Below are 57671 nucleotides of genomic sequence, written 5' to 3' on the forward strand. Positions count from 1 at the left end.
ACTCTGTGGGCGGACCGTTTTAAGTCGGTCTTGGTCGAGGGGCATGGCAATCCGCTGCAAACGATGGCGGCTTATATTGATCTGAATCCGGTGCGCGCGGGCTTGGTGGAGGACCCTAAGGATTATCGCTTTTGTGGCTACGCGGAAGCGGTGGCAGGTGTGGCAGAGGCGGAGCGGGGCATGGTCCATATTTGGAGCGACCACGGTGCTCGGGATCCGCAGTCGGCCTTGCAGGCGCATCGTTTGCTGATATTCGGTAAGCATGCCGCACAGGCTGGTTTGTCGGATATGACGCGTGAGCGCGCTTTAAAGGTGCTGGATGCGCAGGAGGGTGAGTTATCGAAGGCGGTGATGCTGCGCTGCCGGGTGCGCTATTTTACTGATGGTGCGATTTTGGGCTCAGCTGAGTTTGTTCGTGGTTTTACGGGAGCGTGGCAAGTGGAGCGCGGGCGAAAGCACCCACCGAAGGTGAATGCGATGCGCGGCTCGGCCTGGGGCGATTTGGCGGTGATACAGGGGCTGCGGCGTAAGGTGTTTGGCTGACGGGCTTGATTGCTTGTAGGCTTGGGACTTCGGATGCGCTTGCTCGCTGTTATTACATCTTTCTTGTGTATCCGGTTCATTGCTATGAACGTGCTGCTTTTTAATCGCGAGTTAATCTCTGACTGGCGCAGTAAATTTGAGACAGGTGAATATTTTCAGCAAACAAACATTAATGTCGGAGGCGCGGGCGACGCAGACTCTCGGCGCTTCAAATCCTGAATTAGCGGCTGCTGAAGAGGGGCCTTCTCCTCATTCGAGCTATTCGACTTATTGGGGCTTGTTGGCTGCGGTGCTGTCCGCGCTGATGTGGGTGATCTCGATTCCTCCCTTCGAGTTTGCAGAGGCGGCTTACATTGCCTTTGTGCCGCTGTTGCTGTGGTTATATACGAAGCCGTCTCGACGTATTTTCTGGCTGGTGGCGATTGTTACGGGCTGGGTGAGCTGGTTTTCGATTTTGGTCTGGTTGCGCCATGTGACTTGGTTTGGCACGATTGCTTTGAGTGGGGTGCTGGCGGTGCTTTTTGCTCTATGGCTTGCGATGGCTCGTGCTTTGTTGCCGCGTTTGTTGGGGGCGAATATTGTCAGGCGGGTGTTGGGCTTTGCGGGGCTTGCGGGCGCTTGGGTTGTGCTGGAGTGGGCGCGTACTTGGTTGCTTTGGGGGTTTCCTTGGGCTCCGCTGTCTTTGAGTCAATGGGAGCGTCCTGTGGTGTTGCAAATTGCGGCCTGGTCGGGGGCGTATGGGGTTTCTTTTCTGTTGGTATTTTTTAACCTATGTGTCACGCAAACTTTGCGGCACCGGTTGGTGCGTCGTGAGCGTAAGATGTGGACGGGCTGGTTCAGTCCGGATCTGTATCTGGGCATGAGTGGACTGGGCTTGTGCATTTTTGTGTTTTTTTCGGCACTACCTCAGCCGGATTCGGCTAAGCCGATACTGACGGCAGCGGTGGTACAGCCTTATATTCTGCCGGAGTTGAAGTGGGACACGGATCGTGAGCTTGAGAATCTTGACATCTTGGAGCGGCAGACGCGTTTCGTTGCGAGTCTGGAGAGTGACGTAGTGCTTTGGCCGGAGGCGGCGACGCCTTGGCCAGTGATGGGGAACCTTGAAATGCAGGTGCGTGTGGAGCGCCTGGTCAATGAGCTGGGGAAGCCGATTTTGATGGGGAATCTTTCGCAGGACCGTGCATTGGATGAATGGCGTAATGGGGCCTTTTTGGTGGAGCCGGCCACTGGTTTGTCCTCGCAGTTTTATACTAAGCGGGAGTTGGTTCCATTTGGTGAATATGTGCCTGCGCCCTTTGGGTTTATTGAGAAGGTGGTGCCGGTTGGGGGATCTTTTGTCGCGGGCGATTCGGCTGGCTTGATTGATTTGACTGTGAATGGCAGCAATTATGAGGTCGGCTCTTTGGTCTGTTATGAGGATGCTTTTCCTCATTTGGCGCGAGCGAGTGCACGGGCTGGAGCGGATCTCTTTTTTGTGGCGACGAACAACGCGTGGTATGGTGAAGAGGGCGGCGCGGTGCAGCATGCGGCGCATTCCGTGCTGCGTGCGGTTGAAAATCGTCGTCCTGTAATGCGCGCTGGAAACGGTGGCTGGAGTGGCTGGATCGATAGTTACGGTACGGTGCGGGAAGTGTTGGTCGATGAAGCGGGCAGTATTTTCTTCCGTGGCGGGGGCGGGTATAGCGTCTTTCAATTTGATGAGTGGAGTCGTCAACAAAGTTACTACACCCGGCATGGGGATTGGTTTGTTTTTGTGTCGGGCGGATTGGCTGTGATGGCTGTGATGGCTTTGATCTTTGTTTTTATGTCGCCGCTTCGATCGCAAAATTAGTGGGTTTGTGTATTCTGAGCTGTGATGGCTCTAGAATCTACCAGTCCTCCTACGATAGCTCCTGCACTTTCCATTTTAGTCTCTGGCGCGAGTGGATTGGTGGGGCAGGCTTTATGTGAAAAACTGCAAAGTCGTGGACATCGCGTGCGCAGGCTCTCGCGCAGTGAGCGCGGCGATGTGCAATGGGATGTGGCTGCGGGGCAGTTGGATACTGCGGCGCTTGTGGGGGTGGATGTGGTTGTGCATCTTGCGGGTGAAAGTGTCGTGCAGCGCTGGAGTTCTGCTGCGAAAGAACGGATACTGCGAAGTCGGGTTGCCAGCGCTCATTTGCTAGTGGACGCGATTCTAGAGCAGGCGCAGCGGCCCGCGTTCATTTCCGCATCGGGCATTAGTTACTACGGAGCCGATTTGGACGACTGGGTGGATGAGTCGAGTCCGATGGGGGATGGCTTTTTAGCGGAGGTGGTGCGCGAATGGGAGGCTGCTGCGAGTGCGCTCACGGATGCGGGCGTGCGGACTGCATTTTTGCGTACGGGCATTGTGCTCAGCAGGCAGGGGGGGGCTTTAGCCAAAATGCTGCCTGCATTTAAGTGCGGGGTCGGTGGTCGCATTGGCGATGGACAGCAAAGGATGAGCTGGATCAGTTTGCCTGATCTGGTGGATGCTTATGTTTTTGCGGTGGAAAGTAGATCGGTCCGCGGTGTGATCAATGCGGTGGCGCCAGAGCCGGTCACCAATTCGGAATTTACTGAAAAGCTTGGTAAGGTTTTGGGGCGTCCAACGATTTTACCGGTTCCTGCTGTTGTCGTAAAAATGCTTTTCGGTCAAATGGGCGAGGAGACTGTGCTTAGTAATTTGAGAGTGCGGCCTCAACGGCTGACCGAACTCGGCTTTGAGTGGCAACAGCCCAAGCTAGAACACGCACTCCGCGCTGCGTTCGATGCAGCACAGTCCTAAATTATATTTCTCCTTTTCCATGCAAACTACCGACGTTCTCATTATCGGAGCCGGCATTTCCGGTCTTCTCTGCGGCAGCGAATTACAGCGTGCGGGCAAAACTGTGCGTGTGCTGGACAAGGGCCGCGGTTTGGGTGGGCGTATGGCCACGCGACGCATGGCCGGAGGGCGGCTCGATCATGGCGCACAGTTTTTTACTGTGCGTGATGGGCGCCTGAAAGCTTACGCGGATGAATGGCTTGCTGCGGGGGTGATCAAGGAGTGGTATCGCCACACGCCCGGCGATAGGGATCCAGCGGGCCACGCGCGCTATTGTGGTATCAATGGCATGACCGATGCCCCTAAGTATTTGGCACAAAGTTTAGATGTGCGCACTTCCGAGCCCGTGGTGGAGTTGGTGCGTGGGCTGGACGGCTGGATTGTACTGAGCCAGCACGGAAATCGCTACGGGGCGAAACATCTAGTGATCACCGTGCCTTTGCCACAGGCGCTGGGATTGTTGCATACCAGTGGGCTGGATTATGCGGGGGATCAGACAGAAGCTTTGCGAGCCGTTCGATATGAACGTGGCTTGGCCACCTTGGCGATTCTAGATGGCCCTAGTGGCCTCGCTGCACCAGGTGCATTGAAGCTTTCGGAGGCGCCTCTGACATGGATTGCTGACAATCAGAAAAAGGGCATATCACCTGATGTATCCGCGATCACAATACATGCGGATGCGGATTTTGCGGAAGCGCACTGGGATTCGCCCGATGGGGTGCGTGGTGCGCAAATGCTGGAAGCGGCGGCGCCTTATCTAGGGGCGAAAGTGTTGGAGTTTAGCTGTCATCGTTGGGGCTTCACTTTGCCGATCAATCCATGGTCCGAGCCTTATTTTCAAAATGCTGGTCTGCAATTGACACTCGCGGGCGACGCTTTTGGAGGTGCCCGCGTCGAGGGGGCCGCCTTGTCGGGGATTGAGGCTGCGGCGGCGGTTTTGGATGTGACTGTGTGAGGGATCAGGCGTTTGTTCGCTTGCGTCCAAGTGAATCCTTGCGAATGTAGCAGGCTTCATTTTTTAGCTTATGAAAAAGACACTTTTAATTGTTAGTTATTTCGTTCTCCTAGTGCTCGGTGTGCTCGTGTTGTTGCCTGCTTTTGCGGATCAGGCGCAGCTTTTAGCCTATGCTGTGATTGCTGTGGCCGCGGTCGGCTGTGTGCTGGCTTTGACGCTTAATACCGCGGCGGCTGTCAGTGAGCCTACTGCGACGCCCGCGTCCGAACCAGTTGCCCCCGTCGCACCGGAAACGAAGCAACCGGACCTGCAAAAGATCCCGCAGCAGAACTCTGAGGTGCAAGTGGCACAGTTACTTACCTTGTTGCAAGAAAAAGGGCGTTTTTTGGATTTCGTGATGGATGACATTAAGAGTTATCCAGACGCGCAGATCGCCGCTGCGGCGCGTTTTGTGCATCAGGGGTGTCAACAAGTGATGCAGCATAACTTCACGATCGAGCCTGTGGCGTCGGTGGCTGAGAACCAGCCGATCACATTAGAAGCGGCCTTTGACCGTAATGAGTATCGTCTCAGTGGTAAAGTGGATGGCGAGCCGCCTTATTCTGGTGTATTGAAGCATAAAGGCTGGAAGACTCGCGCGGTCTCACTACCGAAAGTATTGGGTGCACGTGCGGAGGCGCAAGGCACGCACCTGTTGGTGGCTGCTGAAGTCGAAGTCCGCTAAGCAGGCCTGACTCTTTGAAGATGTCGCTGGGAGAAGGCTCAGCGACTGGCGAAATTTAAATAAAAATTTATTATGTCTAAGCAATACAGTCTGGGAATTGATCTAGGCACGAGTAACTCGGCCATGACGGTGGCGCGACTGGACGATCAAAGTCTGGAAGATCTCTCTATTCTCCAGGTCGTGGCTCCGAATACACTGGAAGCACGGCCTGGTTTGGCGTCGAATATCTACATTGCGGCAGCGGATGAATTTCCTGCGGGCGCCTTTAATTTGCCTGGGCAGGAATCCTCTAACAACCGGGTCGTCGGAGCCTTTGCGCGTCAGCATGGGGCGCAAGTGCCCGATCGTTTGGTGAGTTCTGCGAAGTCATGGTTATGCAGTACGCAGGTGGACCACCGCGCGCCGATTTTGCCTTGGCAGTCGAGCAGTGTGGAGGCGAAGCTCTCGCCGATTGAGGCCTCGCGGCTTTATTTAGAATCTTTGGTCTACGGTTTTCGAGCGGCGGCAGAGGAGTCGCAGAGCGATTGGTCGCTGGAGTCCACCAATGTGGTGCTCACGGTGCCTGCTTCATTCGATGAAGTGGCGCGTTCGCTCACTCATGAAGCGGCCGAGGCTGCGAGCCTCGGGGCGGTTACTTTGATGGAAGAGCCGCAGGCCGCGTTTTATGCTTGGCTATCTCAAGCAGGTTCGGAGTGGCGCCAGCAAGTTCGCACCGGAGATATTATTTTGGTCTGTGATGTGGGGGGCGGCACTTCAGACTTTAGTTTGATCTGTGTTTCAGAGGTCGAGGGCAATCTCGAGCTGGAGCGCATCAGTGTCGGGGAGCACTTGCTACTCGGGGGCGACAATCTGGATCTAGCTCTGGCGCATGTGCTGCGCTATCAAATGGAAGGCGAAGGCAGCAACATCGATGATTGGCAATTTTTAGCACTGGTGCACGCCAGTCGTCAGGCAAAGGAAACGCTTTTTGAGAACCTCGATTTGACTGAGGTTGCACTATCGGTGCCCTCGCGTGGTTCCTCTTTATTTGCGGGCAGTGTGGGGACTCGTTTGAGCCGCGACACCCTGAACCAGGTCGCGCTGGACGGCTTTCTGCCTATGATTGAGCCTACGGAGATGCCAGCTGCGCGTGCTTCGGTGGGCTTGCAGGAATTTGGCTTAGCCTATGAGAGCGATCCAGTGTTGAGCAAGCATCTCGCACGTTTCCTCACACGTAGTTTACAGAACGTAAAGGCCAACCCGAGTCTGACTGGGAAGGTGAGCCCTCAAGCACTTGGAGGCAGTTTTCTGAAGCCGACCGCAGTGTTGTTTAATGGTGGATTTTTCAATGCTTCACCGGCTCGTGAGCGAGTTTTGGCTTTGCTGAATCAATGGACTGGAGCCGAAGCTCCCGTGCGTGAACTCGCGGGCGCGCGTTACGACAAAGCGGTGGCGCATGGGGCGGCGTATTACGGTCTGAATCAACTCAGCGGCAGTGGCGTACGCGTGAAAGCGGGCGCTTCCCGAAGCTATTACATCGGCTTAGAAACCGCTGGCTTAGCGATTCCAGGCTTTAAGCCGCCTTTGAAAGCATTGTGTGTGGTACCACAGGGCATGGAAGAGGGCAGCGAAGAGATCTTGGATTCCAAAGAGTTTGGCCTGGTGACCGGAGAGTCTGTCACCTTCCGCTTCTTTAGTTCTGCGATCCGCTCGGGGGATGTGGTGGGCACTATTTTACCAGACGCCGAGAAAGAACTGGAAGAAACATTGGAGCTTAAGACAGAGCTCACTCCCTTGGAAGGGCAAGCCGCGGGCGAAGTGGTGCCGGTAAAGTTGCACGCGCGCGTGACTGAGATGGGTACGCTGGATTTGTGGATGCAGCACACCCGCTCCGACCATCGTTGGAAGTTAGAGTTTGCAGTGCGCACCGATTAATTAGGACACACACTCTTATGGCAGCTCGTTATTTCATCGGCATCGACCTCGGTACTAGCAATTGTGCTCTGTCTTATATCGACTCCAAAGATCCTAGCGCGGGCACCCAAGTCTTTAGTATTCCGCAATATGCCTCCTTAGACAGCGTGTGTGAGGCGAATTCACTGCCATCGTTTGCCTACTATTTAAGTGAGAGCGAGCAGTCCGCCTTAGGTGGTGATGCGGTGGGAGAGTGGAATTCCGGGCGCGTGGTGGGGCTCTTGGCGCGTGAGTTGTCGGGGGCGGATGCCGCGCGTAGTATTAGTTCGGCCAAGTCGTGGTTGTGCCACGGGGGCATTGATCGCGAGCTCAAGTTGCTGCCTTGGAAGAGCGAGCAGATTGAGGACGCAGATAAATGCTCGCCGGTGGAGGCTTCGGCTGCCTATCTCGACTATTTACGTTTTGCCTGGGATCAAACGATCGGCAGTGAGGATAAGCAGTCGCTCTTTGAGCGTCAGGAGATCGTGATCACAGTGCCCGCCTCCTTTGATACAGTGGCACAGCGCCTGACCCTCGATGCGGCTGAGCAAGCACATTACCCCAAGCATACACGCTTACTCGAAGAACCACAGGCGGCCTTCTATGCTTGGCTGGAAACGCATGGCGATGCCAGCGACTGGAGCCAAGTCTTTGGCGATCTGGGCGAGCGTCCGCAGGTCGTCTGTGTCTGTGATATTGGAGGAGGCACTTCAGACTTTAGTCTGTTTGAATTATCGCGTGTTGAGGGCGAGTCACTCCCGCAAGTGCGGCGTATTGCGGTCAGTAATCATATTTTGCTGGGTGGGGACAATATCGACTTAGCGCTCGCGCATATGGCCGAGGCCAAGCTGAGTGGCAGCAGCGCGCTTTCGGGCAGCGGCTGGAGCCAGCTAGTGGCTCAGTGCCGAGGTTTAAAAGAGCGCGTTCTCTCAACCGAAGGGCCCGATTCGGAGCCCTTCACGATCGCACTGGCTGGCAGTGGAGGCAGTCTATTTGACTCCGTGCAGACCGTGACTTTAACCCGCAGCGAAATGACGCAGACGGTTCTGGAAGGTTTCTTCCCTGCTTGCGCCGCCGATGCCCAGCCTGCCAACACCGTGGCAGGCTTGCGGGAAATCGGGCTGCCGTATGCACAGGACTCGGCGATCACCCATCATTTGGCCGATTTCATTCGCGGACGCAAAGTCGACGCCCTTTTGTTCAATGGCGGCACACTGGCTGCGGGGAAGCTGCGTGAGCGCTTAGCCGATCAGATGGCCGATTGGCAAGCAGGGCAACGGCCTGCGATTTTGGCCAATGCCTCGTTGGAGTTGGCAGTTGCCCGCGGGGCGGCATGGTATCGCGCGAGTTTGTCGCGGGAGCATGTGACCACGATTGAAGGTGGCTCGGGGCATAGCTTCTATATTGAAGTCAGTTATAGTCCCAAGCGGGGCAAAAAAAAGCGCCGATCCTCAAGCGAGACGCGACTCGTCTGTGTGCTGGCGCAGGGCAGCCCGATGGAAAAGCCGACGCGCGTCACTGGCTTGAATCTCGCACTTAAAGTCAATATGCCTGTGCAGTTTCAGGCGTATACCTCCACCTGTCGCGAAGGCGACCAAGGCGGCGACTTGGTCGTCAAAAACGAGCACGATTTCCACAAACTCCCCGTGATGCAGACCATGGCACAATTGCCAGTCGGGGCGGAGCTCCCCGAGGGAGGCGACGTGGCGATCGAATTAGAGGCGCGGCTTAACAGTCTCGGTCTCTTGCGCGTCAACTGTGTCAGCGTGCGACGGATCTTGGAAGAGAACCGTGTCTGGCGGCTCGAGTTCAATTTGCGGCAAGCGGGCGGTCCAGGTGCGGCGGATGAAACGGCCGCGCCAGCTCTGGATACAGGCGTGAGTTCCGAGGACTTGGAAGCTTCCAAAGCTTGGATCGCCGATACCTTTGGTCCCGATCCGACGGAGCCGGCGTCCAAGTTACTCAAGGCCCTCGAGCGTATCAGTCATTTAAATCGGCGTGAGTGGAACGTGCCCTTCATTCGGGAGCTGTGGCAAACCCATGCCAGCTACTTGACCCGGCGTGATCTGTCGCCCGAGCACGAGCTCGCATGGCTCAACGCCGCCGGATTTTTCCTGCGTCCGGGCTACGGGCACGCGCTTGATCCCTATTTTATTCGCAGCTTATGGGCTGTGTATGAGCTTGATTTAGCGCACGCCAATAACAAGGCCAACCGCGAGCAATACTTCCTGTTGTGGCGCCGGGTGGCGGGCGGTCTTGATGCGGCGCAACAAGGCGCGCTCTATGAGGCATGGATTGATAAAACGCTGCAAGACAGTAAGCAATCTTACGAGCCCGCGCGCATGTTAGGCGCCTTCGAACACATCACGGCGGAGCAGCGCACGCAGCTCGCGCATCATTTCACGGCCAGTATTGTACGCCGCGAGACGAGTTTCTGCGACCATGCGATCTGGGCGTTGGGGCGGGTGTTGAATCGTGTGCCGCTCTATGGCGGTGAGCAGGCGATCTTGCCGGCTAATGAGGTGCAAGCGGCTTTCGACCAGTTGGAAGCCTTAGACTGGAGCCGCGACAACTTGCGCAATCTGCGGCAGGTCTTCGTGCAGGCGGCCCGCATCGTGAACAATCGTGATCACGACGTACCGGAGGATTTGCGCGGGCGCATCCTTGCCAAGGTCCGCAGCTCTGGCGCCAGTGAGCAGCAAGTCGAGCCCTTGCGACAGTTCACGCCGATCGACGCCAAGGACATTCAGCAACTCTTTGGTGAATCCCTACCCGTGGGCTTGCGGGTGAGCTGTTGAAGATCGAGCTGCGTGGGGGTGAAAAAATCTCCTTTCCATCGCAGGGATAATCAGCGACTCTGTTTCGTTTATGATTACCACAACTGAAGCTCTTGCCGATGTCGTGCGCCGTGCGCGTGAAGCCGGTGCAGTTGGCGTCGATACCGAATTTATTTGGGACCGCACCTATTACCCGACCTTAGGATTGATCCAGATTGGTTTTCCTGATGGTCATTGTGAGCTCATTGATGCCCCCGCGATTGAGGATTGGTCGCCCTTGGCAGAGCTGATGTCGGATCCCGACACGGTAAAGATTCTACACGACGCGCAACAAGATCTCAACATTCTGCACCGCACCTGCGGTGGTTTGCCGAAGAACGTATTTGATACCCAACGCAGCTCAGGCTTTGTCGGCCTATCGTCGACTATTTCCTTGAGTGAGCTCTTAAAAACTCTGCTTAAGGTGCGTTTGGCTAAGACAGAGACACGCTCGGATTGGGTGGCTCGCCCGTTAACGGATGCGCAGATTAAATATGCGGAAGACGATGTGCGCTATTCGGTGGATCTGATGCTTAATATCATGGGGAAGGCGGAGACGCTGGGGCGCAAGGAATGGATCTTGGATGAGATGAAGATCTACGAAGACGAGTCTAATTACAGCGAGCGCGACCCCGATTATGAAATGCCGCGCGTGCGTGGTAGCGGTTCGCTCACGCAGCAGCAGCGCAATGTGCTGCGCGCACTGGGCGCTTGGCGCGAGCTGAAAGCCCGTCGTCGCAATCTACCGCGTGGCTTCGTGCTCTCGGATGATGCACTGGTTTCGCTGGTCAAGCGTCCGCCCAATAGTGCCGAAGAGATCCGCCAGATGAAAGGCTTGAGCGAGCGCTCCGCAGAGCGGAACCGTCAATATATCTGGGAAGCGATCGAGCGCGGACGCAGTGGTGAGCTGCCAGATCTGCCTAATAACAAGCATATCGGCCCGTCTCCTGACGATGGCTATGAGGCGCGCGTGGATCTCTCCTTGGCATCGATCAAAGGCATGTGCTTAGCCGATCAAATAGATCCCGCTTTGATCGGCAATCGCGCTGAAGTGACCGCCTTTGTTTTGGAAATTGATAATTTGGATGCGAGTCGCCACCGCATGCTTCGCGGCTGGCGTGGTGAGTTCTGTGGCAAAGCCTTGCAACGCTTATTACAGGGCGAGGGCAGCATATCGATTGATTCTAAGACTAAGTTGCCACAGCTGAGTTAGGCTGAGCGCTTATAGTTCGAAGCCTTCCTTGGCGATGCAGATGACGAATTCGCCTTTTTGACTGCCTTTAGCTACGCGGTCGCGTACTTCGGCCGCGGGGCCGGTGTGCACGGTTTCGTGCAGCTTGGTCAGTTCGCGCCCGACGCTGATGCAGCGTTGCTCCCCGAGGGTGTCGACCAGTTCATTGAGAAATTTCGCGATTCGGTGGCAGGACTCATATACGATGATGGTGTATTCGAAGTCACGTTTGCTGTCGAAAAAGCGTTTGCGGGCGGCACTTTTCGGGGGGAGGAAGCCGACGTAGAGGAAGCCATCGCTGGGCAGCCCCGAGAGTGCTAGTGCGGTGGTGGCAGCAGTGAGGCCCGGTGCGGCGGTGACTGCTAAACCACGTTTGCGGCACTCACGCACGAGTCGAAAGCCAGGGTCGCTGATCGCGGGCATGCCCGCGTCGGAGATGAGCGCGATCTGTTCGCCAGCTTCAATCCGGTCGGCGAGTTCGCCCGCCATGTGCTTCTCGTTTTCTTCGCGATAGGAAATCAGTGGGCCGTTTTTTTGGATCTCCAGCTTACTGAGTAGTTTGCCCGTGACACGGGTATCTTCACAGGCAATGGCATCGACACTTTTGAGGGTTTCGATTGCGCGCATAGTCATGTCGCTCAGGTTGCCGATGGGAGCGGCGACGAGTGTGAGAAGACCGTTGGGAGAGGAGCTGGTTTTTGAATGTGTCAAAATATGTGATCGGCTGGAGGTGTTCTATATGCAGCGAATCATATGCTATGGCTGTATCAATACTTTGTGTTATGATATTTACCAGTAATTAACGGAATCTGCCGAGTGTATGCTTTATTAATGCCGCTGGTTGCCCTTATTATCGTATGCAATAGTAACTTACTGAGCAAAATAATTTGTCTTGGTCGGTGCGCTGTTAGTATGCAAGAAGACTTTGACCAGGTATATAAAGATTTACAGCATGAGTGTTTGATCGAGGGCGCTCAGATCGTATCGATGGGTGCTTGGGTCTATAACATCGATGAAGAGGTGGTCTATTGGTCTGAAGGGGTGTATGATGTGCATGGCTTGGAGCGTGGACAGCAGCCGCCCGCTTTTGAGGAATGTTTGTCCTATTATGTGGAGGCGGATCGGGAGAAAATGCGTCAAGCGCTCATTCGTTTACAAGAGGAGGGCGGCAGTTATGATTTTGAGTGTGAGTTGGTTACGAAGATTGGCGTGCATAAATTTGTGCGAGTTATTGGTAAGAGCGGTCGCTCATTAGCCAACTGCAAGAACTGTTTGTATGGCGTGATTCAAGATATCTCGGAGGCGCGACAAATTCGGAATGCATTGATTGAGGCCAGGGACGAGGCCAATGCGGCGAATGCTGCCAAGTCTAACTTCTTAGCCACCGTCAGCCATGAGCTGCGCACACCATTGAACCCGATTTTGGGCTTTTCGGATCTGCTGCTAGAGGAAGTTGAAGATGAGGAGCAGTTAGAGATGGTGCGCGCGATCAACGATGCGGGCCAGAGTTTGATCGAGACGATCAATCGTATCATCGAGTATGCGGAGTTAAACCCTGAGAAAAAGAAGTTGAAGCAGGATCGCTTTACTTTGGAGGAGCTGCTGGATGAGGTGGTGCTGGAACTGAGAGGCAAGCGGCCCGCTTTTAAGGTCGAACTTGAGCAAGAGCCGTCTGTTGAATTGCCTGCTGATGCGGCGGTGATTGGGGATTTTAATAAGGTAAAGAGCGTAGTCTTACATTTATTGGAGAATGCAGCAAAATTTTCAGGTGTGAATTTAGTGAAGCTGCATAGTGTGGTGAGCTCCTTGGATGCGGAGCATATCATCTGGCATGTCGATGTTGAAGACGAGGGCGTGGGAATTGATGCCCAGTTGTTGCAACACGTGTTTGATCCTTTTCGGCTTGGAAATGCCACTTTTACTCGTGCGCAGGGTGGCGCAGGCATGGGCTTGGCCCTGTGTCGAGGCTATGTCGAATTGATGGACGGGCAGATCTCGGTTAAGAGCTGCGTAGGTGAGGGCGCAAAATTTAGCTTTTATATATGTCTTTTGCGGGCTGAGCCGTTGGTCGCAAATGCACCCGTTGAAAATCAGGAACTTGCGGCAGATCCTCGGGCATCCGAGACACAGCAGGAGCTGGATTCTCGCGTGGAGGGTGAGTCTCAACTTACAGACTCGCCAGGCAGTTTACGTCGCCAGCCTGTCTCGATATTAATGGTAGAAGATAATGCAGCAAACCTGCATTATCAAACACGTATTTTGGAGGGCATGGGCTACGATTTAACGACGGCACGAGACGGGCAAGAAGCACTCGATCAATACCAGCCCGGTCAGTACGATGTCATTCTGCTGGATTTGCATATGCCGGGCATCGATGGGATCGATGTCTTAAAGTCGATTCGTTATAATGAGGCCAGTTGCGGACTGGAGCGAGTGCCTGTGATTGTATTGACGGCGGATTTGCTCAAGTCGACGCAGGCGGTGTGTCGAGAGCATGGTGCGGACGCCTTTGTCTCTAAGCCGGTCAATGCAGATGACCTGCGTGCGAAAATTACCGATGTGCTCGCGATGCGCTTATCTGAAGTTGAATTTTAGAAATTGCTGGGCACTGTGCGTGGCATGGACATCGAAACATTTCCCAATCCAAACCCAGAGCGCAACTACACCATCCAGCACATTCAGGAGGAGTTTACCTCGACTTGCCCGATGACCGGGCATCCCGACTACGCCACGGTGGTGTTTAGCTACGCGCCCGACGAGGTCTGCATCGAACTCAAGGCGATGAAGCTCTACCTGCACAGTTTCCGCAATAAGGGCATCTTTTTCGAAGCGGCCACCAACCAGATATTCGAAGATTTGTTTGATGTCTGCAAACCACGTTGGGCACGCTTAGAAACGATTTGGCGCGGACGCGGCGGCATTCGCTCTAATGTGATCGTTGAAGATGCGCAAGAGGGCTACGACGGCCCGACGACCTTCCCGTTCTCGGCGTAGTTCTTTTAAGCAATTTCGAAGATCGCTTGAATTTCGACAGTGCTGTCTTTGGGCAAGCCGGTGACTGCGACGGCGGCGCGGGTATGGCTGCCGCGTTCGGCGAGAATTTCGACCAGTAGGTCGGATGCGCCGTTGATCACTGCGGGGCTATCGGCGAAGCCAGGCACTGCGTTGACGAAACCATTCAGCTGCACGATGCGGCTGATTTGATCGAGCTCGCCGAGATGAGCCTTGGCGACGGCCAGTAAATTGAGCGCGCACACGCGAGCGGCTGCTTGGCCGTAGGCGATGTCGCGGCTCTCTCCAATCTTGCCGCTGTGTGTCATCTCGCCATTGACTAGGCAGATTGCGCCGGAAAGGTAGAGCAGATTGCCGACTTGCATGGCGGGCACGTAGCTGCCCGCGGGGGCGGGGGCGGTAGGAAGTTCGATGCCGAGTTCGGCGAGGCGGTCATTTGTTTGGCTCATGATTTGGGTGCTTGGGTTAAAATTCGATCTTCCATGTTGGAAGCTTCAATCTTCGAGGTTCTGGTAGGGCTTTTCGCCTTCAGTGGCTGCAATGGCGACTGCGCCGACGGTGTCGGAAAACACATTTACGCCCGTGCGGCACATGTCGAGTATGCGGTCAGTCAGCCAGACCACGCCGATGGCTTCGACAGGCAGGCCCACTGCGGGCAAAATGACAGCGATCGCCACGAGGCTCGCGGCGGGGATGCCCGCGACACCGATACTGGTGGTGAGCGCCAAAAACACAACTAAGAGTTGGTCGCCCAGTCCTAGAGCGACTTGGCCAGTGGAAGCGTAGAGCTGGGCGATGAAGAGCACGACGACGCACTCATACAGTGCGGTGCCATCCATATTCACCGTTGCTCCGAGTGGTAGGGTGAAGGAGCAGGTCTTTTTCGACACGCCCGCGCGTTCTTCGACTGTATCAATCGTCAGCGGCAAGGTGGCCGAGGAGCTGGCGGTCGAAAATGCGGTCAGCAGCACGGGCGCCATCTCTTTATAGTGGGTGATCGGGTTTACCTTGGCCACGAATTTGAGTACCAAGCCCATGCTGATCAAAAAGTGCAGCGTAAGCGCCAGTAGCACGGTGATGAAAAACCAGGCAAGGGTGCCAAATAGATCGCCGAGGTCGGTCTCGAATATGACAGGCACCACCAGGCCAAATACCCCGATGGGTGCGAAACGTATAATGAAATCGGTCAATAGTAGCATGACCTCCTGGGCGCTCTCCCAGAATTTTTGCTGCGTCTCGCGCTGCGCAGGCTTTAGTTTACCGATGAAGGCACCAAAGAGAATGGAAAAGGTGATCACACCCAATAGTTGGCCGTTGCTGGTGGCTGCGTCGACGATGTTGGCCGGAAACATGCGCAGGAAGATGTCGAAGAGGTCGCTGGAACTGCGGCCTTCAACTTTGCTCATCAAGCCCTGGCTGACAGAGGTTTCAGCGCCCGAGCCAAGCATCGCGGTGGCTGTCTCTGGATTCACGTCACCTGGCTGGATAATATTGACCACGATCAGGCCAATGATCACGGCTGCGGCACCGCTAAAGGTGTAGTAGGCAAAAGTTTTAAAGCCCATGCGGCCGACACCCTTTTCTGCGCCGAGGTGCATGACACCGCTGATAATCGAGGCCACGATCAGTGGGACGATCACCATCTTCAATGCGTTCATAAAAAGCTTGCCGATGAACTGGCAGAAACTGATGGCGCCTGCGCTGAAGCCTTCGCTCGTGTGCGGAAGGATCCATGCTCCGAATAAAATCGTGAGGACCAGTGAGAGCAGGATTTGCCAGTGAAGTTTCCAGCGGATGGGATTGGTTGTCATAATCAATGAGCACTACAATTTGTGAGGCTTGTAGCATTTCATTGTGACAAAGGATTTGGCCAGCACGAATTTGGACGACTGGTAGCAAAATCGGCCCTCAGCCCGCGCGTTGAATGCTCGCTGGCAATGGTGCCAGTGTTTCGGACTGACTGCGATATTCGTCGAGCACGGCCCGTAGATCAGCCATCCGCATCGGCTTGGTTAGATAGGCATCCATGCCGGAGTCGAGGCATTTCTGGCGATCGCCCTGCATGGCGTGAGCAGTCATGGCTGATATGAATATGTTGGTTCGGTTGGCCCCGCATACTCCTTTGCGAATCAAACGAGTGGCGGTGTAGCCGTCCATGACCGGCATTTGACAGTCCATGAACACTATGTCGAACGTGCGTTCTTTAAGTCGCTCGATCGCAATGGCCCCATTTTCAGCGAAATATACATTGCAGTGGAGATTCTTTAAAAATCGCTGAGCGACCTTACGGTTGACTGCATTGTCTTCGACCACAAGCGCATGAATCCTTTCGGGTGTGGCGTGCGCTTGGGGGGCGGGGCAGCGACTGTCGCTGGCCTCGCCTGCCCACGGTTTCGGCTCTGGAGGATCTGTTGGAGTCGCTTCCACTGGCTTGCTTTTTTGAAATGGAATGCTGACGTAAAACTCCGACCCCGCGCCCAGGGTGCTCTCGCAATTGACTTGGCCGCCCATTAATTCCGCGAGCTTGCGTGAGATGGAGAGCCCTAGGCCAGTGCCTCCGAAATTACGCGAAGTCGAGCCATCGGCCTGGACGAATGGCTTGAACAGATTTGCCAGATTCTCAGGGTCGATGCCGATGCCTGTATCGCGAATGCGGATGCGAATGACGCTTTGATCAGTTTGTTCGCTGACAATTTCGCTGATGATCGATACCTGTCCAGCTTGGGTAAACTTGATTGCGTTGCTGATTAGGTTATTGACGATTTGACGCAGGCGCACGGTGTCCCCCAGCAGTTGATAGGGGAGTGCACTCTCGGTATAGCTGAGCTCGATGTTTTTCCTTTGAGCGCGTTCTTGGTAAAGCGTGATGCAAGAGCGAAGCAGCTGGTGCAAGTCAAAGGCCTCGTGTTCGATGCTGAGTTTGCCGGCTTCGATTTTAGAAAAGTCGAGTATATCGTTTATGATGCGTAGCAGTGCATTCACGCTTTGGTCCGCGGTAGAGACCAGTTCGTGTTGTTCGCTGTCGAGTTTCGTTTCGGCCAAGAGCGAGAGCATGCCCACGATACCATTCATCGGGGTGCGGATTTCGTGGCTCATATTGGCGAGGAACTCGCTTTTTAGGCGCGTGGCTTGTTCCGCGACGTTGCGTGCTTCGATTAGCTTGCTGTTGGCCTGTTCCAGTTCGTCGGTCAGGTGCTCGAGCTGGTCGTTCTTCCATTGTAGGCGCTGTTTGTGCTCGTCGGTTTTTTTCAGTTGTTTGTGTAGCAGTGAGTTTTGCACGCGAATCAGAGCATCTATGGAGATCAGGCCACGGAGTTGGCCCTGCTGATTTATAATGATGATGTCGTCATAGAAGTCTTCGTGATGGCGATTGAATACGCATTTCAAGACCTGGTGCACGTCGGTGTCGTCTTTGACGATGATCGGCTGTTCAACTAGAAATTCCGCGACGTTGCGCTGTGCATAGACGGCGTGTCCATAGCGGGCGCTCAGGCATTTATTGATTTTAACGGCAGAGCATAGGCCGATCACCGTCTCGCCGCGTTTCACGGCGAGGAAATCGACTTCATGTTGTGCCGCGAGTCGGCTGGTGGTCTCGAGTGTTTCGTTGTGCTGGACGGAGAGTGAGTGTGTGATCAGCTCGTCCAAGTGGATGTTTTCATGTGCAGCCATAGTGGTATGGCCGGACGCTAGTGGGGGCGCACTTAGGCTGAAAGCTGGAAAGGTGCGCTGTAGGTTAAGTTCCTGTGACGAAGGTAAAAGAGCCGTCAATTTTGCCTGACGCTAGCAAAACTGCAGCAGTTCACACCAATCTTGATAGGTGATTTCTTCGGGGCGTATGCTCGCAGAGTAACCTTTTTGTAGCAGGTGCTCGAACCAAGCGGTGATGCCCGGCGTACTTTCTTTTCGGCAGAGACTACCGAGTTGCTTGCGGCGCAGGGTGAAAACGCGTCGGATGCAGGCGCGTATTTCTGGGGGGAAGTGCACGGCATCGTCTCGTAAGTCCAGCCGTAGCAGTACGGAATCAACCTTGGGCGCTGGGTGGAAGCACTGTGCGGAGACTAGGTGTCGGCTGTGCATCTGGTAGGCAGATTGGAGAAAGATGGAGATCGCGCCAAAGGTTTTGCTACCGTGGGGGGCCACGTAGCGGTCGGCGGCTTCTTTTTGCAGCATCAGCACCATTCGCTGGGGCAGTGGTCCCGAGAGCACGGCATCCATCCATGGGGTGGAGACTGCATAAGGGAGATTGGCTACGATTTTATAACCGTGTTCGGCACGCTCGGTGGGGAGTTCGGCGATCGGGTGGTCGAGGCAGTCGCCCTCGATCAATTGCAGCCGTGGCTGCTCTGGGAGCACATTCGTGCGCAGGTGCTCGGCCAGAGTCGCGTCGCGTTCCACTGCCCAGAGGGAAGCGCCGCTGGCGAGTATGGCGCGCGTCAATGTACCCAAGCCGGGGCCGACCTCGACGACAGCACTCTCGGGGCCGATCTCTGCGAGCTCGATGGACTTGCGCACGATGTTGCCGTCCACCAAGAAGTTTTGACCCAGCTTTTTGTTGGGAAAGTGCTCCAATTGATTGAGGAGCTCACGAGTGGCTGTGGGGCTTAATGGCAAGGAGAATTAGGAGTTGAAAGTTAGAAATTAGGAGCTGGGCGATCCTTAAGCGTTGTGGAAGGCTTCGATGAGTTCTTCGGGATTTTCCGACTTCATGAGAGCTTCGCCGACGAGTATGGCGTCGGCACCGCAAGCGCTGGCGCGCTCTGCGTCTTCGAGGTCGAAGATGCCGCTCTCACTGACTTTGATGATGTGGTCGGGAATTTGCGGAATCAAGAGTTCGGAGGTCGCGAGATCGGTCTTGAAGCGCTTGAGGTCGCGATTGTTGACTCCTATAATTTTCGGATCGAATTTGAGGGCTTTCTCCAGCTCACGTTCTTCATGGATCTCGTAGAGAGCGTCGAGGCCCGCGATGCCGGCCGCGTCGCGCAGGGCTTTGATCTCGTCGTCCGCCAAGGCGCGCACGATGATCAAAATACAACGTGCTCCGGCCTCGGCCGCTTCCGCGACTTGGACAGGGTGCACCATAAAGTCTTTACGCAGGCAAGGCGTCTTGCGGCCATGGCATTCGAGGAATTCGACCACGTCCCAGAGATCTTTTAATGTGCCGCCGAAGTAATCGGTGTCAGTCAATACGGATAGGCAGTCGGCCTCAGCGTTGATGTACTCACGGGCTTGCTCGACCGCATCGAGGGTGGCGGAGGCGATTTCGCCTGCGGAGGGAGACTTACGCTTGATCTCGGCGATCACGGAGAGGCGGTCTTTTTTAGCCAGCGCTTTTAGGAAGCTACCGCCTTGAGTCTGCATACGGCCCAAGCGCTCCAGTTCCTGATCGCGGACGGGGCGTATCTGGTTGCGCAAAGAGTGCCGCTTGGCGGCCATGATTTCGGATAATTTGTCCATACTATAGATGGAAGGTGTCTGCGCTCTGGGCGAAGTTCAAGCCGGAGTTTTATGCTTTGCGGCTATTCGCTTGAACTTGCGTACGGTCGGGATGTATTCTCTGTGAGTATATGATTCAATTATGGGGACGGAAATCTCAAGCGAATGCGAGTCTCGTGGAGGGCTTCTTCGCGCAAGCTAAAAGCGAGTGAAGACGCGTATGTCCATGTGGGTTTGCTTGAGGCGCGTTCTATTCGTGGGGGCACTGCTACTATTTGCGGGGCTGGCGTTACTCTATTTCAAGCGGATTGAGATTGTTGAGGCCTTATTATTGCCGCGACTGGAAGCAAGCGGGGCGCAGCTGGAGCTAGAGTCAATCGACCTGAGTGCTTCCGCTGTAAGATTACAGGTCAAACACTATCGACTGGAGGACAATCTGCAAGTGGAGGGCCTGAGTGTGGTTTTCCCATGGAATCAGCTTTATTCGCTCGAGGCTGGCTTTATCGGGCGGATACAGATCGATCGGCTACGTTATCAGTTGGGGGAAGGTGCGGAGACCCCCGCGGTTGCAGAGCAGGGGGCTGCGGGAGAGGAAGCATTCGAGCTTGCAGAGCAAGTGGCGCAGTGGGCGAGTTCAATCGATTCCTTGCCAGTCGCGTCGCTGGAGTTGAAGGTCGAGGAGTGGGGGATCGAAGCGGCTGGGCTGCAGATGCAGGGGGGCCTAGAGCTCTCAGTTTTACGTGGTATGGACGGGGCGACTCATCTTGCGGCCAGTTTGAGCAGCCCTGTTGTGGATGTGGACGCACGCGTTAAAGTGCTGGCAGCGGGCGCTGGCTTGTCGCTGGACTTTACCCTGCGTGCCAACGATTGGGATACTTTTCAAGCCAGCTATTTAAGCGGGCTCTCGTCAGTGTGGACCGAGGCCGCGGGCGAAATTTATCTGAACGCATTGCAAGGGGCAGATGGCTTTGTCGATGCTTCGGGGTATGCGCGTTGGCTAGGCTCGGAGCCTGATCAATTGAGCTTTTGTGTTTTGGCCGACTTAGGCGCGGTCGAGGTGTATGCACCTGCAGGGGAGCTGATTTTACAAAACGCAGCCGCTGGCTTTGCCTTCGATGGGCGGGGGCACCAGCGCGCGTATCTGAAGGGAGGCGTGGAGCGCGTGCGAGTGGGCTCTTGGATGGAGTCCAGCGGTGATTGGGCGGTGCGGCTCGACAATCAGAAGCTCGCTGCGGAACTTCGTCTCGGAGAGTCGATTGCGTTCTCGTTGGCGCATGATGATTGGCAGCGCTTACTCAGCGGCGCAGGTCGTGCACGCTATTATTTGGAAGCGAATGCGTTGGATGCGGAGCTCTTGCGCGCTTTGGAAGTTTCGGGACTGCCCGATGATCTCAGTCTGCAGATGGCGCTGCAAGTTGAAGGCAGCGGTCTGCTCGAGGATTGGGAGCTTCGCGAAGCCAGTGCAGCGGTGGACGCCAAAGTCGCCAGTTTGGAGCTGAGTTCTCAGGGGCTGACGGCTACAGATATATGGGCGCAAGTTGATTTACGTAGGGCCGAGGGGCCATTTGTGCCTGAATCCCTTCAATTGCAGGTGGGCAGTCTGGCTCTGCTTGGTTTTGAATTGGATGCGCTACAACTGTCGACTCAGGTGGATGCGGAGGGGACAATCGCCGTGTCGCCCGTGCGGGCAGGATTCCTGGGTGGAAGCTTACGAGTCGATCCCATGCGAGTCGATTTGCAACGACTCGACGATAGCAGATTTCGGATACAGTTGGACTCTGTCGATCTGTCGCAGCTGGCTCAAGTGGTGCCACAATTCAAGGGAGAGATCAGTGGCCGCGCATCAGGCTATTTAGTCGGGGCTTTTCAGCAGGGCCAAGCGATCCTGGCGGACGGTCGCCTGGAAGTGGACTCCGCAGAGGGCGCACGCTTGCGCTACGATGTGGAGGGCATGCTCACCCGCGGTATGGTCGCCGGCAGTGCAACTTACCAGCAGTACAGGATGGCTGAACGCGCTTTTGAGGATTTGATGCTGCAGCAATTTAGCATTGATGTATTTCCGGACGGTAATGCCACACGCCCCTTTCGATTAGAGCTTTTCGGCGAATCTCAGCAGGGGGACGTGATCGTGCCCGTGGATTTTGATCTCAATGTGAATGTCGATGACACTGCCGGTGTCATGGAATTGCTGCGCATGATCCAGCGTGGTGAGTTGGAGTTTTAAATACGGCGGTATGTGGCATCAATGGCATGCATTGTTATCCATGTTTAGAAACATAGCTTCGCTCTGAAGGCTTAATCGAGGAACATCAAGCGATCGGACAGATCGTTGAGTGCGCTGCGCACGGCAGGGAAGGCGTCGGCGATGCTTTGATAGAGCTCAGTGGTGTCTGTCTTCTGGCTAAAAGGATGTTGTGCGGCGGAGCGGTAGGAGGCCTCGCCGATGGATTCGTAAAAAGAAAGTGCCGGCGCGGCACGGCGTTGGCTGCGCTTTTCAATGAAATTGGGAAAGATGCCCGTCAAAAACAGCAGGTGCTCGCCGGCCATGACGTAGAGCTCGTAGCGCTTGCCAGCGGGGCTGTAGTCGACTTGTTGCAGCCAGTCGACCACATAGAATACGCCGCGTCCATTGGTGTGAGGATGGAAGCCCGCGTGCATGAAGAACTCTAATACCCCCGACACGTAGTCGGCGAGTTGCGGGCTGTCTAAGCCGGAGCTTTTTAAGCTGTGCCGGCTGAGTAGATAAAAGTAAAGGCGTGGGCTGATGCGCAGGGTGTCCGGGCTCGCGAGCACGTAGTCCAAGAGCGCGGGCTGGTCTAAAATCGTGTCGACGGTGGCGGGGTCGACCAGTAAGTAAGCGATCGCTTCGGCTTCGCGAGGGCTGTCGCCTGCCAACGCGGAACTGATGAAGTGTAGGTCGTTGAGGCTCAGTTGATGGCGATATTCGAGTCTAACCTTTGGCATGCCATTTACTGAGCTTAATTGATGCCAAAATGTCAAATTGTGGCATGTTCTTAATGTGCGAAGGGTTCGAATCCGGATGACGGCAGCTGGAGCTGCCTATGTGGCAGTAAATGTGGCTGAGCCTTGCAGGATGTCGGCACTCGTATACCTTACTTGTGCTATGACTGAGACGAAACTAGCTTCAAATCTTCTACAGCAACAGGCCTATGTGAACGGTGAGTGGATCGATGCCGAGGATGGGCGTTGCTTCGAAATTCGCAACCCTGTCGACGGTCAAGTGCTCGCGAAAGTGGCCGATTGCGGCGTCGCGGAGACGCGGCGCGCCATCGAGGCGGCCGAGGCGGCACTGCCCGATTGGCAGACGCAGACTGCGAAAGCACGTGCAGATATTTTACGGCGCTGGTTCGATTTAGTGATGCAGCATCAGGACGCCCTTGCGGCTTTGTTGACTGCCGAGCAAGGCAAGGTGCTCTCCGAGGCCAAGGGAGAGATCGCCTATGGGGCGCATTATTTAGAATGGTTTGCGGAGGAGGCCAAACGCATCGATGGCGATATCCTGGCGGCACCCAGTCAGGATCAACGGGTGCTTGTCTTGAAGCGTCCGGTCGGCGTGGTGGCCGCCATCACACCGTGGAATTTCCCCAATGCCATGCTTGCGCGCAAAGTCGCGGCGGCCTTGGCGGTGGGCTGCACCTTTGTGGCCAAGCCAGCTAAAGAAACTCCGCTGTCGGCACTCGCTTTAGCCGCACTGGGCGAAGAGGCGGGTCTGCCGCCCGGCGTATTCAATGTCGTGTGTGGCAGTGACTCATCCGTGATCGGCGGCGAGCTGACTGCAAATCCGATCGTGCGTAAGCTCACCTTCACAGGCTCCACCGCGACTGGCAAGAAGCTGATGCAGCAGTGCGCCGACACCGTTAAGCGCACCTCCATGGAACTGGGAGGGAATGCGCCCTTTATCGTATTTGATGATGCCGATCTCGATGCGGCGGTCGCAGGAGCCATGGCCGCGAAATTTCGTAATGCCGGGCAAACCTGTGTGTGCGCGAACCGTCTATTGGTGCACGCGGATGTGTATGACGCCTTCGTGGACAGACTTAGCCAGGAAACAGAAAAATTCCAACTGGGCAATGGTGCCGACGAGGCGGTCACGATGGGGCCACTGATTCGTCCGAGCGCCGTTGACAGTGTGCAGGCGATCGTGAGCGAGGCGCTTGGAGCAGGTGCGGTTGCGACGGTTGGCGGACAAGGCTCAGAGCTCGGCGACTGCTTCTATCAGCCGACAGTGCTGCGCGACTGCGCGCCCTCCATGCGCTGTTTTAAGGAAGAGATTTTTGGTCCCGTTGCGCCTGTTTTCAAATTCGAGACCGAGGCCGAGGCGATTCAGCTGGCCAACGATACCGAGTTCGGGCTTGCAGCCTACTTCTACAGCCGCGACTACGCCCGCATCTGGCGCGTGAGTGAATCCCTCGACTATGGCATGGTCGGCATTAATGAGGCTGCGATCTCCAATCCGATGGCCCCCTTCGGCGGAGTTAAAGAATCCGGGCACGGTCGCGAAGGTTCCAAATATGGGGTCGATGATTACATCGAAACGAAATACCTCTGCATGGGCGGGCTTTAAGCAGCAGTCATCGCGGAACTTGTTCTGCCTTCAAAATAATAATTTACGTGTATAATATCCTTGACGAAGTTTCAGTAATTACTGAAACTTCAATCATGAACAGCGAAGATTTTGCAAAGACAAAGGCCGATTTTATAGCACAGTGGGGCACGCTCGGTAGCAGCTGGGGCATTAATCGCACCATGGCGCAGATCCATGCCTTTCTCATGCTGGCGGTGGAGCCCACAGACACCAACGAAGTCATGCAGGCGCTCAAAATCAGCCGCGGCAACGCCAACAGTAATTTGCGCGACCTTGTCGGCTGGGGCTTGGTTCGACGTGTGACCTATCCGGGCGATCGCAAGGAATACTTCGAAGCCGAAAAGGATGTTTGGACGATGTTTTGTATCATTGCCCGCGAGCGTAAGCGGCGCGAAATCGACCCCGCGCTCAATTTACTGCAGTCCTCCTCGTCGAAGTCCTATAAGAAGACTGACCCCGAGCAGCAGCTCTTCGCCTCGCAAACTAAAGCGCTCGCCGAGTTCGTACAGACCGCCGACCTCGTTCTCGATAAAGTAGCCCGCTCCGAAGAGAGCAAAGTGCTGCCCTTCTTAATTAAACGATTTAAATAACGCCCCGCACAGATTGCGGGGTGCATTCAGAAAGAAAAAACAATGAATACATTAATCTTACTCACCTACGCACTCTATGCCACAGCCACGATCGCCATGACGGTTTGGGTCGCACAAACGCTCTACCGAGCCGGTCATATTTTCTTGGTCGAAGCCTTCCACGGCAACGATGAGATGGCCGCTGCCGTCAATCACCTGCTGCGGGTCGGCTTTTATTTAGTCAACCTCGGCTTCGTCTTGATGTTTCTGAAATACGGCAGACATCCTGAGACCGTTGTCGCCGCAGTCGAGTACCTCACCACGAAGGTCGGCATCGTCCTGATGGTGCTCGGCGCGATGCACTTCTTCAATATGTTCAACTTCGACAAGATGCGAAAGAAAGGCCGCCGTCACGTCGCAGAGCTGTAGCGAATATTTCAAAATATTAATCGGAGCTGAATCATGAATGTACAAGAAATACCTCGAATGCGAAAGCTTGATCATAAGACAAACCCAGTGGAAGGGCGTGTTGTTTGGGCACCCGTTAAGTCCCTTTGGTTAAGTTTTCATGCGGTCATTGCAGTCGTTGGGGGGATCTTTACTTTTAGTTACGGTGCAGTATCTATAGCATTCGTATTTACAGTTGCGACCCTTTGCTTAGGGCATTCCATAGGCTTGCACCGGCTCCTTGTGCACCGAAGTTTCGAATGTCCTCGTTGGTTTGAGTATGTCTTAGTCCATCTCGGAACGGTGGTCGGGATGGGAGGACCGTTTCGCATTCTATACATGCACGACATCCGTGATTGGTCGCAACGTCATGAAGCATGTCATCCCTACTTTGTTCACCAGAGTAAGATTTGGCGTGATTATATTTGGCAAATGCACTGTGACCTACGATTGAAGCATCCTCCGGAATTTAAGATAGAACCACGAATCGCGCAGGATCGAATATACCAGCAGATGCAGAAGGGCTGGATGCTCCAGCAAGTGCCATGGGCTGTTTTATTCTACCTGCTTGGTGGTTGGCCATTTGTGATTTGGACTGTGTCGGTTCGTATTACAATCTCTCTGATTGGGCATTGGTTGGTGGGGTATTTCGCACATAATACAGGGCAACGTGACTGGCACCTCCAAGGGCACGCAGTTCAAGGGCACAACCTTCCCCACATAGGATTACTCAGCATGGGAGAGTCTTGGCATAACAATCATCATGCATATCCCGAATCTGCGAAGCTCGGTCTGAGAGCATCACAACACGATCCGGGCTGGTGGGCCCTTCAGGCGCTCCAGGCCATTGGTCTAGTGTGGAAGCTAAAGCTTCCCAGGGACCTTCCTGGTAGACCAGAACTCAAAGCAATATACGGAAAAACTAAATAGCCGAGTATATCCATTATTTTTTACCATGATATATCTACAGATTTTCGCCTTATTGCTGAAGCAGATCAATATTGCACGAACTGTAGGAAAGAAACGTAGGGGCTTCACTTGTGACGCCCGCCGATAGTGAGTCGAAGGGCGTTGAGGTGTGCGCAAGTGGGCTTGCCCGCACAAGTGTTCCGCTCCCCTCGCGTGTTAATAACTATGAAAAGATATTTTAAACTATGCCTGTGGAGCCCGATTTGGTTTCCAGTCGTCCTCGGGCTGATCGCTTATGCGCTCGAAAGCCTAACAGGAGATCTTTATGATACACTTCCTGAGTGGACAGTTGTTATTGGTTTTGTCGTTGTGCTCTCTGTCTTGTATGGGGGCGTTCAATACTTGATCACAATTGTTTTCCTTTGGGGGCGAATTAATTTTGATGATGCGAGAAGCTGGGTGAAATACATCTTGATGTTGCCGCTGATATTTACGCTGGTTCAAGTGATCACGATGTTTGTGCTCATTGGATGGACTGCGCAAAGGCTCAATGATTTGAGTTGGATCGGTGCTCTGGCTCTTTTCGATCTAGTGCTAGGTTATGCGTATGTGGCGGTTTGGTTGCTAGGATTTATGGTGATACGAGCGTATCAAAGTTTTGTGACGCAGGAGGCTAGATATGAATGATCATAAGAAAAACAGCTGGCGGGCTGGATTGGATTGCTAGATTAAGCATTAGCCAAATTGTGCTTCGATGAGAGCGATTCGATCTTCCCATTAACCAATCTTTGTGTAGTTTTGTGGGCATGAAAATTATATCCCCTCTCTTGGCGCTCGGTTGTGGTTTAATTGTGGGATATTTTCTTTTTGGGCGAAGCGAGCAGGCGCCTGTGGTGTCCACTTCGGGGCAGTCGCACTTCTCCGGGGCGTCCTCGCTGCCTGCTTCGAATTCAGTGCAGGACTCAGGGGCTTCACCGGAATTCGAAGCATTTGAGCCTGAGTCAGGGTTTTCACAAGAATGGTTGGAGGCTTATGAGCGAATGACTCCTGTGGCCCGTTATGCCGCGCTGGCGGAAATGATGTCGACGATTTCGGTGGAAGATTATCCGCGCATATTGGATCAGATTCGCGATCAATCGGAGGAGGGCATTGGGCAGCTTAGAAATGTGGTGCAGCAACAGTGGATCGCCACAGATCCGCAGGGTATGTTAGCATACGTAGAAACGCTTGATTATAAATATCAACAAAGTTTGAGGCATTATGTTTTTCGAGAGTGGGCGAAGCAGGATTTTGATGCCGCCTGGGCGACCGCCCAAAGTCTTCCAATAGAGAAAATTCGTGAGCAAATGATCGCTTCGGTGATTGGCGGCGCCGCAATGGAGTCACCGCATCGTGTGCTCAGCTTGCTACAGGCGGGCCAGTTGCCTGCGCGACAAGGTCAATGGATGTATCGTTCTGTTTTTCAGGCGCTGGCTGAGACGGACCCTGCGCAGGCGCGCCAAATGGCTGCGGCGATGCCCCCCGGAGATGAAAAGAAGTTTGCACTGCTGGGTAGTCTGGATGTTTGGATACAGGACGATTTCAATGCAGCGCTCGCTTGGATTAATTCTCTGCCAATGGACAGTGGCGTCTTTCGCGCCCGAACCGAACTCTTGCAAGGTATTCGTTCCCATGATTTTGAGGCCGTGCGTGAGATTATTGATTCCCAGTCCGATCCGGAGTTGCAAAAGGAATTGCTCCAGCAAGTGCAAATACAGAGCAGTGCGCGTGGAAGGTCCTTCGATGAAATTGTCGAAATGCTTTCCTGGCTAGAAGCACGTATGTCACCTGGAGATTTGAAGAATAAAATGAGCAGTACGATCTATGCCATGGCGGATAGTGATCTCGCGCGTACGGTTGATTATGCAATCAGCCTGCCCTACGGACAGGCTCGTTTGAATGCCTTGGGGGCGGTGGCCAACAAAATGGCGCAAGATGATTTGGAATCTGTGATTCGTTTTGCGGGAAGTCTTGAATATGATGATGAGCGCACACGCGTGCTCGATAGTATTACCCATCAGGTGCTGAGGCAGGGTGCGGAGACTGCGGCGGCATTTATTTTGGAGCATAACGATTCAGTTTTGCAGCAGCGGGTCGCACCTCAGCTGGTCCGGGAGTGGGCCGCTTACGATCGAGCTAGCACGATTGAATGGATGGGGCATTTGACTGATGAGGAGGCCATTCGCCGTTCGCAAAGTGAACTGCTGCGCGTCTGGGGCGCGGAAGATGCGGCCGGTGCGGCCAGATATATTGAAGAGACTTTCGAAGTCAGTCAGCGCTCACGTGTGTATCGAGATGTGATTGGTAATCTTGCGTATCAAGATCCACAGGGGGCGGTCGCTTGGTTGGAGCATTTACCGGAGGACGGTGTGAAGAACGAAAAAGATATCTATAGTCGCATCGCAGGAGCCTACGTGAATGTGGATCCACTCGCAGCTTCGGAGTGGGTGGACAGTTTAGAGGTTGGTAAGCTGCGAGATGCTTCTATCAAAGCGCTCGCGCAGAAGGTGGTCCGTTTCGAGCCTGAGTCTGCCTTTATCTGGGCAAACTCAGTCGACAATGCCGCGGTGCGTAAAGATACGCAGTCCAGCACCATACGTGAGTGGGCTAAGCGTGACCCAGATGCAGCCTATCAGGCGGTTAAAGATGCGCGGATTGATGCGGAAGAAAAAGTCCCGCTGTTCAAAGAAATCGAAAAGCAGCGCAAGCCAGTTTCGCAGAGCGAAGAGCCCTCCGATTATGGACCTGTGATGATTTCTGTAGTGAATTAATACTTATTACGAAGAATACACACTCAGACCTGCGCCATTAGGCTTCTGGTCGTGCTCTGAAAGTAACTTAGATCAAATGTTAGAGGTTTTAATGCGACTCTGAAGCAAGTCATTGGCATTACATTTTAGCTTGCGGTTTTAAGATTGTATTGACTTAAGGTGTTCTATGGTAACTAATACACTTAGTGCTCCCGTTTGAAGTTCAACATCAGCCAGGTAAACCTGTTTCCGAACAGCTTGTATATGCCGTAAAGAAGGCTGTGGCTCAGGGGCGTTTGCGTCCGGGGGATGCGTTTCCTTCGGTGCGGACTTTGAGTCGTGAGATGCGAATCAATCCAAACACAGCGCAGAAGGCAGTATCACAATTAACTCAGGCAGGTATTCTTGAGATTCAGCCTGGCATTGGAACGCGTGTGCGTGAGCAGGCGGTAATTTCACAGGATGAAATGGCAGCTCTGATGGAGAAACCGCTGGAAGCGCTGGTGGTTGAGGCTAAGCGACTTGGACTCTCTGAAGGGCAGTTAGTGGCTCGACTTCGAAGCACATGGAAAAATCTTAACCGTTGAACCTATTATGACTGAACTTGCTATTCATACCACTAAACTCTCACGTCATTTCGGGCGGTTGAAAGCTGTCCATGCGCTGGACCTTGATGTGCCGCGTCGATCAGTGTATGCCTTTCTTGGGGCCAATGGAGCGGGTAAGTCGACAACGCTTTCGATGTTGATTAATACTTTGCAGCCTAGCAGTGGGCAAGCCGTGGTCTTGGGGACTTTGTCGACTCGATTGCGGCCTGCGCATTATCAAAAAATTGGTTATGTTGCAGAGCCTCAGGAATTGCCTGATTGGATGACCGGTGAGCAAATGATTCAGTTCCTCAAACCTCTATATCCGAGTTGGGACGAGGCTTTTCAAGAGAAACTACAGAGCAGCTTGGATGTGCCTTTGCTGCGTAAGGTTGCACACATGAGTCGCGGTGAGCAGATGAAGTTACGTCTGTTGTGCTCGATGGCTTATCGACCTGAGCTATTGATTTTGGATGAGCCCTTTTCGGGTTTGGATCCAGTGGTTCGAGAGGACTTGTCGAGTGGTTTATTGGAACTCGTGGGGGAGGGCGACTGGACAGTGATTTTGGCTTCGCATGATGTGGACGAAGTCGAGCGATTGGCGGATTATGTTGGAATTTTGGCCGACGGTCGGATGTGATTTAGTGAACCTATTGAACAAGTGCAGCGGCGCTATCGGCGAGTCGCCGCGCATTTTGAGGGGCCGTGCGCGAGCGAAGCTGTGCCTAAAACTTGGCTGGAAGTCGAGTGTGCCGGGGCGGAACTACGCTTTGTTGACGATACCTTTGATGCAGAGTATTGCCGCGGGGAATTGGCGAAGTTAGGCAGACTCGTTGCGCTCGAGGAGCGTGCCATGAGCTTGAAAGAGATTTTCATTGCGGTGACCCGGCAACGAGGTGGAAAGGGAGCGTCTTTGTGAATGCACTGAGAGCACTATTCTGGTTCGATTTCACACGCTGCCGCCGTTGGTTGTTGGTGTGGTGGCTCTGTTGTTGGATGCTCGCAGTTATGGGGTTAGCTTTGGTCCTCGGCGGCAAGTTGCTGTTTGCGGGCATTAGCCAGGTGATGCCCGTTGGAATCGCGTATTTGCTGATGCTGATTTTAGTTGGCCTCCTTTTTCAGACTTCGCATCCTGGGCGTAAGGAGAGTTGCTTGTGCGCACGTCCTGTGTCTGCGGGGCAGATTTTACTGAGTCGCTGGTGCTTCGCAGTAGTGTTGTTATTATTGCCATTTTATCTGTCGCAATTGCTGCCGCTGTTGTGGGTGGATCGGAGCACTGGCGCGCTGGCGGCTTTTACCCTCCACTACTGGGGGGTGCATTTCGGGCTGGTGGCGGTGCTTGGTGCTGTAGCGACTGCTTCGGAGAAGATGTATAGTTATGTCTTACGTTGTTTTTTCGGAGGCGCATTGCTGTTGGCCTTGGCTGATACTATGCGACGCTACTCTTGGCGCGAGGCGAATTGGATCTACGTGAAGTCTCCCGAGGCGGCTCAGTTGCTTCTGGAGGTAGGACTTTCGTTGGCTGGCTTGTTAATATTTGCTCCAATTATGTGGGCGCAGTATCGAGGGCGTGCTTCCTGGCGACTGGCTGTGGTTGGGTTGATGGGCGCGATTACTTTAGCGGCTGCGTGGAAGCCAGTGAAATTCTTAACGGATGTCTCTCTGGTAGGACACGCGATGTCGGAACAGGTGGTGGATCTTGAGGGACTCACAATCACGGTTGAACGACAGAGCCAGCATAGTTCCTATACCGTGCAGCGTAATCAAGGCGACACGAGTCGCAGCACCTATGCGCAATCGGTGCCCCCTTATTGGAAGAATGGTGCCGAAGAATTTTGGTTTATGCGGGGACGTTTTGAAATTGAAGGTTTGGATCCGACTTTGACCTACTCGGCACGTTTGCTCGAAGCGCGTTGGATCTCTGAGTCGGGCGATGTCGTGATTTATGACCCGCCGCTGAGAACGCATTTCATACGCAATCACGGGTATACGGCTCCAGCGCCGCCAGTGACAAGCGCTCGAATGACAGAATTGCTGGGTGAGCCACCTACGCGACCGCAGTATTTTCATCCGGTCACGGGGCAGACTGAGGTATTGTTATTTGGCGCCTGGACTTCGATCTACAAACGCTATCAATCGACTCCAGGACGTTTGGAGCTACGGGTGCGGGTTGACTTTTATCGGCATGAGTTGAGTCAGCGTATTGCTTTAGCTGAGCAGGGGGGCGGGCTTTCTGCTAGTAGTCGCTATCACTTGCAGGGCTATGCTCAGACTGGCGATGAGTTTGAAGCTCGCTTAATGTACTTTACGCCGAAGCAGATGTGGGAGCGACCCATCGAGCAACGATGGAGTCATATTTCCCGTAACTGGTGGCTCTATGATTCGAATTCGGGACAACGAGCTCCTGCAATGGGCATCAGGGCGAGTGGTGTCTCTTTTTCGCAGAGTTTGAGTTGTCGTTATATCGAGCCTTCCTTTAAGGAAAATGGCAGTCGATGGCATCTGCCGGATCTTACGCAGCCTGAACGGCTTGAGTTATTGCATATCGAGCCGCGCTATTTGGGCACTTCGGTGGTGGATGTGACGACGGAGGACTTTGCGCTGGTGACGCCAGAGACTATCGAAAGAGCTGAAAGGAATGAACTATGATTGTGCATTTACTTAAGAACGACTCGCGATTCTTGCGCCCTTGGCTCATCGCTTGGACTGTCGTGCTGATTGTGGGAGTGATCATGATTGCGGGACTGCGGACTCCGCTTGGTTGGGATCGGGGATACTGGAGTTTTCTACAATATGCGATACTGCTCAGCATGCTGGTACAAATGCTGTTCCATGCGGTCCTGGTGATCAAGATTGTGCAAAAGGAGAATCTGCAAAATTCGAAAAGTTACTGGCTTACGCGACCGATCAAATGCGGTCATTTAGTTGTGAGTAAATATGTGTTCTGGTTACTGTGGATCGTACTGCCGCAAATGCTGCAAGCCGCCGTGATGGGGGCAATCTTCCCAAGTGGGTGGGCCGGGGCGTCTCATGCGATCGGGGCGATGCTGTTGTTGACCTTTATATTGGGACAATGTTCGTTTCTGGCAGGAAGCCTGACGAAGGATTCAGGGCAGGCATTCGCAGTGCTGATAGGTGTACCTTTTGTGTTTTTGTTGCTGGGACACATTGTTCTAACCGCGGGGCGTAAGCTCCTTCCTCTCGATGGTATCTGGTATAGCATCTCTTCGATTCCATATTTGGAAGCAATTGTGCTTATATTTGTCGCTGTGTTAAATGTATTTGATTATTGGATACATTTGCAATGTCCTGGGCGACGTTGGCGTCATCGGCTGATTTGTGCTGGGGTGTTGGTTTTGATGATGCTCGCAGGGAGGTTGCCCACGTATGAGCCGCTGCCAGAATCTAATATAATGCGGCCAGAGGGGGCCACGTTTGATTTGGGCGAGATTATGTTTACGCGTACTGATTATCCTTTGCCAGGTAGTCGGAGCGGACATGTCGATCGTACGGTTGAACTCTGGCGAGAAGTGAGCACTGGCAGCGATTATGGTCTGAAGGCACGGTATGAATGGAGCAGTTTGCCTGCAGGCTGGATAGCAGATATAGAGGCCTTGCGCAGTTTCGATAGTGAGGGGCGTTGGTTGCGCGCTCGTAATGATCGTAATCAAAATTGGTCTAAACAACGGACTTACAGTGATGCATTTGTCCATTCGCTTTTTCCAGAGGATATAATGGCGGAGGGGCTTAGATCGGGAGGGGGGAATAAACAGCTCTTTTCCAGCCCTTTTGTAAGGGTTGAGGACATGCGAGGGAATCGTGAGTTTTCAACGACATTTGCGACTCGTTTTTATCGTTCCGATAAAATTCGTTTGCCGCTAGATCCAGCCGCTAGGATGGATCTCGGCGCGACCCGATTGATACTAGATTTGGATGGAATTGATGGGGGGAGTGGCGATATCGTGTTATGGTTTAGCTATCTAGGGAGTGATGCTCTAGAGCACCAATTAGGGAACGGTTTGGATGAGGGCTATTTTGTCTTGAGAGATCCAGTTTCGAGCCGCGTTGCGGTCGGCCGTCGTGGTGGTGGCAACTCCTCGTCTGCGCTGGGTTTACTGACTACAGGCCAGTTCGAAATCACATTCTCGGGCCTGCCTTCTATGGTGAACGCAATGGATCGCCTCGAATTGTATTTTCTCCAGCAAAACTTAGTCGGCACTTATGTCGAAACGGTTTCTTACCAACTGCCAGCGGAGAATTAGGATCGATTGCTCTGAGATGCGCGTTGTTCTGAGCACGCCAAATTCTAAAGATTAAATAGGTCGACCTTGAGCTAAGATATAGAAAAATCTTGCGCCTACTGTAATTACAGTATTGTTGTCTACTGTGTTCACAGTAGATCATTATACGAAAGCAATTTATGTCGAAGAAACCATCTGATTTTGAATTACAAATTCTGGGCGTGCTTTGGGAGTCTGCGCCGCAGACGGTGCGCGAAGTGCGTGCGAGTCTAACGGATGAGAAGGAGCGTGCGTATACCAGCGTGCTTTCTGTCATGCAGGTCATGGAGAAGAAGGGCTATCTGCGGCGAGAGAAAGCGAGTAGTGGTAATGCGGACCTTTGGTCGCCGGCGGTCGATCGTGCGGCAGTGACTTCGCCTTTGATTCGCGGGTGGGTCCAGCAGTTGTTTGGCGGACGTCCGAGCGCAGTGATGCAGCAGCTGTTGGATGGAGACTCAGTGGATGCCAGTGAGGTGGCTGAAATTCGCAGGTTACTTAAAGAGTATGAGTCCAACAACGATGTGTCATGATCGAGTTTTATAATCAATTGACGGCGCCGTTGTTGGTAGAGGCGCTTTTGCATACGCTTTGGGTTGGCGCCTTATGCGCTTTGCTATTGTTCGCTACGCTAAAATGTCTACCAGCGCGACGCTATCATGTGCGCTATGGCATTTCCTTGTGCGTGTTATTGATGATTTGTGCATCATTGCCAGTGGGGCTGGCGATTTTAACGACGTCCGAAGACGTGGTTTCTCGGAGTGCGCCGCCGCAGCCGACCTTGGCTGCTGCGGCGGCTGCTTCGCCGTCGTTGATGGAAGGGGCGTCTGAGGAGCCAGTCATGTTGGCAGAAATTGATGCATGGCAGAGCCTGGGAGAGGTCGAGGAAAGGCGCAGAAGCTGGGCCATGTACGTCTTCGCCTGCTTGGTGCTCGGTACTGTCGTTGGTATGGTTCGTGTGATTGCTTCGGTGCGTGGCGCACGCAACTTACGTCGAGATGCAGAGCCGATCGAATGCGTCGAGTTAGCTGTTCTCAGTGAGCGCATTGGTTTGCGTCGTATGGTGCCTGTGCTGAAGAGCGGACTGTGTCAGGTGCCGGCGGTCTGTGGCTTGTTCAAGCCTGTGATATTGCTTCCCTTGAGTCAGTTGACCGCGCTGAACCCGGAACACATCGAAGCAATCCTGGCGCATGAATTAGCACATATTAAGCGCTGCGATCCGATCGTGAATTTCCTGCAATTGATCGCAGAAGCCTTTTTGTTCTTTAACCCGTTTTTGTGGTGGGTGAGTGGACAGGTGCGGCAAGAGCGTGAAGCTGCCTGTGATGCCATGGCTGTAGAGGCGACTGGGCAGCGATCGATCTATGTGCAAGCATTGACTGAGGTCGCGGCGGGGCAGCTTGTGCCTGCGGATGCCGCTCAGCTTTCGTTTGCTGGTGACGCAAAGTCGGGCACTTTACTTGATCGGGTGAAACGATTGCTCCGGCCCACTTCGTCGCCGGAATTACGTTTGCGAATGCCGATGTTATGCTTGATCTTTGTCGGGGTTTTTTCGGTCGCAGTCCTATTGCAGTGGACGGCGCGTTCGGCAGTTAAGGCGCTGACTCCCGATGAGCGTATTGAACAGGTGAATACAGTGCACGAGGTGTATCCGCAGTATGCGGTGGAGTCTTTTGACCAAGATGTGGCAGCTAGCAAGCCCTTGATTCTGTCGGGTCAAGCGCTGTGCCCCGACGGCACGCCGCCGGCAGGGACGGTGCAAATTTATTGTTACTCACGATTTGGACGAGGCTCTATGTTAAGTTCGGAGCAAGCGAGGCACGCAGGTCGTTTTGATTTTATTGTCAAGCCGGGAGATGTTTCGTTACTCGTGTTGGCGGAAGGATGGGCGCCCTTGTATGTGGATTTAGGTACGGTCCGTGAAACACAACGGGAAATGAAGTTTCAACTGCAGGAAGGTTATAATGCACAACTGCGCCTGATGGATTCTGGGGGGGAGCCTATTTCAAATGCGAAGGTGGACTACCAATGGGATGTGGGGCCTTCGGGGCGGCTTGATTCGGCAGAAGCCGATGCCAATGGTTTGGTGCAATTGGAGGACTTAGGTGATTTGCCTCTAAAGGTTTCATGTCGGATTGCAGGTTATCAAGAGATGTCTTTGCGAGATCTGCGGTTACAACCTGGCGAGGTGTATGACTTAGTGCTTCAGCCGAGTCAGCCTCTAAGGCTGCATGTGCATGCGGCTGAGAGCGGAGAAGCGCTTGCGGGGGCCCAAGTCGAAGTTTTATCGCGGGACTTCTCCGCGGGGATGCATATGGCTGCGCTCGGTGCGGAGAAGCCAATTGTCAGCTCAGTGGAGGGCGTGGCAGTCATGAATACTTTGAACGACGCAGGGCGATATTACTTCGGGGTGTCGAAGCCGGGATATATGGGCGAAATCGTCGGGCCCTGTTTAGCTGGAGAGGACGTCAGCCTCGATTTGAAGCCGCGGCCTGTGCTATCTTTTCAGGTCGCAGGCGTACCGGATTCGTTGTTGGATGCTGAGGGCAAAGTTGAGTATACGATCAGTTATTCATTTAGCTATGAGGATCATACGTCATCGGGCAGAGAGCGTGAGACTATGAGTGCGGCTGTGCAGGATGGGGTGCTGCAGTTTGAATTCAGCCCCAAGTGGCGTTCTCAGATTGATCTAAAGTTAGGTGAAATCGATTTAAGTTTTCAGCCAGGGCAATATTTGACATCGGGGGCGGTGCAGGCGTCGCTTGGGGCATCCGCGATTGATCCGGCGCTGGAGTATGTATTGAGGCCGGTTGAAGTACGTTTTCAAACCCCGGTAGGTGAGCCGCTGGCGGAAGGACGATTGAGTGTTCGTTTTGATCAGAGCCCGATCGTGAAAGGGCAGGCGCGACGAAGAACGCAGCGTTTGGTCGAAGTGGTTGCTGGCGTGGCTCAGTTCGAGCTTCCAGTTCCGAACCAAATAGAGCTCGAGCCCGAAGGATTGCGTGGCTACTGGTTTGAGCGTGAGTATCGAATTGAAGTGCCTTCGTCTGTATCTTCTGAGCCTTTTATACACGAGGTCGAAACGCAGCGTGCGGGAGCGATCGCCGGGAGGATTCTTGAGCCTGATGGGAGCGTGCCTTCCAATTTATTAATCGGAGTTTTTGAGACTGAAAACTCGAACGAGCAGACGAAGCGCAGCTCCCTAAGCATCAAAGTAAAAAATGCATCGAGTAGTCATGATCAGGATAATGAATTCTTGGCCAGTCCACTGCCGCTGGGGGGCAGCTATGTGATATCTGCATCGCGTGGATACACGCATTTACTTTCTGAGTCGATAGATTTGACTGAGGCGCTGCCGGTGCGACGTATTCGAATGGAAATGCCCGTGGGAGAGACGATCAGCGGCAGAGTCATCAATGAGCGCGGTGAAGCGATTGCGATGGCGACGACTCAGTTTAGTTTTGAGCCGAACGAGGGGCACAGTTTTTCGCGTTCGGGTCCTCGCACGGATCGCGAAGGGCGCTTCCGTCTGGATTCGGTGAACAGCGAGGTGGAGGGTACTTATTATATTACGGTCGACTCTGTTGCAGGCTATCAGCCGATCAAGTCTCGTTTGAATCTTCGTGAGAAGGAGCAGGTGATCCAACTTAAGCCTGGCCATCGGATGAGCGGTGTTGTGATCGAAGCAGGAACTGGCAAGGTGATTCCAGGAGCCGAAGTATATGCCAGTCGCAGTGAGTATCAAGCGGGTGCATTCCCCTTTTCGTTTGATGCCGAGCTTACAGATGCGCAGGGGCGTTTCGAATTTACAAACCTTCCGCCGGGCGAGTTTAAGGTTGCTTCGCGGAGCGGGCGCATGGCTTCAGGTTATGAGGCGATCGCTCACACCGATCGCGATGAAGTGGTCGAGGTCAAGATCGAGCTCTATGAGTGGGAGAAGCTCGTGCCAGTTGAGGTAGAGTGAGAGTGCTATGAATTTAGTTTGCTAGACATCGAATCGTTGGCTGTGTAAGCACTATGCCTGTATGCTTACCCTGATTAGATTCATATTAATACTCTCAACCGCATTTTTTTTGACTAGTTGTATGGTGGTCACCGAGGAGCCTGCGGGAGGCGAAATTCTCCGCAGTAAGGGAAAGGGGTGGGGCGGTACTTGGGTGGGCACGAACGAAGCTTTTCATATCGATGCGACAGATTCTTTAGCAGGGGAGGTCGAGATATTTGTAGTAGGTGGAAATAATAAGAACAATTTCGCTCTTAAATCGACAACGGGGCTGCTTCGAAAGGGAAGCGATCATATCTTTCTCAACCTGAAGTTGTCTGATGTGAGTCAGAGGCAAGTGGATCCAATACTAAATGATTATTGGTACGCTTTCATTGTTGAGAAGGAGGGGGATACGATCCGGCTCTTTATTCCTGATTACAATCAGTTGATAAAAGAGAGTGCCAAGGGGCGGGGACGGTTCGAGCAAGTTGATTCTCATTATTTACTGAAAGGGACGAGTGAAGAAATTGCCGAATCTTTAGCAAATGATCTGCCTTTGGCGCTCTTTGATGAGTTGAAGCGCTTGCCTAATCGGATCGAGTCAATCGGAGTTAAGGAAACGACCGACCTTGGCAAATATGAGTCGCTACTCGCTGATGTTGGTTCGAGCTATGTAGCGCACTTCCCAAAGGAGATTGAAAACGATTCATCGCGTTATCAACTCTCATTTCAACCTAAATTTTTACAGGGTGGAGGGCATTTTCATTTGGAAGAGCGAATGCTACCTAAGGCTGTGGTGAAATTGCATGAACGCATGATGGGAGATGCGCTCGCCTATAAAGATATAGGTCAATCGACCTCAGTCAGCATTCGGGCAGATGTGGATGAAGAGACTCCAAGCATCGGCTACCATACTTCGGACAATGCATATTCACTTCCTAAAGGTTTTCGTATATTTTACACACTTGCCAGCCCATACAAAAATGAGGGCTTTAAGTGGAATCACGGCTCTATTGCTGGAATTGCGATTCATCTGGCCGATGGTCGAGTGATCTATTTTTATGAAAATTGGTAGAATGAGGGGGCAGCTAAAGCAGCCCATCCCAGTGTGCACTATTTTAAGCCCAGCTTTTTCAATTTAGGATTTAAGACGCCGACGACGTAGCGGTCGTTCGGGTTGTTTTCGGCGTAGTTCTGGTGATAGCTTTCGGCGGGGTAAAAGGTGTTGAGCGCCTTGATCTCGGTCGCGACTTTATTGCCCGTTTTGGATTCGTAGGCCTGGCGACTGCTTGCGATGGCTTCGCGCTCTGCCTCGTTTTGATAAAGTAAAATGCTGCGATACTGCGAACCGAAGTCGGGCCAGACGCCGTCGCTGCGGGTGGCATCGTGGGTGGTCCAAAAGAAATCGATCAGCTTGCGATAGGGGATCACTTCGGGATCATAAATGATTTGCACGACTTCGGCATGCGAGGTCTCGCCGCGGGCGACTTGGTAATAGGTGGGCGAGGCTTCGCTGCCGCCGGCGTAGCCGCTCACGACCTCGTTTACGCCTTCTAAACTTTCGAAAAAGGCTTCCACGCACCAAAAACAACCTGCGCCGACGACTGCGGTTTGCATGCCCTTGGGCACTTCGACGCTGGCGGGGTGGAGATCTTTCTCAGTTTTGCTGGCATAACAGCCAATGGCTAAGAGTGAAAGGGCAGCGATGGTGAAGAGGGAGAGGGTGTGTTTCATGGGGGTAAGATGCATTAGCTGAAAAATAATTCCACTTTCACGGAGTCTTTTTGTGAGCGCATCCTAAAGCATGCAGTTTGCAGTGTTTTTTGAGCTTTTTACATGGATTTTTGCAAGATGGGTTGATGGATACTCCGTAATAAACTTACGCTTTTGTATGAATCTATGAGCTCCATTTGAAATTGGCATGAAAGATGGTATGTCACCATTCGTCGCACAACTGCGGCAAAAAAATAAAAGACATAACAATCAAAAACGGAGGACAATATGAAACGCACAAACGCTGCTATCGCCAACTGGGTCATCGAATTACGAGATGGAGCCTTACAGTTGCAGCGTGCGTTTCCATTTGCTCATGAGGCGGACCTGGTGAGTTTTATGGAATATGTCGGCAAGTTTATGAAATGTCCTGGCATGACGGTGATCACATCGAACACCAAGCATCCGAAGCCATCTGCTGTCGTGCGTATGGAAATTTTGCCAGAACGGGCCTTGCTTAAAGCAGCGGGTGATATTGCGACGACTTGTGAGCATGAATATGCTGCCATTCTGTCGTCTCCTGTCGAATCGGCAGCCTAGTCACTCATTATTGCTCAAGCCTCGCGCTATTTATCAGTGATCAATCCAGCTGCGCTGGGTTGATCACTTTTTTTGTGTGCCTGAAGCGGGGCAACGGGTCGCGGATTCATTTGCAGGCGTATCGCGATAGTGTGTATCCGCCCATTGGTTGAAGTCGGCCATGGCGCTGTTCCATTTGCCCTGTGCGGATCTGCCGGAGCTGCGAAATTCATATTCCCAGGGTTCAATGTAGCGGATGCCGATCTGCTTGGCTTGCTCGAAGACGTGGCTGTAGTCGCCGGATTCGAAGCGGTGGCTTTGGTCCGAGCGTCCAATGACCTGTGCATAAATGTCGCCCGGGTAGGCGGTCAATGCGTCAATCAGTCCCGCCTGGTAGTGAGTTTTACCGGAGAGCCACCATAGGCCGACGCCGACGCGTTTTTCCAGGGAGGGATCGGCCCACAACTCATTCATGATGCGCGTCGGCACGGCCGCGCTGCCATTCAACTCATGGAGTTCGATTGCGATGGCTTTGTTCTTAAAGGCATCGGCGAAACTGCGTGCAAACGCTTGTTTGCAGGCGTTCACCCACTTATCATCTGTGTAGCCAGCCTCTCGCATTGTGTTCATGTCGACACCATTGAGATGTCCTTCGATGCCGTTACTCGTCATTTGAGTGACATAGACAAGCGCGAGTGTGGGATCGCCTTGATAGCGCTCGGCTAGTTCCTGTGCCAGCAGCGCCAGCCGTGCTTGCGCGATGGGATCCCAGTATAGAGGGAGGCGATAGCGCGACTTTCCGCGAAAGCTGATTTGGACGAAGTCGGCCTGCAGCGTATCGATCAGCCAGGCCGGGCTGGCGGTAGCGCCGCCCGCGACCGCGAGGGACCAGTGCACGCCATGTTTTTGAGCATTGGCCACTTGGGCGTCCAGGTGGCTGAAATCAAATTCGCCTGGGCGAGGCTCGAGCTTCGACCAGCCGGTTCGAATTAAAACGCCGCGTAATTCAGGGTTCTGATAGATGTTTGATTGGGACGCGCCCGAGCTGGAAAAGACGCCCGTCGGTTTATACACCGCCCATGCGGAGGATGCGGAACATGCGAGGCTGAGGAACAAAGTCGTCAGGAGCCAGTAGGTTGGGCATTTTTGATGCATGGATTGAGCCATGTGAAGTAAATCGTGCGTTAGGCGAAAAAGTTTTAAGTGTTAACGAACGTTCATGAGTATTAATGGCGCTGTATTTTTGAGCACTGAAACGTCCGTATTTACATTAATTTGGACGGTTTAGTATCCCAATTAATGTAAATGTGGATGGTTTGTGGATTGCGATACAAGTTCTCGTAAAGACGTATAGTTTAATTTAAGCTTGATAAGTGTAAAAAATACACTTTTGTATTTGTTAATGAACACTCTATTGGACAACGATCTTTACAAGTTTACGATGATGCAGGCTGTTTGGTTAAAATATCCTAAGGCACGCGTGCGTTATCAATTTATTAATCGTCGCCGGGAGGATGTCTTTACTGAAGAGGCGGTTCATATAATACGTGAGCGCATCATGCGATTGGCGGACTGCTGCTTGACGGAGGGAGAATTGCAATTTTTAGCAGAGTTACCTTTTATTCGCTTTGATTTTATTGAATTCTTGCGTGGCTTTACGCTTAGCGCGGAAGACGTGAAAGTTGAGTTCGAAGACGGGCATTTGCATTTATGGATTGAAGGAACATGGGTGAATACGATCCTCTGGGAAGTCCCCTTGATGGCCATCATCAGTGAGGTTTATTTTGAGGTGGTGGATACGAATTGGACAAGTGAGTTAAGTGGGTATGCTAAGAAGACAGCTGAAAAGGGGAGGCGTTTAAGTGCAGAGGGTTGTAACTTTTTCGACTTTGGCACACGCCGTCGTCGTAGTTATGCGTATCAGGATGCGGTCGTAGCTGCTTTTAATGACGTGGGCGGGACTTTTGGCGGCACTAGTAATCTGCATTTTGCGATGAAGTATGGATTGCGTCCGATTGGGACGATGGCGCACGAGTGGATTATGGGGCACGCAGGCTTAGGGCGGGTAGAGACCGCGAATCAAGTCGCCTTAGATGCTTGGCTTGAGGTCTATCAGGGGCAGTTGGATACTGCCCTGACAGATACGTATACAACTGAGTTCTTCCTGCAAAACATTCGCGGCCGCCTTGCGCAGACTTACGATGCCTTGCGGCACGATAGTGAATGTCCCTTGGGATTTGCTGATAAGGTGCTTCAATTCTATGCCGATGAAGGTATCGATCCGGCTGAAAAGGGAATTGTTTTTAGTGATAGCCTGAATGTGGACAAAGCAGTCGAGATCAATCGTCATGTTGCTGGACGGACGAAGGCTTGGTTCGGTATCGGGACTCATTTCACTAATGACTTTGGCGATAGTCGTGCGCTGAACATCGTGATCAAGTTGTATGAGGTGGACGGAGTGGAGGTGGCGAAGATCAGCGACAATCCAATCAAGGCGAGTGGCGATCCGCTGGCTGTACAACGTAGTCTTGAGGCGATACAAGCAGCAGCCGTAAAATTAGCATGAGAAAGCACATACACATCGGAGCCGCTGCGCTCAATACAACGCCAAAGGATTGGAGCGGGAATACCGACATGATTCTTGCGGTGATCGACGAAGCGAAGCGGCGAGGTTTGGGTTTGCTCTGTTTGCCCGAACTGGTGACTACGGGCTATGGCTGTGAGGATGAGTTTCATGCACCCTATGTCTCCGAGTGGGCTATGCGTATTCTGTTGGAAAAAATCATTCCAGCCACGCGTGAGATCGCGGTCACGGTGGGGCTGCCCATTCGTAGGCATGGGGCAACTTACAACGCGATCGCGGTGGTGGTGAATGCAGAGTTGCTTGGCTTTGCGGTGAAACAAAATCTAGCGGGTGATGGTATTCACTATGAGCCACGTTTTTTTAAGGCATGGCCGAGCGGACACGTAGAACACTATGATTTTGATGGAGGCCGTTGCTTGATTGGAGATCTCGTCTTCGAAATCGATGGGCTTCGGGTAGGCTTCGAGATTTGTGAAGATGCTTGGGTGGCTGGCCGCCCAGGTGTGGAGTTGGCTCAGCGGGCGGTGGATGTTATTTTGAATCCATCGGCGAGTCATTTTTCGTTTGGAAAGAGTCGGATTCGCGAGCGTTTTGTTCAGGAGGGCTCACGCGCCTTCCATTGTGTCTATGTCTATGCTAATCTGATCGGCAACGAAGCTGGGCGTGCGATTTACGACGGTGATTGCCTGATCGCGACACAAGGTGCGATTGTTGCACGCACGGAGCCTTTTCAGTTCCAAGACTACTTACTGATTGATGCAGTGGTCGATGTGGAAGCGAATCGAGTGAACCGAAACCGTCAGGCTAGCTATCGTCCTGCATTTGATGCAGTCGAGCGTCTCAGTGTGAGCGAGTGGCAGGTATGGACGGAGGCCGCCTTTACGAAAGCCGTGCCGATGCGCACAGCTTACACACAAAACGAGGAGTTTTACCGTGCCGTCACGCTGGGACTATTCGACTATATGCGTAAGGCGCGCACAAATGGATTTGCGATTTCGCTCAGTGGCGGTGCTGATTCGGCCGCCTGCCTGGCTTTGGTTTATCTGATGGCGAAGACAGTGCTGCAGGAGAACCCTCAACACCCTTATGTGCGGCAACTCTTAGGAGATGCGGATACGACGACTGAGGCCTTGATGCGGCGCATCTGTGTCTGTGCGTATCAGGGCACGATCAATAGCTCGGACACGACGGAAGACGCGGCTCGTGTCTTAGCGGAGGAGACGGGCGCGCAATTCGTCTCGATCAACGTGCAAGCCCTGGTCGATGAGTACGAGACGATTCTCAGTGGTTACCTCGGGCGTCCGCTCAACTGGGAGACCGATGATATTAGTCGACAGAATATTCAGGCCCGCTGCCGAGCGCCGGGAATTTGGGCGATGGCCAATGCCAGTAACTACCTCTTGCTCTCGACCAGCAACCGCAGTGAAGCAGCGGTGGGGTATTGTACCATGGACGGGGATACGGCGGGGAGTCTGTCGCCGGTCGCTGGGATTGATAAAACATTCCTGCGGCAATGGTTGGTTTGGGCGGAGCGGGAGCACTTGCCGAGTTTGCAGATTGTCAACGGTCTCAACCCGACAGCGGAGCTGCGCCCACTCAGTGCCGACCAAACGGATGAGGAAGACTTGATGCCTTATCCCATTCTGAATCGTATTCAAAAGTTAGCAGTGGTGCAAAAAAAGAGCCCCCGCGCCATCTTTGATTGCTTGCAGGATGAAGTCGAGGGGGCAAGTGCGGAGCAGACATTCGCGTGGTTGAAGCGCTACTTTAGTTTGTGGAGTCGTAATCAATGGAAACGGGAGCGGTACGCTCCGAGTTTTCATGTCGACGACGAGAATCTCGATCCGCGCAGTTGGTGCCGATATCCAATCCTTTCCGGAGGTTATATCGACGAGCTTGCGGAGTTGGAGGCTTTTGTTTTCACTTTGAAAGGAAATTAAGCGACTATGCCATCATCTAGAAAAGCAGCCAGACCGACAGAGTTATCCTCGTTTATTGTATCCGTGGATAGCGTCATCTTTGCCTATATGAACCAGGCGGTGTATATCCCGCTCATTATGCGTGCGGTTGAGCCGTTCCAGGATTGTTGGAGTCTGCCTGGAGGGCCGATTTTAGAGAAAGAAACGCCGGAGTCTGCTTGCTTGCGGAAGCTCGAAGAAGACATGGGTTTGAAGGTCGAGTATTTGGAGCAGCTTTATACCTTTGGTGCGCCCGATCGTGACCCGCGAAAGCGTGCCTTTAGTATCAGTTATTTTGCGCTGATCGCCGAGAGTGAGGAGCCTCTTTCATGGGGGCAGGATTCTCGGACGGCGCAATGGTTTCATATCGATCAACTGCCCGAAGTCGGCTGGGCTTTCGACCACCAGCAAATTGTTCAGATGGCGATCAAACGGCTAAGAGCCAAGCTGAGCTATGAGCCTGTCGGGCTGAGCCTGTTGGCTGAGGAGTTCAGTCTGTCTGAATTGAAGCGTATTTACGATGTCATCCTCGGCACCGAATTGGATCGACGGAATTTCCAGAAGAAACTAAAATCGACTGGCCTGTTGATCCCGACCCGCACTGTTCCCAGTCCCCGTGGTAAACCGAGCCAGTTGTATCGCTTCGACGAAGCGCGTTATCAGCAGCTCAAGGAGGAGGGGCTCTCCTTCGGGTTTTGAGCCATTGCATCCCTGTCGTCCTCGAAAACATGAACAGAAGAAAGCTGCTTCACGGTCTCGGTCGACGGCGCTAGCGCATTATCGCTACACTAACTCGATGTGAAAGATTTATTTGTTAGAGTACTAGCTGTAGCCTACGCCGAGACCGCGCAGCCAGGACACGGCGACGCCGGCGAGGAGACCCAGGCTGAAGATCGGGCTATCGTTGGGGAGACCCGCGGGCAAGGCGATTGAAGCCGCGAAATAAAAAGCCGCGAAGGTGCTGACAGTCGCCACTCCATAGTAGGCGAATTTTCCGGTATGATGATCGTTCGTTAAGGCGGCTGCGTTGCAGACGCCCGCGAATAGGAAAATCAGGGCGAGGTGGCCCGCGTCGGTCGGGTTGATTACGAGCCCGGAGAGGATGGCGAGTAAGGACATGACCAGGCAGCCTCCTACGGCAATCCCTTCTAGACGTTCCATGGTGCGGAGCGCGCGGCGGGCGAATTTGTCCAGAACGATAAAAAAAGTGCTGAGCCCCCGTGCCAGATGGGACCACAGTGCGAAGACGAGCCAAAGCCCGATGATTACATTTCCCAAAACTGGAGAAAATCCGGAAACGCTGTTATAGGCGATCTTATAGAAGATGAAGCCGCCGATGAGGATCGCGGTTTGTTTTCCCGACGTGAACTGGTTCATGAAGTTTGCGAACCGCAACTGCAGGCGGTAGGGCACCGAGCGTGCGCGGAAGCTCTCGATTAGTCCGAGGCGTGCGTGCTCGTTCATCGGGTTTAAGCGCAGCGCTTCGGTGAAGTGCAGGTTGGCTTTTTTGTGCTCTCCGGACATCAGAGCCTGCCAACCAGCGCTGGAATGGGTGCTGTCGTCGTCGGGGTTGCGGCGGAGTTGTGCCTCGATCAGTTCTTCGTTGTCGGCGCTTTTGCTTTGGAGGAGTAGGGCGGAGGAGAGTGCCTCGCCTGCCATCGTGTTTTCCGAATTGATCGCCAGCGCCCGGCGGGCTGCGACTTCAGCCTGGGCGTTTCGTTCAAGGCGGAGTTGTATGGTGGCCTCGACGGCGTGGGTGAGATCCAGATCGGGATCGAGTTCGGTTGCTTCCTGTGCGACGCTTAGTGCATGCCGTATTTTTTTCTTTTGTCCGGACTTGGCTCCGCTGTTCAGCGCGATGGCGAGCACCGAGCGGGCGAATGCATCTTCGGGTTCGACCGCGACCGCGCGCTCGGCCGCCTCGATCGCGTTTGCGGCGAAGTTTTCCTTCTCGATCCAGCAAAGGGCGAGCATGCTCAAGCTTGCCGCATGGTCGGGAGCCTGCTGGAGCGCATGTTGAAAGGCTTGGATCGCGTCGTCGGTGCGGTGCTGGCTGCGGAGTAGACAGCCGCGTTCGTAGGCGGCTTCCGGGCTTGAGTTGAAATCGGACATCTGTGTGGAAAGTGGTGGTTGTATGCTCTACTTGAGCAGGCCGAGGTATTGGAGTATTTCGTCATACATGCCGCCTTGGTTGGAATAGAGCGCATAGTTTTTCGCGCTATCGAACCAGCTCGCGGTGGTTGGCTTGTGGCGCTTGGCCGCTCTAATGAAGTCTGCAGTTTTGAGAGGGATCACTTTGCCGGACTTCATGGCTTCGGTCAGCACATACTCGGTCGCGAGGTCGAACACGGCTTTGATGTCGGCACCGGAGAATTGGGGCGTTTTTTGGGCCAGTGCCTTTGCGTTGAGCTCTTCGATCGGTTTGTCGGCACGCATGACGTCGATGATAGCGGCTCGGCCCGGGGCGTCAGGAGGGGGCACGAAAAGGGTACGGTCGAAGCGGCCAGGGCGTCGGAATGCAGGGTCGAGGTGCCAGGGGGCATTGGTCGCCCCGAGGACAAGCACGCCATCGTTTTCGGATTGTGCTCCGTCCATCTCGGATAAAAACGCGTTGATCAGGTTTCGCCCCGCACTTTGGCGGAGGTCGCGCCGATCGGCCGCGAGGGCATCGACTTCGTCAAAGAAGAGGACACAGGGCGTGTTTTTGCGGGCGAGTTCGAAAATTCGGTGAATGTTCTTCTCGGAGTTGCCGATCCACATATCGAGGATCTGATGGAGTCCGATGGCGATGAAGTTGGCCTTGATTTCGCCGGCAGTGGCTTTGCTAATCAGAGTCTTGCCGCAGCCCGGGGGGCCGTAGAGTAGGACGCCGCCGCCGATCTTCTTATCGTAGGCCTTGAAGAGATCGGCGTGCTGCATCGGGTAAAGGATCTTCATGCGGATTTCTTCTTTGAGCGCTTCCATCCCGCCGACGCCGTTGAAGTTCAACTTTGGACGTTCGAAATCGGATAGCCCAAGGTCGAAAGCTTCTCCGCCACGTGGTTCGTCGTCGGAATCCTCATACTGTGTGTCTGGGGCTTCGGTTTGGGCATAGGAGCCGTCGTCGCCGATACCCATTCGTTGGGGGCGCTCGGTTTCGGGGGCGTTCTTCAGATCTGCTTCAATGCCGGGGTCTTTCAACGAAGGGTTTTGTTCAATGGCTTTGGTGTATTTTTGACGCGCCAGACTATACTCACTTTCGTTGATGTGTATGTGGGTGAGAATTATGTAAGCCTCGCCGCAATTTGGGCTTTGCTGGAGGATCTGTTCCGCGCGGACGGCCGCTTGGGAGAGTTTTCCTTGCAAGAGTGCCACGCGGGCCGAGCCCAGTCGCGCGTCGAGGTGGTCATTCTCGAGTGAGAGGATTTTTTCGTAAGCTTCGCCAGCCGTGTCGATCATGCCTTCGTCGATGCAGCTTTGCGCATACAGTAGGTTCAAGGGTATGTTATCAGGCGAAAATTGAAGAGCCTGTTTGAGCGCGTTGAGATCGTTGGACATATTCCGAAAGGAGCCGTCGGCGCAGAAAAAGGCAAACTAATTCAGATTAGGTATGGGCTTCGATGAAGCTCGCTATCAGCCATTAAAAGAAGAGAGTGATACTTTCGGCATTTCGCCGAGTATCATGCTCTGTGTTTGTTATGAATATTTTTGAAGACATCAAAAGTCGAAAGCTACTGATTTTTAAAGGCTTGCTCTTTCTCTTCGTCGGGCTCACCGCAGGGTTTGGCTTATTAATGCAGAGTTTTCGATGGGAGACTTTTGTATTGCTAGCTATATTTGGATGGAGCGCTTGTCGCTTCTACTATTTTTTGTTCTACGTCCTGGAACATTACGCGGGGCGTGCACAGAAATACGCGGGTATTTTAGACGCATTGAAATATTTGCTCCGCGGCAAGTGACATTATTAATTCCGCCTGTTCAAAATCTCATTCCCCTCACGAACCAATCCTTAATGAATACGAAAAAAGAGCCATGGCTACTTGTGGGCTTAGCTGTGGGACTCGTGGTTATTTGGCAATTGCCTGGAGGGCATTACTTCATCTACCCATTTACTATTCTCAGCACTTGGTTTCATGAAATGGGGCACGGCCTCATGGCTTGGCTGCTGGGGGGCAAGTTTCTCCAGCTCGAAATCTATCAAAATGGCAGCGGCCTAGCTGTCTATACCTTACCAGTTACGGCATCCAGATTAACCCATGGACTGATCGCGCTAGCGGGGCCGATCGGCCCCGCTAGCGCAGGTGGCCTGTTTATTCTGGCATCATCACACCCTAAAAGATCCCGGATTCTGCTCGTGATCCTAGGCGTGGCTTTGTTGCTTTCTTGCCTCATCTGGGTGCGATCTATTTATGGTATTTTAGTGATCCCGTTGATGGGGAGCTTAGTCTTGTGGGTCGCGCACAAGTGCTCCGTCAAAGTTTCACATTTCGTCGTGAATCTGGTGGGTGTTCAGGCCGCCATGAGCCTTTATCAACATGTCGATTATTTCTTTACCGAATCGGTGACGATCGTGGGAAATATCATGCTCTCGGATACGGGCCAGATGGAGCAAGCTTTCTGGTTGCCCCATTGGTTCTGGGCCATCGTTGCCATTCTCTTCTCTATTGCCACACTGACCCTCAGTATTTGGGTGGCCTATCGGAACTAGCAGTTAAGTTGAGAGAGTTCAGGTTGGAGCGCTCCTTCTGCGAACTTGAGAATAGGGCTTTTCGGATGAGGATTCTTCTTGCAAGCAGAAACTTACGTGCTCAGTCGTTAGCTAGTGAAACTTATTCGTCAGATTAAATTATACTTCAAGAAGGCGAATTCTGATAAAGTATATGAGGTGGATCTCTGTGAGGCTGGGCCGGGGGAGTTTATTGTTAATTTCCGATATGGACGGCGTAATGCACGCCTAAAGGAAGGGACAAAAACGCCATTTCCAGAATCTAAGGCGAAAGCAGAGAATATATTTTCTAAGTTAGTTGCCGCGAAAACTGCGAAGGGCTATCTCATTGTGGATGAAAGTGGGCGTCCAGATCCTGCTCCGAAAATCGAAGATCCAGTGCAATGGGACTCTTTGGAAGGCGATCCGCGCGTAGTGGCTGTCATTGATCGGCTCAAGAGAGGCTATGTTGATGAGGGGTGGAAATTATCACGAGCCGTTTGGAGAGCTGGTCAGTGGAGGTTGAAGCAGGCGATGCCGCTTCTGGCGGCTCTGGTTGATCAGGCTAGAGCGATGAATGCGTGGAGTCTGGCTTGGGCGATCGGTCAAATTGGAGAGAGTGAGCACTGCCCACTCATTGATCGACTGATCTCCAACAGCCCAAAGGATCGATCATTAAGAAAAATTGCACGTGAGGCGAAGTTGAGGCTACTCGTGAATGCGGATCGTGAAGCGTTTATTGCGGATGTTAGAAGTGATTTGCCGTCTGCCCTCCGAGACGCTCTCGAAAGCGATTCTGTTGTGAGCCTTTCAGATGCCATTCGGGAAGCGGTTGAGGCGGGCGATGGCAGTCCGGATTTATCTGCCGATCTCTTTTTAATCAGTTCGGACACTCCCAGCGTTAGAGAAGCGCTCTACTCGGTTGCTAAGTCCATCGACACCCGTAAGAATGGGATGCTTCTGTTGCGGCAGCTTTTTAAGGCCGCCGAGTTCCGACTTGATGCAGAGATCTATGGAGTGATCGCTCAACGGTTCGAGTCGGACTTTGGGAATGGTTTTGGTAGATACGATTTCGCGTCGGGGAAGTATACGCGTCCTGGGTTTTCAACGACGACTAAGCAATATTTTCGTAGACGAATTTATCGCACGCTTAAGCAGGCAGGCGCGGATGACGACGCTGCGACTTTCATCCCTTTAGCCACAGGCATTCTTCTTGCATATGATGATTCTGTGGATCGACCGCAATCGTCGAATCTCAGTAGGTATTTTTACGACCCTAAAACACGTCGTATGGATCAAAGAGTTATCCATTACCCTCCGAGAAATGAGTGCAACAGTTTCGTATATATACTGAGGGGGAAATCCCAGGTTCTAAAGCAACCTGAGAAATCTTTGAGCTGGCAGTATGTTGGCGAGTCACTTCCCGCAGCAGAGCGCGAAGAAGTCTTTCCTCACCTTTGGGATGCAGCGCCCGAAGCTATTATGCACTTGTTGCTACAATCTCGCTCTGCAGAGGTTCAGGATTTCGCGCTTCGAGTTTGGAATGATCACTCGGATTGGATCGCGGATGCTGAGCTTTCATTCGTCATTGGTATTGTCTCTTCCTGGTATGAGCCGACTGCAAGACTAGGTCTAGAAATCGCTCGGTCGCTATGGGATCCGGATTCTCCACAGGAGATACTTCTGCTTGCGATGCTTGATTCTGAGTCCACCGAAGCGTGTGAGTTGGGAGGCCAATGGTTGAAGCAGATTCAGCAAAAGCTCAACGGTTTTCCCGATTTGGTGTCTCGTATTATTTTTGTCAGTTCTGAGTCTAGTCGTCAAGTTGTGAGGGATTGTTTGGCGGCAGCGTCTTTGAACCTTGAAGTTAAGGAAAAGATTGTTGCTAGGGCGATTTCAGCGCTTCTATCGCTTTCGGGTGATGAGGAAGATTCGACGCGCGCGCAATTTGCGGTCGATGTTTTGCATGTTTTCGCCGCTCAGCAACTGAGAGCCCTGCCGATCAGGCACCTGGCGGAGTTTTCTATTCATCCACTTGAACAATTACAAGTTTTAGGCGCTCAAATTTTGATAGCTCAAGATATTGCCGCGACTTTACCTCAAGAACTTCTTCTTGCCCCGCTATCATCCGACTTTGCTTCGGTTCGAAGGCTTGGGTTAGAACTCTTGAAATCATTGACGGACTCTTTGCTGGTCGTGCGCTCGGAGGTTTTGGCTGGCTGTGCGGTTTCTGAGCATGCGGATTTGAGGGAGCATGTTCGCCCGCTAATCAAGCGGCTTGCGCTGAAGAATTCGGATTTCTGTAAAGAACTGGTCGAGCAATGGTATCCTCTGTTGCTACGAGCTGAGATCATTGAAGGGATACATGCCGACCTCTACGAATTGCTTACAGATTCGCTGGCGGCTCATTTGGATGCCATTCCCGCTGACTCATATTCTCGTATGTTAGATTCGCAGTATGCTCAGGCTCAAGCTCTCGGGTTTACGCTATTAAAGCGAAATGCGGATCTCAATGAGGTGAGTCTTGGGCGGTTGGTTGAATGGGCGGGGCATCCACACGCTGAGCTTCGCCAATATGTTTGGAATCACTTTATGGCGACGCCTCATTTAATTAGAGAGAACCTCGGAGACTGTCTTGAATTATTGGAGAGCGACTGGGCCGACTCTAAACAGCATGCGATGGTGTTCTTTCGCGAGGTTGTAGAAGAGGCAGATTGGAAGCCTGAATCGCTCGTATCTATTTGTGATTCAACGCAAGTGGATGTTCAGGACTTCGGCAGGGAGATGATCACTCGCCGGTTTAAGGATGAAGATGGCCCGTATTTCCTGATGCAGCTTAGTCAGCATCCGAGCACTGAGCTGCAGATATTTGCGAGTAATTATTTAATACGCTATGCGGTCGATCAACCGGATCGTATCGCATTGTTGGAACCTTATTTCCGCACAGTTTTAACTAAAATCGGAGCCGGTCGGATCGCGAAGCAGCGTATTTTTTCGATCATCGAACAGGAGTCGATGAAAGATCGCGGCACTGCGGAATTAGCGGTTCAGCTACTTGATCGTATCTCTGCAACCATGGCGATTGGTGATAAGGCCTCGTGTATTTACATATTGCAGAACATTGCGCGCGAATGGCCCGATCTCGAGAGTCCTTTAGCTTTCGCAGTGCCGCCTGTCAGGCAACCGTTTACTGTTTAACAAATGCTTTTCGAATTTAAATACAAGGGCGCTTCGCGCGTCCGGTCGAACGCCTCTAGCACGAGTCTATCGTTCGTCCCGGATGCGGGGCGGGCGCCGACATGGTTCAATGGTCAAGTTCGGCAGAAGCTCCTCTTTCGCGAAGCGATTTCAGCGCTGCACGATGTCGTCATTTCCGATTTGCGTTTTAAGCCGAAAGATCGTGAAGACTACAAGCGTTGGGCATCACAACAGGAAGATGTCTGGCTCGCTGAAAGTCTCGCTGGGAAAGAGGGGCGAAAGGAAAAAATCGCGGAATTGAGAGCAGAGCTGGACTCCGTGAATAAGGAGAAGAAGGCACACATGGGCGCCTTCTACCAGGCGCGTAGTGAGTATTACAATTACCTGTACAAGCATAATAAGGCTTGGTGGTTCGTGCTCGATCCGGTGATCACAGTTCACCCTGATCAAGTTTTTTTTGAGTGTTTTAGCGAAGATGAGTCAACCTACGCGTGCCTGTCCTGTAATCACGATGTCTTCGAGACAGTGGATGATTTTTCCTGCGGCACGACTAATATCGATTACTCTGAAAACCTCTATGGTGACTTTCAAAAGATTCGGGATTATAAAGAAACTTCACTGACGATCGATCCTGAGGGGTTTAATGTCCAAACTGGTGAAGATGACGCTCACCGGGAAGTGAAGATCGATCTCCCGGACTCCTGGGTGCGGGGCTTCTTGCAAGTTAGCTCAGCCATGACCTTAGCTGCCAGTGAATTTGAACTCCATCCGATGGATCTTCACAATATCTGCTTTATTCTGAAACAGAAGAAAGAGAAGTCGGGTCCCCGGTCGCTGCGCTTTATCCTTAACCCCGGGCAGCCGATTAAGATTATTGTAGACCCGTGGAATCTTGAAATAAAATGTCCTCGCTCTGTTTATCTCGGTTCGAGCGATGAAGAGATCCGGATCTGGGGACGTCGGCGTCTCTTGACCTTAGAGCGCCTCATTCCACACGCGGTCTCGATCAAAGTCCGGTTGACTGGTTATGGTCTGCCGTCGTTCTGGATGATCGATCTCGGAGATATCACATACACACTCGGTTTATCAGGCTGGACTGCAAATGATTGGTCGCGAGCCGGGAATTTCGACCTGTTGGCTCCGCGTGGAGCGACTACGCCGGAATTGACCGAAAAAGTGCTTCAAGGCTTGCGCGGGGATTGGCGTAGTTGTTCCAGTGCGCTCGCGCAGAAGCTTCAACTTCCTCATGAGGAGGTGTTGGGCGCTCTAAGCATCTGTGCTCAAGCTGGACGTGTGGTCTACGATCTTAAAAACGAGGTATGGCGTTCTCGTGAACTCACACGCGAGCCGCTCCCTTTAAGCGAACTACGCTACGCGAACGAAAGAGAATCGAGAGCCACTGAGTTATTGAAAAGTGCAAGCGTTCAGCTGCGGACTGAAAAACGTATTGGAGGCACAACTTTAACTGGAACCATTGAGGACAAAAACACTTACATAGTCGAAGCGTTCGTCGATCTTGATGAACGACTGGTTCGAGCCAAATGCTCCTGCAATTTTTATCAACAAAACAAGCTGCGGAGTGGGCCGTGCGAGCACATCCTGGCTCTTCGAATGGCTAAGTCCAGATAGAGAGTATTGAACATAATCCTTTTCCTGAAATATAAATCATTATTATCTTAACAACTGACATAATCTGAACCAAGACATACTAAGACAGTAGCGAGGGGCTGCACTTGCAACCCGGACGGCGTTTCGCCGCTCCATGCATACAGCCTCGCAACGCTTCACTGGTCGACTCGTGACTGTGCGCCACTACACTACCGGTGTGCTAGTTCCGATCCGGCTTCCGTGAAGCGAACTAGCACACCGGTAGTGGTGGCGCTGGAGTTGAGCAGCCCAGTCAATTGAGCTGCACGAAGGGCCCCTTCGCTACTGTCTTAGTATTTCTTGGTTCTTTCCGACGCTCGACCATGGCGAACAAAAGACAAGAACTCTACGACCGCATCCGTCAGTCATCCAAGCAACAGGTTGAGTTGGAAGAGATGGAGCGCTTGGGGTTCTGGCATCCCGAGAACGGGGCTCACAAATTGCCAGCCGAGTTGATTGAGCGCAGTGCCGAATTGTCAAAATCTCTCAATCGCTTGGTTCGGGAAGATAAGCGCTTGGAGAAGCGTGAATTTGCGCTGGCTAAAATACGCAAACAGAAGCTCAAAGAGTCGAGAGAGCGTCAAGCGGAGAACAAGGCCAAGCGTGAAGCTGAGCGATTGGAACGCGCTGAAGCATGGAAAAAACGAAAAAGTGAAGAGATTCTGTTTTTGGGGGCTGAGGTATCTGGAAGTCTCAATCAGATCGAAATCGATCACGCCCGGCTGCAAGGTCAAAATTTACCTCAATTTCTGAACCATCAGCAACTCGCGGAGGCGATGAGCTTGAGTGTCGGAGAATTACGCTTTCTCGCTTACGAGCGAAAAGTCAGTAAAGTCAGCCATTATAAGCGGTTCCAGATACCTAAAAAGGCAGGCGGTACGCGGTTGATCTCGGCTCCGATGCCGCGTTTGAAATCCGCCCAGCATTGGATACTGCAAAACATCATCGAGAAGGTTCCGATGCATGATGCCGCCCACGGCTTTAGGGCAGAGAGAAGTATTCTCACAAATGCCAAGCCGCATGAAGCTTCAGATTGTGTCATCAATTGTGACCTCAAGGATTTCTTTCCCAATATTACGCTTCCTCGAGTCTATGGATTGTTTCACGCCTTAGGTTATTCGAAATCCGTTTCTACGATTTTCGCACTGCTTTGTACGGAGCCACCGGTAGTCGATGCCGAGCTTGATGGCGAAACGTGGCACATCGCCACTTCTGTCAGGCACCTCCCCCAAGGCGCTCCAACGAGCCCAGGGATTACAAATCTTCTTTGCCGTCGTCTCGACGCGCGTTTGACGGGAATCGCAAAGAAGCACGGTTTTACGTACACTCGGTATGCGGACGACCTAACCTTTTCCGGGAGTGGCAAGAATACGCGGATTGATTCGCGAAAGATACTGTGGCATGTTCGGAAAGTAGTGGAAGAAGAAGGCTTTATCGTTCACCCCGATAAAGTCCGTTCAATGGGGGCGGGGCGTCGACAGGAAGTTACCGGTCTAACAGTCAATGAAAAGGTGGGTGTATCCCGCCACGATGTGCGTAATTTTAGAAGTCTGCTTCATCGTCTTGATACTCAAGGAGTCGAAGCCTGCACATGGCGTGGCGCTTCAGATCGAATTCTAGCTAAGATCGATGGATATGCGTCTTACTTGAAGATGGTCGATGCGGAAAGGTATGCCAGCCTGTGTGCGAGGGCAGAAGAGTTATTGGCACGAAACCAATACACTCATGTCATTCGGCATCCCAAGAAAAAGCCTACTGCGCCGGCGCCACTCCCGCATGTCGGGATATTCCGGCGGCTTTTAAATAAGATACTCGGCAAGTAAGTTTCGCAGATTTTAAATAAGCGTGAGGGCTGAGTGCTCTATTCTAATTGGTCATGAGTTATGTTTTACAGCACTCCAATCAAGGTCGAATCGGCTGAGGTATTTCTTCAAGCGATCGGAGTCATTGCTGGAGGTCTTCTTGAGGCGTGATGCCCCGTAGAGGCGTCGACCTGCTTCGGAGAGTGTGCGGCAGCTTTGGCAGATTTTGAGCACGGATTCGAGTTGGAGGCGGTCAAACAGGTCGATTTCCTGGAGTGCTTCGGCTGGCATCAGTTTTTCCAGCAGGCCAGTCGTCGAATTGCTGGTTTTCCAGCTTTGTTGGAGTCTTTTTATTTCCTGTTCGACGTTGGTTTGGTTGATGCGTTGCTCGCTGGCGAGTGTGGCCATGCGAATGACGGAGGCGTTGAGATCCCGAAAGTTTCCATCCCAAGAGGCGTCCGCAGCTTGTCCGAATTTTAGATAGCTGGTGTGCGCTTCCTTGTTGAATCGAACCTTCCGCCCGTTGGACTGTTCGAAGCGCTTGAGTTCGTATTCGAGGTTGGGGGCGATGTCTTCCCGGCGCTGTGCCAGTCCGGGCATCTGATACGTCCAGAGGTTGATTCTGGCTAGTAAGTCTCCGCGAAAGCGTCCTTCGGCGACCTCTTTGAGTAGGTCGCGGTTGGTGCCTGCGATCAGTTGGAAGTCGCTTGATATTTCGTCGTCGGCTCCGAGTCGTCGAAAGTGTTTCTCTTCGACCGCGTGGAGCAGCATGGCTTGTTCATCGAGGCCGAGCTCGCCGATTTCATCTAAAAAGAGTAGGCCTTTATCGGCTGCCTTGAGCAGGCCGGTACGTTCATTGGCAGCACCAGTGAAGGCACCTTTGACGTGTCCGAATAGGGTGGAGATGGCGCTGTCCCCGCGAAGTGTGCCGCAGTTGACGGCGACGAAGTTACCTTCGATTTGGTTACGCGTTTTTTTTAGGGAAAAGATACGCTTGGCTAGTTGAGATTTGCCAGCACCGGTCGGCCCAGTCAGTAGGATCGGTTCGCGCGAGCGAATGGCGACCCGCTCGATCTCTTCGATCATGGCGTTGAAGGCGTCATTTTTGGTTTCGATTCCGCTTTTAAGAAAAGTGAGTCCTTCGGTGGCGTCTTGTTTGTAGCGCGCGGCCAGCTTGTCGTAACGGGAGAGGTCGAGATCGATAATGGAGTAGTTGCCGATGGAATCGCCGGATGACCGCTTGGGGGGCGCGGTTTGGATAATCTTGGCGGGCAGGTGTCGCGATTCGGTCAGTAGAAACCAGCAGATCTGAGCTACGTGTGTGCCGGTAGTCAGGTGCACGAGGTAGTCTTCTTCATCCAGATTGAAAGGGTAGTTTTGGCAGAAGTCGTGTAGTTTGACGTAGACCTCTTCAAAGTCCCAAGGGTCAATCCATTCGATTTCGTGAGTCTGCGTAGTTGTCTCCGGCGAGATGGTGGCGATGTCCGCTACAATCTCACCTGTGAGTGCGCGATCGCTTTCGGTGTGAACCAGTTCGAGCCGGTCTATGATCAAGTCCTCTTGCTGGCAGAGCGAAACTGTAGGCCGCCAGCGATCCCAGCGTTGGTGGAATTTCGCTTTATCCATGACTGTACCAACCAGACTGATGCAAACTGTACGCTTATTCATGGTTATATAAAATATTATAAAATTGTAGAATACAATATAGTTGCAAGGTGGATTTTATTCTGGGTGAAACTGGGTTTGGGGTAAATGTAATGTTTTAAACTCCTGGTATGTAGTTGGATGCGTGTCTGTTGGTGGTGGTTTGCATTATGTTGGCATGCCATGTGTTATAGATAAATTGCAGTCGCAAGAC

At 53.0% G+C, this 57671-nt stretch carries 45 protein-coding genes and 1 pseudogene; 34 read left to right on the plus strand and 12 right to left on the minus strand.

What is annotated here, in order from left to right; all coding sequences use genetic code 11:
* From QEH52_RS09945 to QEH52_RS09980, 8 genes and pseudogenes are all read left to right on the plus strand, one after another.
* Positions 1-543, plus strand: a pseudogene (locus QEH52_RS09945) (transposase); the annotation flags it as partial.
* Positions 544-688: 145 nt separating this feature from the next.
* Positions 689-2377, plus strand: a complete 1689-nt coding sequence (gene lnt, locus QEH52_RS09950) for an apolipoprotein N-acyltransferase (RefSeq protein WP_308950138.1) — start codon at positions 689-691, stop codon at positions 2375-2377.
* Positions 2378-2401: 24 nt separating this feature from the next.
* Positions 2402-3334, plus strand: a complete 933-nt coding sequence (locus QEH52_RS09955; RefSeq protein ID WP_308950139.1) for a TIGR01777 family oxidoreductase — start codon at positions 2402-2404, stop codon at positions 3332-3334.
* Between the two features lie 19 nt (positions 3335-3353).
* Entirely contained in the window at positions 3354-4328 is a 975-nt protein-coding gene (locus QEH52_RS09960; RefSeq protein WP_308950141.1) for an NAD(P)/FAD-dependent oxidoreductase, read from the plus strand.
* 70 nt (positions 4329-4398) lie between these two features.
* Complete coding sequence (locus QEH52_RS09965) at positions 4399-5052, plus strand: DUF2760 domain-containing protein (protein ID WP_308950142.1); 654 nt, start codon at positions 4399-4401, stop codon at positions 5050-5052.
* 72 nt (positions 5053-5124) lie between these two features.
* Positions 5125-6966, plus strand: a complete 1842-nt coding sequence (locus QEH52_RS09970; RefSeq protein ID WP_308950143.1) for an Hsp70 family protein — start codon at positions 5125-5127, stop codon at positions 6964-6966.
* A 17-nt stretch (positions 6967-6983) separates the two neighbouring features.
* Positions 6984-9782 (plus strand): hsp70 family protein, encoded by a 2799-nt coding sequence (locus QEH52_RS09975; protein ID WP_308950145.1) that lies wholly within the window; start codon positions 6984-6986, stop codon positions 9780-9782.
* A 70-nt stretch (positions 9783-9852) separates the two neighbouring features.
* On the plus strand, positions 9853-11013 hold the full coding sequence (locus tag QEH52_RS09980) for a ribonuclease D (protein WP_308950146.1): 1161 nt from the start codon (positions 9853-9855) through the stop codon (positions 11011-11013).
* A 9-nt stretch (positions 11014-11022) separates the two neighbouring features.
* Here QEH52_RS09980 and rsmI read toward each other — a convergent pair whose 3' ends face one another.
* Positions 11023-11742 carry a 16S rRNA (cytidine(1402)-2'-O)-methyltransferase gene (rsmI, locus tag QEH52_RS09985; protein WP_308950147.1) on the minus strand — a complete coding sequence of 240 codons (720 nt, stop codon included), beginning with the start codon at positions 11740-11742 and terminating at the stop codon, positions 11023-11025.
* A 201-nt stretch (positions 11743-11943) separates the two neighbouring features.
* Here rsmI and QEH52_RS09990 point away from each other — a divergent pair, with 201 nt between their 5' ends.
* Positions 11944-13626 carry a PAS domain-containing hybrid sensor histidine kinase/response regulator gene (locus QEH52_RS09990; protein ID WP_308950148.1) on the plus strand — a complete coding sequence of 561 codons (1683 nt, stop codon included), beginning with the start codon at positions 11944-11946 and terminating at the stop codon, positions 13624-13626.
* 24 nt (positions 13627-13650) lie between these two features.
* The gene (queF, locus tag QEH52_RS09995) at positions 13651-14025 is read left to right on the plus strand and encodes a preQ(1) synthase (RefSeq protein ID WP_308950149.1); all 375 of its coding nucleotides are present in this window, start codon (positions 13651-13653) and stop codon (positions 14023-14025) included.
* A gap of 5 nt (positions 14026-14030) precedes the next feature.
* Here queF and QEH52_RS10000 read toward each other — a convergent pair whose 3' ends face one another.
* The 5 genes from QEH52_RS10000 to QEH52_RS10020 form a co-directional block, all read right to left on the minus strand.
* Positions 14031-14492 (minus strand): RidA family protein, encoded by a 462-nt coding sequence (locus tag QEH52_RS10000; RefSeq protein ID WP_308950150.1) that lies wholly within the window; start codon positions 14490-14492, stop codon positions 14031-14033.
* 45 nt (positions 14493-14537) lie between these two features.
* Complete coding sequence (locus QEH52_RS10005; protein WP_308950151.1) at positions 14538-15854, minus strand: dicarboxylate/amino acid:cation symporter; 1317 nt, start codon at positions 15852-15854, stop codon at positions 14538-14540.
* Positions 15855-15951: 97 nt separating this feature from the next.
* Complete coding sequence (locus QEH52_RS10010; protein ID WP_308950153.1) at positions 15952-17715, minus strand: ATP-binding protein; 1764 nt, start codon at positions 17713-17715, stop codon at positions 15952-15954.
* A gap of 111 nt (positions 17716-17826) precedes the next feature.
* Complete coding sequence (rsmA, locus tag QEH52_RS10015) at positions 17827-18657, minus strand: 16S rRNA (adenine(1518)-N(6)/adenine(1519)-N(6))-dimethyltransferase RsmA (RefSeq protein WP_308950155.1); 831 nt, start codon at positions 18655-18657, stop codon at positions 17827-17829.
* 45 nt (positions 18658-18702) lie between these two features.
* On the minus strand, positions 18703-19500 hold the full coding sequence (locus QEH52_RS10020; protein WP_308950157.1) for an indole-3-glycerol phosphate synthase TrpC: 798 nt from the start codon (positions 19498-19500) through the stop codon (positions 18703-18705).
* Positions 19501-19699: 199 nt separating this feature from the next.
* Here QEH52_RS10020 and QEH52_RS10025 point away from each other — a divergent pair, with 199 nt between their 5' ends.
* The gene (locus QEH52_RS10025) at positions 19700-21703 is read left to right on the plus strand and encodes an intermembrane phospholipid transport protein YdbH family protein (protein ID WP_308950158.1); all 2004 of its coding nucleotides are present in this window, start codon (positions 19700-19702) and stop codon (positions 21701-21703) included.
* A 71-nt stretch (positions 21704-21774) separates the two neighbouring features.
* Here the strand turns inward: QEH52_RS10025 and QEH52_RS10030 are convergent, their stop codons facing one another.
* The gene (locus QEH52_RS10030) at positions 21775-22443 is read right to left on the minus strand and encodes a hypothetical protein (protein WP_308950159.1); all 669 of its coding nucleotides are present in this window, start codon (positions 22441-22443) and stop codon (positions 21775-21777) included.
* A 160-nt stretch (positions 22444-22603) separates the two neighbouring features.
* On the opposite strand from QEH52_RS10030, the gene QEH52_RS10035 reads away from it, so the two are divergent.
* From QEH52_RS10035 to QEH52_RS10100, 14 genes are all read left to right on the plus strand, one after another.
* Entirely contained in the window at positions 22604-24064 is a 1461-nt protein-coding gene (locus QEH52_RS10035; protein WP_308950160.1) for an NAD-dependent succinate-semialdehyde dehydrogenase, read from the plus strand.
* A gap of 95 nt (positions 24065-24159) precedes the next feature.
* Positions 24160-24675, plus strand: a complete 516-nt coding sequence (locus QEH52_RS10040; protein WP_308950161.1) for a GbsR/MarR family transcriptional regulator — start codon at positions 24160-24162, stop codon at positions 24673-24675.
* Positions 24676-24717: 42 nt separating this feature from the next.
* Positions 24718-25083 carry a hypothetical protein gene (locus QEH52_RS10045; protein WP_308950162.1) on the plus strand — a complete coding sequence of 122 codons (366 nt, stop codon included), beginning with the start codon at positions 24718-24720 and terminating at the stop codon, positions 25081-25083.
* Positions 25084-25440: 357 nt separating this feature from the next.
* Positions 25441-26031 (plus strand): fatty acid desaturase, encoded by a 591-nt coding sequence (locus QEH52_RS10050; RefSeq protein WP_308950163.1) that lies wholly within the window; start codon positions 25441-25443, stop codon positions 26029-26031.
* 204 nt (positions 26032-26235) lie between these two features.
* Entirely contained in the window at positions 26236-26697 is a 462-nt protein-coding gene (locus QEH52_RS10055) for a hypothetical protein (protein WP_308950164.1), read from the plus strand.
* 119 nt (positions 26698-26816) lie between these two features.
* The gene (locus tag QEH52_RS10060; protein ID WP_308950166.1) at positions 26817-28820 is read left to right on the plus strand and encodes a hypothetical protein; all 2004 of its coding nucleotides are present in this window, start codon (positions 26817-26819) and stop codon (positions 28818-28820) included.
* A 185-nt stretch (positions 28821-29005) separates the two neighbouring features.
* Positions 29006-29386, plus strand: coding sequence for a GntR family transcriptional regulator (locus tag QEH52_RS10065; RefSeq protein ID WP_308950167.1), 381 nt, complete (start codon positions 29006-29008; stop codon positions 29384-29386).
* Between the two features lie 7 nt (positions 29387-29393).
* Positions 29394-30026, plus strand: coding sequence for an ABC transporter ATP-binding protein (locus QEH52_RS10070; protein WP_308950168.1), 633 nt, complete (start codon positions 29394-29396; stop codon positions 30024-30026).
* A gap of 81 nt (positions 30027-30107) precedes the next feature.
* A complete protein-coding gene (locus QEH52_RS10075) occupies positions 30108-30305 on the plus strand; it encodes a hypothetical protein (protein ID WP_308950169.1) in 198 nt (65 codons plus the stop codon).
* 89 nt (positions 30306-30394) lie between these two features.
* Positions 30395-32035 (plus strand): hypothetical protein, encoded by a 1641-nt coding sequence (locus tag QEH52_RS10080; RefSeq protein ID WP_308950170.1) that lies wholly within the window; start codon positions 30395-30397, stop codon positions 32033-32035.
* A 2-nt stretch (positions 32036-32037) separates the two neighbouring features.
* Entirely contained in the window at positions 32038-33648 is a 1611-nt protein-coding gene (locus QEH52_RS10085) for an ABC transporter permease (protein ID WP_308950171.1), read from the plus strand.
* Positions 33649-33806: 158 nt separating this feature from the next.
* Positions 33807-34196: a BlaI/MecI/CopY family transcriptional regulator gene (locus tag QEH52_RS10090; protein WP_308950172.1), complete on the plus strand. Its 390-nt coding sequence runs from the start codon at positions 33807-33809 to the stop codon at positions 34194-34196.
* Positions 34197-34357: 161 nt separating this feature from the next.
* Entirely contained in the window at positions 34358-37627 is a 3270-nt protein-coding gene (locus tag QEH52_RS10095; protein ID WP_308950174.1) for a M56 family metallopeptidase, read from the plus strand.
* A gap of 121 nt (positions 37628-37748) precedes the next feature.
* Entirely contained in the window at positions 37749-38723 is a 975-nt protein-coding gene (locus QEH52_RS10100; protein ID WP_308950176.1) for a hypothetical protein, read from the plus strand.
* Between the two features lie 38 nt (positions 38724-38761).
* Here QEH52_RS10100 and msrA read toward each other — a convergent pair whose 3' ends face one another.
* Entirely contained in the window at positions 38762-39382 is a 621-nt protein-coding gene (gene msrA, locus QEH52_RS10105; protein ID WP_308950178.1) for a peptide-methionine (S)-S-oxide reductase MsrA, read from the minus strand.
* A gap of 267 nt (positions 39383-39649) precedes the next feature.
* Here msrA and QEH52_RS10110 point away from each other — a divergent pair, with 267 nt between their 5' ends.
* On the plus strand, positions 39650-39961 hold the full coding sequence (locus tag QEH52_RS10110; protein ID WP_308950179.1) for a hypothetical protein: 312 nt from the start codon (positions 39650-39652) through the stop codon (positions 39959-39961).
* A gap of 63 nt (positions 39962-40024) precedes the next feature.
* On the opposite strand, the gene QEH52_RS10115 is transcribed toward QEH52_RS10110, so the two are convergent.
* Positions 40025-41107 (minus strand): beta-galactosidase, encoded by a 1083-nt coding sequence (locus QEH52_RS10115; protein WP_308950180.1) that lies wholly within the window; start codon positions 41105-41107, stop codon positions 40025-40027.
* Positions 41108-41342: 235 nt separating this feature from the next.
* On the opposite strand from QEH52_RS10115, the gene pncB reads away from it, so the two are divergent.
* From pncB to QEH52_RS10130, 3 genes are read left to right on the plus strand one after another with little or no spacing between them, the layout of a single operon-like run.
* On the plus strand, positions 41343-42506 hold the full coding sequence (gene pncB, locus QEH52_RS10120) for a nicotinate phosphoribosyltransferase (RefSeq protein ID WP_308950181.1): 1164 nt from the start codon (positions 41343-41345) through the stop codon (positions 42504-42506).
* Positions 42503-44464, plus strand: a complete 1962-nt coding sequence (nadE, locus tag QEH52_RS10125) for an NAD(+) synthase (RefSeq protein ID WP_308950182.1) — start codon at positions 42503-42505, stop codon at positions 44462-44464. Before pncB ends, nadE begins: the two co-directional genes overlap by 4 nt.
* A gap of 6 nt (positions 44465-44470) precedes the next feature.
* On the plus strand, positions 44471-45181 hold the full coding sequence (locus tag QEH52_RS10130) for an NUDIX hydrolase (RefSeq protein ID WP_308950184.1): 711 nt from the start codon (positions 44471-44473) through the stop codon (positions 45179-45181).
* Between the two features lie 123 nt (positions 45182-45304).
* On the opposite strand, the gene QEH52_RS10135 is transcribed toward QEH52_RS10130, so the two are convergent.
* Both QEH52_RS10135 and QEH52_RS10140 read right to left on the minus strand, forming a co-directional pair.
* Positions 45305-46594 (minus strand): tetratricopeptide repeat protein, encoded by a 1290-nt coding sequence (locus tag QEH52_RS10135; RefSeq protein WP_308950185.1) that lies wholly within the window; start codon positions 46592-46594, stop codon positions 45305-45307.
* A gap of 27 nt (positions 46595-46621) precedes the next feature.
* Positions 46622-48019, minus strand: a complete 1398-nt coding sequence (locus QEH52_RS10140; protein WP_308950186.1) for an AAA family ATPase — start codon at positions 48017-48019, stop codon at positions 46622-46624.
* A 140-nt stretch (positions 48020-48159) separates the two neighbouring features.
* Here QEH52_RS10140 and QEH52_RS10145 point away from each other — a divergent pair, with 140 nt between their 5' ends.
* From QEH52_RS10145 to QEH52_RS10165, 5 genes are all read left to right on the plus strand, one after another.
* On the plus strand, positions 48160-48420 hold the full coding sequence (locus tag QEH52_RS10145) for a hypothetical protein (RefSeq protein WP_308950187.1): 261 nt from the start codon (positions 48160-48162) through the stop codon (positions 48418-48420).
* A gap of 53 nt (positions 48421-48473) precedes the next feature.
* Complete coding sequence (locus QEH52_RS10150; protein WP_308950190.1) at positions 48474-49169, plus strand: M50 family metallopeptidase; 696 nt, start codon at positions 48474-48476, stop codon at positions 49167-49169.
* Between the two features lie 114 nt (positions 49170-49283).
* Positions 49284-52364 (plus strand): WGR domain-containing protein, encoded by a 3081-nt coding sequence (locus tag QEH52_RS10155; RefSeq protein WP_308950192.1) that lies wholly within the window; start codon positions 49284-49286, stop codon positions 52362-52364.
* A 3-nt stretch (positions 52365-52367) separates the two neighbouring features.
* Entirely contained in the window at positions 52368-53993 is a 1626-nt protein-coding gene (locus tag QEH52_RS10160) for an SWIM zinc finger family protein (protein WP_308950194.1), read from the plus strand.
* Between the two features lie 341 nt (positions 53994-54334).
* Positions 54335-55834 carry a reverse transcriptase domain-containing protein gene (locus tag QEH52_RS10165; protein ID WP_308950196.1) on the plus strand — a complete coding sequence of 500 codons (1500 nt, stop codon included), beginning with the start codon at positions 54335-54337 and terminating at the stop codon, positions 55832-55834.
* 51 nt (positions 55835-55885) lie between these two features.
* Here the strand turns inward: QEH52_RS10165 and rtcR are convergent, their stop codons facing one another.
* Positions 55886-57481 (minus strand): RNA repair transcriptional activator RtcR, encoded by a 1596-nt coding sequence (gene rtcR / locus QEH52_RS10170; protein ID WP_308950197.1) that lies wholly within the window; start codon positions 57479-57481, stop codon positions 55886-55888.
* Between the last annotated feature and the right edge of the window lie 190 nt (positions 57482-57671).

Origin of the sequence: Thalassobacterium maritimum, assembly GCF_031127805.1 — a bacterium.
GTDB classification, from domain to species: Bacteria; Verrucomicrobiota; Verrucomicrobiia; order Opitutales; family Coraliomargaritaceae; genus Thalassobacterium; species Thalassobacterium maritimum.

Excerpts from the sequence above, each read along its gene's own strand:
- QEH52_RS10140 (WP_308950186.1), bottom strand. The coding sequence starts at position 48,019 with ATGTCCAACGATCTCAACGCGCTCAAACAGGCTCTTCAATTTTCGCCT.
- QEH52_RS10035 (WP_308950160.1), top strand. The coding sequence starts at position 22,604 with ATGACTGAGACGAAACTAGCTTCAAATCTTCTACAGCAACAGGCCTAT.
- QEH52_RS09980 (WP_308950146.1), top strand. The coding sequence starts at position 9,853 with ATGATTACCACAACTGAAGCTCTTGCCGATGTCGTGCGCCGTGCGCGT.
- QEH52_RS10050 (WP_308950163.1), top strand. The coding sequence starts at position 25,441 with ATGCACGACATCCGTGATTGGTCGCAACGTCATGAAGCATGTCATCCC.
- rtcR (WP_308950197.1), bottom strand. The coding sequence starts at position 57,481 with ATGAATAAGCGTACAGTTTGCATCAGTCTGGTTGGTACAGTCATGGAT.
- pncB (WP_308950181.1), top strand. The coding sequence starts at position 41,343 with ATGAACACTCTATTGGACAACGATCTTTACAAGTTTACGATGATGCAG.
- QEH52_RS10070 (WP_308950168.1), top strand. The coding sequence starts at position 29,394 with ATGACTGAACTTGCTATTCATACCACTAAACTCTCACGTCATTTCGGG.
- QEH52_RS10040 (WP_308950161.1), top strand. The coding sequence starts at position 24,160 with ATGAACAGCGAAGATTTTGCAAAGACAAAGGCCGATTTTATAGCACAG.
- QEH52_RS10080 (WP_308950170.1), top strand. The coding sequence starts at position 30,395 with ATGGGGTTAGCTTTGGTCCTCGGCGGCAAGTTGCTGTTTGCGGGCATT.
- QEH52_RS10115 (WP_308950180.1), bottom strand. The coding sequence starts at position 41,107 with ATGGCTCAATCCATGCATCAAAAATGCCCAACCTACTGGCTCCTGACG.
- QEH52_RS10135 (WP_308950185.1), bottom strand. The coding sequence starts at position 46,594 with ATGTCCGATTTCAACTCAAGCCCGGAAGCCGCCTACGAACGCGGCTGT.
- queF (WP_308950149.1), top strand. The coding sequence starts at position 13,651 with ATGGACATCGAAACATTTCCCAATCCAAACCCAGAGCGCAACTACACC.
- QEH52_RS09955 (WP_308950139.1), top strand. The coding sequence starts at position 2,402 with ATGGCTCTAGAATCTACCAGTCCTCCTACGATAGCTCCTGCACTTTCC.
- QEH52_RS10025 (WP_308950158.1), top strand. The coding sequence starts at position 19,700 with ATGTCCATGTGGGTTTGCTTGAGGCGCGTTCTATTCGTGGGGGCACTG.
- QEH52_RS10090 (WP_308950172.1), top strand. The coding sequence starts at position 33,807 with ATGTCGAAGAAACCATCTGATTTTGAATTACAAATTCTGGGCGTGCTT.
- QEH52_RS10020 (WP_308950157.1), bottom strand. The coding sequence starts at position 19,500 with ATGGACAAATTATCCGAAATCATGGCCGCCAAGCGGCACTCTTTGCGC.
- QEH52_RS10060 (WP_308950166.1), top strand. The coding sequence starts at position 26,817 with ATGAAAATTATATCCCCTCTCTTGGCGCTCGGTTGTGGTTTAATTGTG.
- QEH52_RS10045 (WP_308950162.1), top strand. The coding sequence starts at position 24,718 with ATGAATACATTAATCTTACTCACCTACGCACTCTATGCCACAGCCACG.
- QEH52_RS09960 (WP_308950141.1), top strand. The coding sequence starts at position 3,354 with ATGCAAACTACCGACGTTCTCATTATCGGAGCCGGCATTTCCGGTCTT.
- QEH52_RS10095 (WP_308950174.1), top strand. The coding sequence starts at position 34,358 with ATGATTTGTGCATCATTGCCAGTGGGGCTGGCGATTTTAACGACGTCC.
- QEH52_RS10160 (WP_308950194.1), top strand. The coding sequence starts at position 52,368 with ATGCTTTTCGAATTTAAATACAAGGGCGCTTCGCGCGTCCGGTCGAAC.
- QEH52_RS10150 (WP_308950190.1), top strand. The coding sequence starts at position 48,474 with ATGAATACGAAAAAAGAGCCATGGCTACTTGTGGGCTTAGCTGTGGGA.
- QEH52_RS10110 (WP_308950179.1), top strand. The coding sequence starts at position 39,650 with ATGAAACGCACAAACGCTGCTATCGCCAACTGGGTCATCGAATTACGA.
- QEH52_RS09965 (WP_308950142.1), top strand. The coding sequence starts at position 4,399 with ATGAAAAAGACACTTTTAATTGTTAGTTATTTCGTTCTCCTAGTGCTC.
- QEH52_RS10130 (WP_308950184.1), top strand. The coding sequence starts at position 44,471 with ATGCCATCATCTAGAAAAGCAGCCAGACCGACAGAGTTATCCTCGTTT.
- msrA (WP_308950178.1), bottom strand. The coding sequence starts at position 39,382 with ATGAAACACACCCTCTCCCTCTTCACCATCGCTGCCCTTTCACTCTTA.
- QEH52_RS09975 (WP_308950145.1), top strand. The coding sequence starts at position 6,984 with ATGGCAGCTCGTTATTTCATCGGCATCGACCTCGGTACTAGCAATTGT.
- QEH52_RS10055 (WP_308950164.1), top strand. The coding sequence starts at position 26,236 with ATGAAAAGATATTTTAAACTATGCCTGTGGAGCCCGATTTGGTTTCCA.
- nadE (WP_308950182.1), top strand. The coding sequence starts at position 42,503 with ATGAGAAAGCACATACACATCGGAGCCGCTGCGCTCAATACAACGCCA.
- QEH52_RS10010 (WP_308950153.1), bottom strand. The coding sequence starts at position 17,715 with ATGGCTGCACATGAAAACATCCACTTGGACGAGCTGATCACACACTCA.
- QEH52_RS09990 (WP_308950148.1), top strand. The coding sequence starts at position 11,944 with ATGCAAGAAGACTTTGACCAGGTATATAAAGATTTACAGCATGAGTGT.
- QEH52_RS10030 (WP_308950159.1), bottom strand. The coding sequence starts at position 22,443 with ATGCCAAAGGTTAGACTCGAATATCGCCATCAACTGAGCCTCAACGAC.
- QEH52_RS10005 (WP_308950151.1), bottom strand. The coding sequence starts at position 15,854 with ATGACAACCAATCCCATCCGCTGGAAACTTCACTGGCAAATCCTGCTC.
- QEH52_RS10145 (WP_308950187.1), top strand. The coding sequence starts at position 48,160 with ATGAATATTTTTGAAGACATCAAAAGTCGAAAGCTACTGATTTTTAAA.
- QEH52_RS10100 (WP_308950176.1), top strand. The coding sequence starts at position 37,749 with ATGGTGGTCACCGAGGAGCCTGCGGGAGGCGAAATTCTCCGCAGTAAG.
- QEH52_RS09970 (WP_308950143.1), top strand. The coding sequence starts at position 5,125 with ATGTCTAAGCAATACAGTCTGGGAATTGATCTAGGCACGAGTAACTCG.
- QEH52_RS10165 (WP_308950196.1), top strand. The coding sequence starts at position 54,335 with ATGGCGAACAAAAGACAAGAACTCTACGACCGCATCCGTCAGTCATCC.
- QEH52_RS10000 (WP_308950150.1), bottom strand. The coding sequence starts at position 14,492 with ATGAGCCAAACAAATGACCGCCTCGCCGAACTCGGCATCGAACTTCCT.